Genomic DNA, 55,961 nt, shown 5'->3' with positions numbered 1-55,961 from the left:
TCCACCCGAGCGGGATCCGCGAGGATCTCCTGTTCGGCGTCCCAAGCCTTGCGCAACGCCTCGACCAGCGGCGCGATGTCCCCCGCCACCGCATCAAGATCCGCCAGCGGCCCGTCCCCAGCACCGGACAGCCGCCTCTCCAGCACCGTCAACCGCGCGGTGACACGCTCCAGCTCCGCCGCCAGCTGTCCGACGTGACTGATCAACGTGGCGACCTGCGGCTCGACCACGTCGAGCCGTTCCTTCTCCGTGGGCACCCGACCAGCGAACCGGACCCCGGGCCCCCGGCCAAGGCACCGATCATCGAATGCACGCATTAGGGGCCAGACTTCCGCCCACCCGTGGCATTCGTCCCTCACGCACCGTCACGACAGTGGGTGAACAGCGACAAAACGAGGTATTACTAGTAAATGGCGACCTCTGTTACTGAGACCGAACGCAAGTACGAGGCACCATCGGACGCGAGCCTGCCGGACCTCACCGAGATCACCGGCGTAGCGACCGGCCCGGAGGAGTTCGACCTGGAAGCCACGTACTTCGACACCGACGACTACCGCCTGGCGCGCGCGGGTGTGACCCTCCGCCGCCGCGTGGGCGGCGACGACGAAGGCTGGCACCTCAAACTCCCCGCAGGCGAAGACTCCCGCCAGGAAGTCCGAGTCCCCCTCGGCCGAGCCGTGAAACAGCCCCCGAAGGACCTCTCCTCCCTGGTCCGCGCCCACACCCGAGGCTCGGACCTGACCCCGGTCGCCGAAATCCGCACCAACCGCCGCCGCTGGCAACTGACCAACGGCAACGGCCAGCTCCTCGCCGAGGTGGTCGACGACGTGGTCACCGCCCAAACCATGGGCTCCTCGACCACCACCACCTCCTGGCGCGAGATCGAGGTGGAACTGGGCGAAGGAGGCGACCGCGAACTCCTCGACACCGTCGAGCGCCACCTGGGCGACGCAGGCATCCACCCGTCCTCCTCAAAATCCAAGCTCTCCCAGGTGATCGGCGTAAAACGAGACGCCATCCCCACCATCGGCAAAAAATCCACAGCAGGCGACGTGGTCCTCGCCTACCTCCACGAACAACGCGCCGCCCTGCAAAACCAGGACCCCCGAGTCCGCCGCAACGAGGACGACGCCGTCCACCAGATGCGCGTAGCCACCCGCCGCATGCGCTCAGCCCTCCAAGCCTTCGGCAAAATCGTCGACCGCGAAGCCACCCGCTCACTGACCGACGAACTCAAGTGGCTGGCCGGAGTCCTCGGCACCTCCCGAGACCTGGAAGTCCTGCGCGCACGCTTCGAAGACGGCCTCCACGCCCTCCCACCCGAACTCGTACTGGGCGACGTGGCCGCCCGCCTGACCCGCCACTTCGCCCCGCTGGAAGCCAAGGCGCACAAGGACTCCGTAGCGGCCCTGGACGGCGAGCGCTACTTCACCCTGCTCAACTCGATCGACGCCCTGCTCGCCTCTCCCCCTCTGACCAAACTCGCATCCGGCAAGGCGAAGGACGTCCTCCCCAAACTCGTGGAGAAGTCCCGCCACCGCCTGGATGTCCGAGTAGAGGCAGCCCTGGCGGCCAACAACAACGACGAGCCCCTGCACGAGGCCCGCAAAGCCGCCAAACGCCTCCGCTACTCGGCAGAGGTCGCCGAGCCCGCACTCGGCAAGCACGCCAAGGCTTTGCGGAAGCGGGCAAAGGACGTGCAAACACTCCTAGGCGACCACCAGGACTCGGTGGTGGCGCGCCCCGTCCTCCTCGATCTGGGCCGTGGCGACGAGAACGGCTTCACCTTCGGCCTCCTGTACGGCCAAGAGGTAGAGCTGGCCCACAAGACGGAAGCAGCACTCCCAGCACTGTGGCGCAAGCTGAGCAAGGAACACCTCTAGCAACATCTCGCGACGGCGAAGCCGAGCAAAGGCGACGGCGAAGCCGAGCTGCCGTTAGCAACGCGGGCCGCCGTGGGGTGGGTCCCGTCACGAGTCGTGCCCGATCGCTGGCCGCGCCCAGGGAGGGGTGTGGCTCGCTCCGGCGCGGCTCGTGACGGGACCCACCTCACGCAAACGCAACCACCTACGGACACGAAACCGGAACCCGCCAACGCAACCGGGGGGACGACCTACGGACAGAGCGCGCACAACCCAAACCCCCATTGGTCTAAACCTTGACACCCATCCCACCGCCTGAAACCGTGACCCCAACGCCGCCACCGAGGTCCCCCCGTGCCTGGAGGATTGGCGTGAAATCGAGAAAACTGCGGGCAGCCCTGACAGCGCTGACAATCGCCACCGCAGGAGTCCTGGTGACCGACCCAGCAGACGCGGCCCCAGCGGCAGCATCAATGCGCGAGGCAGCATCAACCAGCGAGGCAGCCGCATCCCGCAAGGCAGCAACCTCGCTACAAGAACTGGTCCCCCACCCGGCCCAACTCCAGCCCCGCCCAGACATCACCTTCACCCTGACGCCGAACGCCAAGATCCAGCTGACCTCGGACACAGCCCGAAAACCAGCCGAACTGCTGGCAGGGATCCTCCGCAAGTCAACAGGATTCCCCCTCGCGATCACCACAGGCGTACAGGGCGAAGGCATAGTCCTGCTGCCAGGCGCCGACCCGAAAACCGGCCAAGAGGGCTACCAGCTGGACGTGACCCCGAACCAGGTGGTCATCCGAGCCAACACCACAGCCGGCCACTTCAACGGCATCGCCACCCTCCGCCAGCTCCTGCCCCCGAAGGCGGAGGCGAAGACCAAGCAGCCAGGCCCGTGGCAAGTCCCCGGCGCGAGCATCCTCGACCACCCGAGGTACCACCACCGAGGCACCATGCTCGACGTGAGCCGCCACTTCTTCACCCCGGACCAGGTGAAACGCTACATGGACCAAGCAGCGGCCTTCAAAATCAACTACTTCCACCTCCACCTGTCGGACGACCAGGGCTGGCGCCTGGAGATCAAGAGCTGGCCGGACCTGACCAAGATCGGCGGCAGCACTGAGGTGGGCGGCCGCAAGGGCCGGCTCTACTACACCCAGGACCAGTACAAGGACCTGGTCGCGTACGCGGCGAACCGCGGCATCACCGTGATCCCGGAGTTCGACATGCCGGGCCACACCAACGCGGCACAGGCGAGTTACGCCGAACTGAACTGCGACGGCAAGAAGCGCCCGCTCTACACCGGCACCGAGGTGGGCTTCTCGTCCCTCTGCATCAGCAAGGAGATCACGTACAAGTTCATCGAGGACGTGGTCAGGGAGGTCTCCGCGATCACCCCGGGCCCGTACTTCCACATCGGCGGTGACGAGGCCCTCTCGACTCCGGACGCCGACTACGTCAAGTTCATGAACCGCGTCCTGCCCATCGTGAAGAAGTACGGCAAGACCACGATCGGCTGGCACGAGTTCATCAAGACCACCAAGGACACCGCGGTGATCCCGCAGTTCTGGGGCACGACGACGTCCAACGCCGACGTGGCCGCGGCGGCCCAGCGCGGCAACAAAGTCCTGATGTCGCCGGCGAACCGGATCTACCTCGACATGAAGTACAACAAGGACACCAAGCTCGGGCTGAACTGGGCGGGCTACGTCGAGGTGAAGGACGCCTACAGCTGGAACCCAGGCGCGTACCTCACCGGCGTGTCCGAGGCGTCCGTCCGCGGCGTGGAAGCTCCACTGTGGACGGAGACCATCCGGACGAGCGCCGACATCGAGCAGATGGCGTTCCCGCGCCTCCCGGTGGCCGCCGAGCTCGGCTGGGCACCGGCGAGCGTGCACAACTGGGACCGGTTCGCGCCACGGCTGGGCGCGCAGGCACCCCGCTGGAAGATCCAGGGCATCAACTACTACGCGAGCACCCAGGTGCCGTGGAAGAAGTAGCCCCTAGAAGTAGCCCTGCGCACGGTCGGAGTAGCTGACCAGCAGGTGCTTCACGCGGCGGTACTCGGCGAGCGCCGCGGTGTTCGCCGGGTACGCGTAGTAGTTGTTGACCCACACCCGCTCGGCGTTGAGCTCCTGGCCGACGTTGTGCGCCAGCGCCACGTCGCGCGACCAGACGCCGGCGCCGAGCTGGGCGGTGGTCTCGTTGGCGATCTTCACCGCGTCGTCGCGGTCGTCGAACCTCGTGACCGAGACGATCGGGCCGAGCACCTCGTCGGCGAACACGGCGGAACGGTGGTCGCCCTCGAAGATCGTGGGCTGGACGTAGTGGCCGGAAGCCTCGCCCCCGGTCACCAGCCGCGCGCCCTCGGCCTTGCCGCGCTCGATGTAGGCGAGCACGCGATCGCGCTGCGCCAGGCTCACGACGGCGCCGACCATGGTGTCCGTGTCGAGCGGGTCGCCCGAGCGGAGCTGCTGCGTGCGCTGGGTCGCGAGGTGCAGCAGTTCCTCGTAGATCGCGGTCTGGATCAAAGCGCGGGACGGGGCCGTGGAGATCTCGCCCTGGTTGGCCGCGAACATCGCGAAGCCTTCGAGGGCCTTGTCCAGGAAGCCGTCGCGTTGCGCGGTGACGTCGGAGAAGAAGATGTTGGGGCAGCGGCCGGCCCGGACCGGGTGATCCTCGGACCCGGTGACCACGTTCACCACACCGGGCGGCAGCAGGTCCGCGATCACGCCGAGCAGCACGTGGATCGACGCCGGCGTCTGCAGCGCGGGCTCCAGCACCACGGCGTTGCCGGCGGCCAGCGCGGGGGCGAGCACCCGGCCCGCGCCCATCAGCGGGAACGTCCACGAGAGCCGTTCGTGCACCACGCCGAGCGGCTGGAACGAGCGGTAGTCGCAGGTATCGCGGCCGAGCTGCTCGACCTCGCCGACCTCGGTGCGGATGACGGCGGCGAACTGGCGGAACTGCTCGATCAGCATCGGGGCGTCGGCGACCAGGGCCTCGCGCACCGGCTTGCCGTTGTCCCACGTCTCGGCGACCGCGAGCTCGGTGGCGTGCTCCTCCACCCGGTCCGCGATCTCGCACAGAACCGTGGCGCGCTCTCGTGCCGTGGTCCTCCCCCACGCACGTGCGGCGCCGCTGGCGGAGTGCAGGGCACGTGCCCTGTCGGCGTCGGTACCGCGTGCGACCTCGGTGAAGACCTCACCGGTCACCGGCGTGATGTTCTCGACGTACTCACCGGAGACGGGCGGCACGTAGTCGCCGCCGATGAAGTGGTCGTACCTCTGCCGGTACGCGACCACGCTGCCGGGCTGCCCCGGCGCCGCGTACTGCGTCATTCTCGACTCCCGCTGAGTGGCTCGGGTGGTGAAAATGAGAAACTAGGCAGCAGAACGTTGCATGCTCGTTGCAAGCCGTGGATGGATCAGTGGCCCACGACCCCGGGCAACACGCACTGTTGCTGAGTCGCGTAAGAGATGCCGTGTTGAGTGGTACTCGCACGGCGGATTCGCCACGCTCAGTGATTTCCGCGTCGTGGCAACGGTCACTCGCCGCCAACGTGGATCCGGACCTGCACACCGCCCCCACGGTCTTCGCCGCCGACGAACTTCCCGACCTGCGCGAACGGCATCCGCTGCACCCCAGCCTGCCGGTGCTGCGCGAGACCCTGCTCGGCTTCGCGCACGAAGCCAGGCACATCATGATCGTCGCGGACGCCCAGGGCCACATCCTGTGGTGCGAGGGCTCCCACGACACCCGCCTGAGCGCGGAGGACGTCGGCCTCGCGGAAGGAACGTGCTGGTCGGAGGACGCGGCCGGGACGAACGGCATGGGCACCGCGCTCGCGACGAACGCACCGGTCACGGTCCACTCCGCCGAGCACCTCGTGCGGACCTATCACCACTGGACGTGCGCGGCGAGCCCGGTCCACGACCCCGACACCGGCAGGACGATCGGCGTCGTCGACCTCAGCGGCCCTATCGAGACGGTCCATCCGTCGATGGTGGCGCTGGTGTCCGCGTCGGCCCGCCTCGCCGAGTCGGGGATGCTCGCCAGGATGCACGCTCAGGACGAGGAGCTGCGGGCACGCAACATGCGGCACCTGATCGCGTTGCGCGGCGAGCCCGGCGCGCTGCTCAGCCCGACCGGCAGGGTCGTCGCGGTCGAGCCGTACGGGCTGCTGCCGTCGCGCGTCGACGTCTCCAGCGATCGGGTGCGGCTGCCGGACGGCCGGGAGGCGGTGCTGGAACCCCTCGCCCGCGGCTATCTGCTGCGCATGCCCCGGCAACGGCACGTGCGCAGGTCGGTGCTGTCGCTGTCGTTCCTGCTCCCGGAGCCGAAGGTCGTGCTGGACGGGCGCGAAGTGCCGATCTCGCTGCGGCACGCGGAGATCCTGTGCGCGCTGGCGTTGGACGGCAGGCTCTCGGCCGACCAGCTGGCGCTGCGGCTCTACGGCGAGCGCGGCAACCCGACGACGGTGCGCGCCGAACTGCACCGGCTGCGCGCCCAGCTCGGCACCGACGTGCTGGCGACCAGGCCGTACCGGCTGACGGCGGACGTCGAGGCCGACTTCCTGGCCGTGCGAGCCGCGCTGGACGACGGTGACGTACCACTGGCCGCCTCCCGGTATCGAGGCTCCCTGCTGCGCCGCTCCGAGGCACCCGTCGTGCTGGCCGAGCGGGACGACCTGGCGTCCGGCGTGCGCAAGGCGGTCCTGTCGCGCGGGGACGCGAACGCGCTGTGGACGTTCACCCAGACCGACTCCGGCGAGCACGACGTCGAGGCGCTGGAACAGCTGGTCAGGCTGCTACCCAGAGACGACGTGCGGCTCGCGATCGCCACCGCGCGGCTGAGGAGACTCAGTCAGGACGATTGACAAGAGCCTCAGCAACTGAATATCTTCCCAACTAAGAGACTTTAGTGGGGAGACTTTCATGCGCGTAATCATCATCGGGGCGGGGACCGGTGGCCTGTGCCTGGCGCACGGGTTGAAGAAGGCCGGCGTCGACGTGGCGCTGTTCGAACGCGACCGCACGCCGCGCAGCATGCTGATCGGCTTCCGGGTCGGGATCAGCCCGGACGGCAGCAAAGCGCTGCACAGCTGCTTGCCTCCGGAGGTGTTCGCCGAGTTCGTCCGCACGACGGCCAGGCCGGTCCGCCGGATCAACATGCGCACCTAGAAGTACGGCGAGCTCCTCGTCGCCGACCTGCCGCCCGCGGTGGACGAGACCCGCAGCGAGAAGTCCGTCAGCCGGATCGCGATGCGGACCGCGCTGCTCAACGGGCTGGAGGACGTCGTCCGGTTCGACAAGACCTTCACGCACTACCGCCACAACGACGACGGCACGGTCACGGCGTTCTTCGCCGACGGCACGTCCGAGACCGGTGACGTGCTCGTGGGCGCGGACGGCGCGCAGTCGAAGGTCCGCAAGCAGCGCCTGCCGGACGCGAAGGTGGTCGACACCGGCATCACGTCGATCGCGGGCAAGCTGAAGATGACGCCGGAGACACTCGCGTTGCTCCCACCGGACGGCGACGAGGCCGTCACGCTGCTCTACGGGCCGAAGGGCGCGTTCGTGATCCTCCACGTGATGCACTTCGACAACGGAGGTGCCGAGGACGACTACATCATGTGGGGCTTCTCCGCAGCCCACGACAAGTTCCCCGACCTGCGCGGGATGACCCGGGACCAGCTCAAACAGGTCGTGCTGGACCTGACCCCGAACTATCACCCGAACCTGCGCGAGCTCTTCCGCCGCGCGGATCCGGAGACCGTGTTCGAGATCCGCATCCGCACCTCGGAGAAGCTGCCGCCGTGGCGGGCGAGCAACGTCACGATGATCGGCGACTCCGTCCACCTCATGACACCCGGACGCGGCATCGGCGCGAACACCGCGCTGCGGGACGCGGAGTTGTTGTGCCGCAAGCTCGTCGAGGCGCACCACGGCAAGGACCTGGTCGAGGCCGTCTCCGAGTACGAGCGGGAGATGGTCGAGTACGGGTTCGAGGCGGTGCTCGCCTCACGCGAGCAGATGGACGGGCGTGGCGCGATCCACAAGCCGGTGATCGGCCGGGTCGTGCTGGCATGTTTCCGCACGTTCCTGCGGGTCACGAACGCGCTGCCACCGCTGAAGCACCGCATGATGGCGAGGGACATGGCCGATCGTGATCACGTAGATTCAGCCCATGAGGTGGTTCGCGCCCGGTGAGGTGATCGTGCGGCGGGAGGTGCTGCACGGCAAGGTCTGGTCCGAGATGCCGACCAGGGTGGTCGTCGACGAACCGGGCCTGCTCGCGGTGTTCGTGGAGCCGGGCACCCGGCTCACCTACCCCGACCACCACCACCCGCACCCGTGGGACAAGCCCGAGCGCGGGTTCTGGCGAGGGCACGGCAAACTCATGCTGCACCGGCCGGAGGACGCCTACTCCGTCGACCTGTTCTGGAAGGGCGACGACCGGGTCTTCGGCAACTACTACCTGAACCTGCAGGCTCCCTACCGCCGCACCGAGGACGGGTTCGAGACGCTCGACCACGCGCTGGACTACACGATGGCGCCGGACGGCACGTGGGAGCAGCGCGACCTCGACGAGTTCGAGGAGCAGGTGACGTCCGGCAAGTACTCCGCCCAGGAGGCCGAGGCGATCAGGGCGGAGGGCCAGAAGATCGAGAAGATGCTGGCCTCCGGCGAGATCTGGTGGGACACGGCCTGGGCGGACTGGCACCCTCGCGCGGAGTGGCGGTGAAGGTTCGACCGCTCACGTTCGACACGCTCGTCGCCGAGATCGTCTCCCGCATCAGCGCGATGGACGGCCGGGTGCGGGTGCTCATCGACGGGGCTCCCGCGGCTGAACCGGGCAAGCTCGCCGACGCGGTCGTGGAACCGTTGCGCGCCTTGGGCCGTGCGGTGCAGCGGGTGTCCACTGAGGACTTCCTGCGACCGGCGTCGGTGCGGCTGGAACACGGCCGCACCGACCCGTACTCGTACCGGCACGACTGGTTCGACTTCAACGGCCTGCAGCGCGAAGTCCTCGATCCCGCACTCGACGGCAAAGTGCTGCCGTCGCTGTGGAACGCGGCCACCGACCGGGCCAGCCGCGCCGAGTATGTGGACCTGCCGGAGAACGGTGTGGTGCTCATCGACGGCACGCTGCTGCTCGACCGCTGGCTGCCGGCCGAGCTGACCGTGCACCTGTGGCTCTCCGCCGGCGCGCTCAACCGCAAGACCGCCGCACTCAAACCGGACGAGGAATGGACGCTGCCGGCGTTCGACGACTACGAGCCGGTGGCGGACCTGTTCGTGCGCTACGACCACCCGGATCGACCGGGTCTGGTCGAGTCGTGAACCTCACCTCCTCCTGCGGACATGGACGGGGCAGATGAGGAGGGTCCGTGACCGACGAAGAACTCTGGGGGCAAGTCCGGGCCGGCGTGAGCGAGGCGTTCGGGCTGCTGTTCGAACGCCATGCCCAGGCCGTGTTCGCCTACTGCCTGCGCCGCACCGGCACGTGGGCCGTTGCCGAGGACCTGGTGTCCGTGGTGTTCATGGAGACCTGGCGCAAACGCACGTCCGTGACGGTCGAGGGGTCTCTGCTGCCATGGCTGTACACCGTCGCACTCGGTGTCACTCGCAATCACCAACGCGCTCGCACGCGGCACAAGGCCGCGCTCGGGAAGGTTCCGCGGCACGACGCGGACGACGACCACGCTGACGATGTGGCACGGCGGGTGGACGCCGAGACCAGGACCAGGGCGGTGATCGCCGAGCTGGAGAAGCTACCCGCCGGGGACCGGGAGGTGCTGGAGATGGCCGCGTGGTCGGACCTGAGTCAGGCGCAGATCGCCGAGGTGCTCGGCATCCCGGTCGGCACGGTGAAGTCCCGACTCGCTCGCGCGCAACGCACCGTGCGTGGCGCCTTGGTTGAGGAGGCACTGTGATCACGCCCGAGATCCCGCAGCTGGACCCGCTGCGCCTTCAGATCCGCAAGCACGCACTGCTGAACGAGATCAGCTCGAAGCCGTCCCGCCGGTGGTGGCGCTTCACGGTGCCCGCGACGGCTCTCGTGGCCGCCGTCGCCGTGACGCTGGTGCTGTGGACCCCGACGAACCAGGACGCCTACGCGTCGTGGACCGCTGAACCGAGGGCACCCGGCGACCTGGCACCCGTGCTCGCGGACTGCACGAAGACGCTCGACCACCACGACGCGCAGGGCGAGGGGAATCGGCCCAACTGGCCGGCCCCCCGTGAGGTGTCGGTCGTCGACCAGCGCGGAGACCTGACGATGGTGCTGTTCACCGGTCCACAGTCCGAGATGCTGTGCCTGCGGACGCCGAAAGGTGTGGCGATGAGCGGACATGGGAACGCCACGGGCCGCGAGCCGCTCGGCGACAGGCTGTTCGCCGACTTCGCCGGGCAAATGGGCATGACGGACGTGAACACCCGCAACAGCATGAGCGTCCTGACCGGCCGGGTGAGCCCGAAGGTCGGCAAGGTGGTCATCGGCACGGAGGACGGGCTGGAGGTGACCGCGACCGTCGGCAACGGCTGGGTCGTGGCGTGGTGGCCGAGCTTGGGCAAGCCGAAACACGTCAGGCTTTATGACGAAGCAGGCGGCGTTCTGCAGACCTCCCCGATTCCCGTTCGCGTTCGGTAGTCTGCAAGGCATGTGGCGGCCGGAGACCAAGAACCGCGCGCTGTTGATGCTCGCGGTCTTCCTGCCTGCCCTCTACGCCTTCACGTTCTTCTCCTCGCCGACCGAGGTCGCCGCGGCCGTGACCGCGCTCGCCCTCGCGTTGATCGTGGTCGTCGCGCTGGTGCCCCAGCTGATTTCACAGGCGGTGGCGCCAGCGCGGTCGCTCTCGATCCGGGAGCGAGCACAACGATCAGCACAACTGCGGCTGCGCGACCCCGACGCCGCTGGTCGGCCCCGTCCTCGAGCACCGGGATGCCGGACGTTCTGACACGTCCCGCACTTCCCAACTCAAGACGGAGAACCAACCCTTGTTCGCTGACCTGGGCGCTGCCCTGGCGAGCTTCGGCATGCCCGCGCTCGCCATCGTGCTGTTCACGATCGTCGTCCGGCTCGCACTGCACCCGCTGTACCGCGCGGCCGTGCGCGGCGAGAAGGCCAAGGCCAAACTCGCGCCGGAGATCCAGAAGCTGCAGAAGAAGTACGGCAAGGACCTGATGCGGTTCTCGGAGGAGTCGCAGAAGGTCTACGAGAAGAACGGCGTGTCGATGTTCGCGGGCATGCTCCCGATGCTCGCGACGATCCCGTTCTTCATGGTCATCTACCAGGTCGTCACGACCCCCAACCCCCTCCTGGAGGGGACGATTTTCGGGGTTTCGCTAAGTGCTCACTTCATGAGCAGTTTCGAGTGGGTGTTCTTCGCGCTGTTCGGCCTGCTCGCGGTCGTCGCGTACGTGACCGTGCGGTGGCAGCAGTCGCGCATGACCACGACGCCCACGCCCGGCTTCATGACCGGGCTGATCAAGGTGCTGCCGTTCGGCACGATCCTGGTGGCGGCGTACCTGCCGCTGGCCGCAGGGCTGTACCTGCTCACCACGACGACGTGGACGATCGCGGAGCGGGCGCTGCTCTACCGCATCCTGAGCTGAAGCTGGGCGATGAGCCGGACGAGCGGATCGTCCAGGTCCAGGTCGATCCGCTTCAGCCGGTACCGCAACGTGTTCGGGTGCACGTGCAGCCGCTCGGCCGCGGCTCGCACGTCGCCCAAGGCGTCGAGGTAGACCAGCAACGACTTCGCGAGCTCCGGGTCGAGCGCGTCGACCCGGGGGTCGCGGATCCGGGGATTGTCCTGGAGCAGCGCGAGAATCTCGCTGACCAGGACCTGTGACCGCACATCGGCGAGCGTCGCGACTTCGGCGTCGAGATCGCGGGCCATCGCGTCGAGCACGCGCTCGGCCTCCTGCCGCGAGACCTGCGCATCGTCCAATGTGGACACTGTCGAGCCGACCGCCGCCTGAACCGACGTGTGCAGGTGTCGTCGTGCGGTTGTGACGATTTCCCGCGTCAGGTTCAGAAGTTGAGCGTTCGGGGCGAGGTCCGGCAGCAGCACGTAGGTGCGGCCGCCGGACTCGCTGACCAGTGCGCTGCGCCGGTACGCCGCCGCGTGCACGGAGATCAGGCCGGTCATCTCGGCGCGGCGGAGCTCGTGTTCGCTGCGGTCGGCGTCACCGCCGCGCAACGCGAAGACCACGACGGCGGCGGGCTTCTTCGGGTCGGCACCGATCTGGCCGGCGACCGTGGCGGCGTCCATCCGGCCGGTGAGCAGCGCGGCGAGGAGGTTCTCGCGGAACCGCGACGTCGGCTGGTTGCGTTGCTGGATGAGGTGCGGGGCGGTGACACGGGCGGCGCCGAGCAGCGCCCGTTCCGCCTGCCCGGACAGCGGCTGGTCGCCCTCCTGCACCCAGATCGTGCCCAGCGGCTGCGAGCCCGCGTGGATGCCGACGGCGATGCGGCGGCGGATGCCGAGCTCCGGGCGTTCGTCGATGCGGACGACCTCTTCCGACGACCGCAGCAGGTTGTAGACGCCCCACTCGCGCAGCATCTTCAGGTACGGCTCCGGGCCCTGGCGTCCGAGGATGGAGAGCCGGCGCAGTTCGTCGACCTCGTCGGACGAGCGGGAGTAGGCGAGCACGCGGCTCGCGGTGTCCTCGATGCTGACGATGCCGCCGGTCAGGGTCGCAATCGTTTGCGCGAGTGCGAACAGGTCGCCGAGGATCTCGCCGTCGTCGGTCGTGGTCGTGAGCACGCTCTTGGCCAGCGACTCCAGGTGTCCCCACCGAACCTCCGGGCGGACTTCCAGCAGCGCCACGCCCGCGTCGATGGCGGCCTGGTCAAGGGCGGACGAGCTCTCCTTGACCGCGACAGCCGCGGCCTTCGCCCGGCCGGCGGCCCTGATCAGCGGCAGTGCAGCCCTGCCGCGTGCGCCGATGACCAGGGCGAGGTCTCCGGCGGCGACGTCCGGCGGGTCGTCCGGATCCATGATCACGACATCGCGCACGTCGACTTCCAGGCCGTTCGGGGCGACCTGCAGTTCGACCAGTGGATCGCCCAGGGCGATCAGGAGGTGGCGGAGGCTCATGGTTGTTCGATCGTACATCTGACCTGGTGAATCTTGGCCGGTCGCACAACGGCGGCGAGGTCATGCGGTCTTACGGTTTGGGCACCCCACATCTCGAAGAGGAGTTGCCGAGTGGACGCTGTCACCCAGGTTCCCGCCCCGGTCAACGAGCCGGTGCTGCAGTACGCCCCCGGTACCCCGGAGCGCGCGGAACTGCAGGCCAAGCTGGCCGAGCTGCAGAAGGAGCCGCTCGAGCTGACGATGACCATCGGTGGCGAACAGCGCATGGGTGGCGGCGCGCGGTTCGACGTCGTCCAGCCGCACAACCACCGCTCGGTCCTCGGCACCCTGGCGGGCGCGACCCAGCAGGACACCCAGGACGCACTGCGCGCCGCTCGCGAGGCCGCCCCGGCGTGGCGCGCGATGTCGTTCGACGACCGCGCGGCCATCCTGCTGCGTGCGGCCGACCTGCTGGCCGGCCCGTGGCGCCAGACGCTGAACGCAGCGACGATGCTCGGCCAGTCGAAGACCGCGATCCAGGCCGAGATCGACTCCGCGTGCGAGCTGATCGACTTCTGGCGCTTCAACGTGCAGTTCGCCCGCAACCTGCTGGCCGAGCAGCCGATCTCCTCGCCCGGCGTGTGGAACCGCACGGACCACCGCCCGCTGGAGGGCTTCGTCTACGCGATCACGCCGTTCAACTTCACCGCGATCGCCGGCAACCTCCCGACCGCGCCCGCGCTGATGGGCAACGTGGTGCTGTGGAAGCCGTCGCCCACCCAGTCGTTCGCCGCGCACCTCACCATGCGGCTGCTGGAAGAGGCGGGCATGCCGCCCGGCGTGATCAACCTGCTGCCCGGTGACGGCCTGGCCGTGTCCGAGGTGGCGCTCAACTCCCCCGACCTCGCCGGCATCCACTTCACCGGGTCCACCGCGACGTTCCAGAAGCTGTGGGCGCAGGTCGGCGCGAACATCGCGAACTACCGCTCGTACCCGCGGATCGTCGGTGAGACCGGCGGCAAGGACTTCGTGCTGGCGCACCCGTCGGCCGACCCGGACGTGCTGCGCGTCGCGCTGATCCGCGGTGCGTTCGAGTACCAGGGCCAGAAGTGCTCCGCCGCGTCGCGCGCCTACGTGCCGCGCTCGGTGTGGAACAAGATCAAGGACCAGTTCCTGGCCGAGGTCGAGGCGCTGACCTACGGCGACGTCACGGACTTCTCGAACTTCGGTGGCGCGGTGATCGACCGCCGTTCGTTCGACAAGCTGTCGGGCGTGCTGCAGGCCGCGCGCGCGGACTCCACCCTGGAGATCGCCGCCGGTGGTACCGCGGACGACTCGGACGGCTTCTTCGTGCGCCCGACCGTGCTGCTCGGCTCCGACCCGTCGAACTCCGTGTTCACCACCGAGTTCTTCGGCCCGGTGCTCGCTGTCCACGTGTTCGAGGACGCCGACTACCTGACCGTGCTCAAGCAGATGGAGAGCGCGGCGCCGTACGGCCTGACCGGTTCGATCATCGCCCGTGACCGCACCGCCGTGGCGCACGCGATGGAAGAGCTGCGGTTCGCCGCCGGCAACTTCTACGTCAACGACAAGCCGACCGGTGCCGTCGTGGGCCAGCAGCCGTTCGGCGGCGGCCGCGCGTCCGGTACGAACGACAAGGCGGGGTCGGTCCACAACCTGCTCCGCTGGGTCAGCCCGCGCTCCATCAAGGAGACCTTCGCGGCGCCCACCAACCACCTTCACCCGCACCAGGGGGCGTGATGCTTCGCAGCTCTCTTCTCGCGGCGTCCCGCAGCAAGGGCGCTCGCAGGCTCGTCGAGTCGACGCCGCTGACCCGGCCTGTCGTCGAGCGGTTCGTCGCCGGTGACGACGTCTCCTCCGCGATCCACGCGACCGCCGAGGTGCTCGCGGACGGCCGGCTCGTCACGCTGGACCACCTCGGTGAGGACACCGTCGAGGAGTCGCAGGCCAACGACACCGTCGAGGCGTACCTGACGCTGCTGGCGCGGCTGGAGCAGCACGGGCTGACGCGGGGCGCCGAGGTGTCGGTCAAGCTGTCCGCCGTGGGCCAGTCGCTGCCGGTGGACGGCGAGAAGATCGCGCTGGAGAACGCCAGGCGGATCTGCTCGGCCGCCGCGGTCGTCGGCACCACCGTGACGCTGGACATGGAGGACCACACCACCACGGACTCCACGCTGGACATCCTGCGTGAGCTGCGGGTGGACTTCCCGTGGGTCGGCGCGGTGCTGCAGGCCTACCTGCGCCGGACCGAGCAGGACTGCCGCGACCTCGCGTACTCCGGTTCGCGGGTGCGGCTGTGCAAGGGTGCCTACCAGGAGCCCGCTTCCGTCGCCTACCAGGACAAGCACGACGTCGACCTGTCGTACGTGCGGTGCCTGAAGATCCTGATGGAGGGTCAGGGCTACCCGATGGTGGCCTCGCACGACCCGCGCCTGATCGCGATCGCCGCCGACCTGGCGTCCGCGCGCTCGAAGGACTCCTACGAGTTCCAGATGCTGTACGGCATCCGGCCTGAGGAGCAGCGCCGGATCGCCGGCGAAGGCAACCGCATGCGCGTGTACGTGCCGTACGGCGACGAGTGGTACGGCTACTTCATGCGTCGCCTGGCGGAGCGTCCGGCCAACGTGGCGTTCTTCGTGAGGTCGCTGCTCACGACGAGCTGAGCGCCTCGACCGTTTCGAGGGCGAACTCCAGCTTCACCGGCTCACCCACCTCGCGCATGATCTTCACCGCGCGGTGGGTGAGCTGGAGTGCTTTCCGCAGCTGGTACTTCGTCTCCGCGCAGAGCCGCGCGTAGATCGTGAGCGTGTCGGCGTACCCGGCCTCCCGGTCGAGGTCCTTGCCCGTCAGGTGCCACAGCACGACGGCGGTGTGCGCGGTGTTCCTCGCCTCCACCCGCCGTTCCGCGCCGCGGAGCTTGCACGCGTGCTGCTGCACGGCCCCGATGTAGGCGCCAAGGCCGGACGGCGACTTGTCCTTGAGCGCCCGCCAGATGTCGAGCATCAGCTCGGACGACTCCAGCGCGTGCGCGTGATACTCCATTTCGGACAGTGTGGCGGTCATGGGCTGCATGGCGATCGCGAGCTTGACCCCGAAGAAGTCGATGAGCTGGGACGGCAACCGCCGGACGATGTCGAACACCTCGGCCGCGCTGATGAGCGCCTTGTCCGCCTCGTCCTGCACGAGCAGCTGCTCGGTCAGCATCGACAGGGCGATCGCGAGGTCGGCCTGGTGCCAGACCGTGTTCTCGGCGGCCAGTTCCCGGTACACGTCAACGGCTTCCTGCGCCGCGGCGAGTTCGGCGTCGTAGTCGTGGGCGACCTTGACGACGTTGAGCAGCGCGGTGCCGAGACCCTTGCGGTCACCGGTTTCCCGCCACAGCATCACGGCTTCCTGCGCGGTGAGCTTCGCGTCCGGGTCCTCGCACAGGTCGCGCAACGCCTGGCTGTGCCGCATCAGCGCGTCCGCCAGCTCCGGCTGGAACGTCTGCGGGTTGACCACGGCGAGCCTGCGGAAGACCTCGACGGCTTCCTTGAGGGTCTCGTCGGCCGCTTCCGCGCGGCGGAGCTCGACGAGCATGGACCCTGCGGCGGCGAGGTTGCGGGCGAGCTCCGGTTCGTAGCGCGGGTCTTCCCGGGAGAGGATGCGCCAGTTCGCGATCGAGAGCTGCATCGAGTCGGCGGCGTGGGTGTTCTCGCCCTCGGCGTGGTAGCGCCGCGCGACGATGGCCGCGACCCTGGCGAAGTCGGCGCGGAACAACGCCGGGTGCATCTTCGCGAGCTCCTGGTACATCAGCGTCGCGCGGCTGATGGCGTCCATCGACTCCTCTGGCATGCCGAGGGTCTGGTAGCGGTAGCTGATCTGTTCGAGCGCCGACGCGAGGTGCGGGGTGGTTTCCGGGTCGTCGATCGCGATCTCGTGCCACAGCCGGATCGCCTCCTCGGAGACCTGCAGAACCTCCTCGGTGCGGTGCACGGCGAGCAGGCGCAGGCCCAGGTCTCCCAACGAGTCCGCGAGCAGCGGCCGGTTCTCGCGGTCCTGCTCGACGAGCTCGCGGTAGCACTCGACTTCCTGCTTCGAGGCTTCGACGGCTTCCTCGCGGAGGCCGCAGACCGCAGAGCGGGCACTGAGCATCCCGTACATCTCCGCGCGTTCGAGGGTGTCCTGCGCGCGGTCGATGAGGCGTTTCGTGATCGTGGACGGGATCGGGTCGGTGGCGAACCGCTCGTCGCGGAAGACGTGGCGGGCGATGTGCTCGAGCGTGGTGAAGGAGCCGATCTCGGCGGCGGCCCGGAGGCTGTCGCGCTCCATGTCGAGCACGATCTTCGGGTTGGCGTCGATGATCTCGTCGAGCTTGGCGCGCAGGTGCGGCCACCTCTGCGCGGCGCGGGCGAGCAGGTCGGGATCCGGGGCGTCCGGGGTGACGACGGCGAGGTAGTCCTCGGCGATGCGGCCGTTCTTGGGACCGTTGTCGCGTTTCAAAAGCTGGCGGACGAGCTGGGTGCGGTTCACGTCGCACGGGTCGCCGTGGACGGCGGTCAGCGCGGCCAGGTGCAGGTCGAGGACCGTCTCCCCGGCGATGTTGGGCGGCGGCTCGTCGGGTGCGGTGACGTTGAGCTGCTTGGCGAAGTGCTGGCAGGCCAGGGTGAACGACTCGGCGCGATCGTCCAGGGTCCGTGCCAGCGCGACGTCGGTGACCTCGTGGTCGAAGTCCGCGATGCGCTGGCGGGTCGAGGACCACCACCAGCCCGTGGTCCTCGCCGCCAGCAGCACCCGCGTGCGCTCGGGCCCGTGCCGGAGCCTGTCCTGCAGCTGCAGGAAGACGTCGTTCCACGTGAGGCGGTCGGCGTCGTCGATCAGCAGCAGCCTGCCGTGCTCTTCGTCGTCCCAGTGCTCCTCCTGGAAGTGCCGCAGGAGCCTGGTCTTGCCCGCACCCGCCGGTGCGTACAGCAGCAGAGACGCCGCGGGCGCGGGGCTGTCGCGCCAGTGCGTGAGTGCCTGCAGCTCGGGTTCTCTGCCGTGAAAGGGGACCACCTGTCGGGTGGGGTCCAGCAGTGCGGCGACGCTGAGTGCTCGGTCCACAGCCTCATAGTCGGCCGACGGTCAGGCCAGGGGTAGGAAGACCACACCATCGTGGCTTTTTCCCGTTTTTCCTTCACTCCTTTGCTGACTGGCTTGGAGATCCTCCAACGGTTAGGCACGCCGTGCGAGGTGGTGACGGTAACTTTCGTACTCACCCACGAACCCGGGCCGGATGCGGGCGAGCTCCAGCACCCTGGGCAGGGCATCGCGGTGGCCGATGAAGTCCGCGCCGGCGTAGTGCGCGCCGCCGATGCCGCCGATGATCCGTGCCCTGAGCGGCATCCGCTTGCGGGCGTACTCCTCGCGGAAGAAGCTGCCGGGCGCCATGCGCCGGCGGATCGCGCTCTTCACGTTCTCCGTGACGTCGCGCTCGTGGATCCACTCGAAGTCGGTGATCTCCTGCTGGAGCCTGCCGAACCGCGCGGACGACCTGGGGTCGAACACGTCGATGAGCGAGAAGTGGCCGCCCGGCTCGAGCACACGGGCGACCTCGTGGAAGAACCGCTCGACGTCCGGGTAGTTGTGCGAGCTCTCGACGTTGATGACGAGGTCGAACTCCTGATCGCCGAACGGCAGCCGCTCGGCGTCGCCCTCGACGTAGGTGAGCCGGTCGCCGCGGGCGAGCAGCGCGTTGGCCCTGCGGATGGCGGCCGCGGAGATGTCGAGACCGACCGCTCGGGAGGGGTCCACGAGGCGGACGAGGAAGTTGAGGCCCTCGCCCATGCCGCAGCCGACTCCAGCACGTTGAGGGTTTTGAAATCGCCTGCCGGGTGCGGCAGCCCGCGCAATGTCTGGAAGTAGAGCTGCTCGGAGAAACCGTCGCTGACGCCCGCGTTGAAGTTCGGGCAGAGATCGGTCAGTTCTTCGAGCAGTTTCGGGCAATGCATGCCCCAGTGCCAGAAGTCACCGGTCCGCGACCACGACGCCACGTCGTCGTGGACCGCCGAACGGCACCTTTGAGCTGGTCAGCCTCGGGTATACCGGCGTTGAGGTCGCGCAGCCCGGTGGCCGCGTTGCCGTTGGTCATGAGAGCTCTCCCGAGGTGAGCGTTGCTTGTGTTCCGCACTGTGGCAGCGCTTCCACCGGGAGATGATCATTCTTTCATTCATTCCGGGTGAATTCGTAGAATTCATCCTTGAATGCAACTCGTTGCAAAGCTTTTCAACATTTCCCGGTACAGAACCGGGCGCCCGGTTTCAGTCCGGACTGAAACTGTCAGACCCTCGCTGCACAATCAGTGGCGTGCTGGTCGCCCTCGTCCCGGAAGCGGACGGTGCGGGCCGGTGGCAGAAGCTGCACGACGACGGGACGCCCGCTGGTCCCGCGATGGCGGCGGAGTCGCTGGCCACCGCCGTCGCGTCGCTGGAGCGTGCCCACAAACCGCGGTGGGTGTGGGCGGACACCACCGAGGTCTACCCGGCACTGCTGCGCGCCGGGGTGCGGGTCGACCGGTGCTGGGACCTGCACCTCACCGAGGCGTTGCTGCTCGGCGCCGAGGGCAGGCACCGCGAGCCGAAGGAGCTGGCGGCGGCGCTGGCGCGCGAGCTGGGGATGCCGGCGCCGGCGGATCTGGGGCCGCGCAAGAAGGACGTCGAGCTGACGTTGTTCGAGCCCGAGCCGGTGGTGCTGCCGGGCGGCACGGACGCGCTGGCCGCGTTGTCGCTGGTTTTCCGGGCACAGCAACGGAATCCGGCGCTGGGGCTGCTGATCGCGGCGGAGTCGGCGTCGGCGTTGGTGGCGGCGGAGATGACGCACCGCGGGTTGCCGTGGCGGGCGGACGTGCACAACGAGATCCTCGAGGAGATGCTCGGCCCGCGCACTGCGCCGGGTGTGCGGCCGAAGGTGTTACAGGCGTTGGCGGACCAGATCCGGGAGGCGTTCGGCGGCAAGGAGGTCAACCCGGACGCGCCGGCGAGCATCGTGCGGGCGTTCGCGCGTGAGGGCATCGACGTGCCGTCGGCGCGGCGGTGGGTGCTGAAGAACATCGACCATCCGGCCGTGGAACCGTTGCTGGAGTACAAAGAGCGCGCACGGCTGTGGGTGGCGCACGGCTGGACGTGGCTCGACGCGTGGGTGAAGGACGGGCGGTTCCGACCGGACTACGTCGTCGGTGGCGTGGTGTCGGGCCGTTGGGCGTCGCGTGGTGGTGCGGCCCTGCAGATTCCCCGGCTGATGCGGAAAGCGGTGATAGCGGACGACGGCTGGTGCCTCGTGGCGGCCGACGCCTCACAGCTCGAACCGCGGATTCTGGCTGCCCTGTCGGGAGATCAGCGGTTGATCGAGGTGTGCGGGGACGACGATCTCTACTCCGCGCTGGCCGAGGACTCGTTCAAGGGCGAGCGGCCGCGCGCGAAGATCGCGATGCTGTCGGCGATGTACGGCGGCACCTCGGGTGAGGCCGGACCGCTGCTCGCCGTGCTGCGCAAGAGGTTTCCCCAAGCCGTCGGATACGTGGAGGCCGCGGCGCAGGCCGGTGAGCAAGGGCGGATGGTCCGCACGCGACTGGGACGCACGTCGCCCGCACCCTCGGAGGCGTGGCGCGAGCTGACCGGCGGCGCGGACGACTCGGGCGAGGTGTCGAGCTCGTCGCGGCAGGCGGCGCGGAACTGGGGGCGGTTCACGCGCAACTTCGTCGTGCAGGGCAGTGCGGCGGACTGGACGGCGGCATTGCTGGGCGTGCTGCGCAACAGATTGCCCGCCGACGCCCACCTCGTGTTCTTCCAGCACGACGAGGTGCTCGTGCACTGCCCGCGCGAGGACGCCGACGCGGTGATCCAGGCGATAGCGGACGCCGGACGCGAGGCGACGCGGCTGCTGTTCGGCGAGACCGCGGTGCGGTTCCCGATGAACGCCGTGCCCGTCGCGTGCTACGCCGACGCGAAATAAGTCCAAACAAGACGCGGTACGACCTGCTGCGTTCCGACTCGTTGCTCCGAATGGCCGCTTGCCCCGCACCCCGTGAGAGCGCTCTCATAAATGGACTGCACCCGTGACAAGGAGGTCACTCGCGCATGAAGCCACGCCGCCGCATCCTCGCGGCCACGACAGCTCTTCTTGCCGCGGTACCCCTGGCGATTGCCGCCATGTCTGCCAACGCTTCGATCCCACCCCCTGCAGCGGGATGGACGCAGGTCTGGGGTGACGACTTCAACGGCCCGAACGGATCGCTGCCGTCGAGCTCCAACTGGATCTTCGACCTGGGTCACAGCTACCCGGGTGGTCCCGCGAACTGGGGCACCGGTGAGATCCAGAACTACACGAACAGCACCAGCAACATCAAACTCGACGGCTCCGGCAACCTGCGGATCACCGCGCTGAAGGACGGCGCGGGCAACTGGACGTCGTCGCGCATCGAAACCCAGCGCGCGAACTTCAAGCCCGCGGCCGGCGGCAAGCTCGCCATCGAGGGCCGCATCCAGATGCCGAACGTCACCGGCGAGGCCGCACTCGGCTACTGGCCAGCGTTCTGGGCACTCGGTTCGCCGTTCCGCGGCAACTACTGGAACTGGCCGGGCATCGGCGAGTTCGACGTGATGGAGAACGTCAACGGCATCAACTCCGTGTGGGGCGTGCTGCACTGCGACGTCGCACCCGGCGGCGCCTGCAACGAGTTCAGCGGCATCGGCAACTCGCGCGTCTGCCCCGGCGCCTCCTGCCAGTCGGCGTTCCACACGTACCGCTTCGAGTGGGACGACGCCGAGAAGAGCTTCAAGTGGTTCGTCGACGGCCAGCACTACCACACCGTGACGCAGGCTCAGCTCGGCGCGGGAGTGTGGGACCGGATGACCTCGCACGCGGGGTACTTCATCCTGCTGAACCTCGCGATGGGCGGCGCGTTCCCGAACGCGCTGAACAACGGTCAGCCGACCCCTGTCGCGGCCACTCAGTCCGGACACTCGATGGTCGTGGACTACGTGGCCGTCTACACGGCTGGCGGTGGCCCCACCACTCCCCCGACGACGACCACGACGTCGAACCCCGGCGGTGGGGGTTCCGCGTACAGCGAACTGCAGGCGGAGAACGCCTCTGAACGTTCTGGCGGCTCCGTGGCACCGGCCGACGGCGGCTCCGGCGTGCACCAGATCGCGAACGGCGGCTACCTGAAGTTCTCCGGCGTGAACTTCGGTCCCGGCCCGGCCCGGCAGTTCTACGCCCGCGTGGCGTCGGGTGCCGGCGGCGGGGTGAGCGGTCTGGTCGAGGTGCGGCTCGGATCGCGCACAGCCGCACCGGTCGGGTCGTTCGCGGTCGGCAACACCGGTGGCTGGGACGCGTGGAGAACCATTCCCGCGAACATCTCCAACATCAGCGGGGTGCACGACGTCTACGTGACGTTCACGAGTGGACAGCCTGCGCCGTACGTGAGCGTGAACTGGGTGAAGTTCGGAACCTGACCCTGGGTGAGCGACCCGGCTCGGCCCTGAGCTAGAATCTCGTCCTGCACGGACGATTAGCTCAGTGGGAGAGCACTACCTTGACACGGTAGGGGTCACTGGTTCAATCCCAGTATCGTCCACTCCACTCGGGGCGAGTTGTGTTCGCGGATTCCGCCAACACAACTCGCCCCGTCGTGTTTCACCTGGGGAGCAGGTAGAGCCAGTACTTCTGGCTGGCGGGGCTGGCGGAGTGCGGCCCGGTGCAGTCCCACCGAACCGTCTTGCCGGATGCGTAGTACTGGAAGCCCGCCGTCTCGCAGGCGGACTTCGTCGGGTACTTCTTGTAGGGCTCCTGCGCGGACGCCGTGCCCGCACCAGCGAGGATCACGCCCAGAACGACCGAAGCCGCCGCGACCGTGCTCAGGATTCGACTCATTGACATTCCTCCAGTCGATGTCGTTGATCATCCTGCCACGACGGTGTGGATCGTTCCGGACTGAGATGATGGGGTGGTGTACGCCGAACGTCCCGCACCCGCGGGTCTGGCTTGCCTGTGGACGCGCACGGTCTCGTCTCCGACCGTGCAGCGGGTGGTGCCGGACGGCTGCACGGACCTGATGTGGGCTCCGGCGACCGGTTCCTTGTTCGTCGCCGGGCCGGACACCCGGGCTCAGCTCGCCGAGGTCGCGCCGGGGACGCTGTACGGCGTGCGGTTGCCGCCTGGGGCGTTTCCCTCGGTGTTCGGGGTGCCCGCGCACGCCGTCAGGGATCTGCGGGTGCCGTTGTCCGAGCTGGTTCCGTCGGCGCGGCTCGACTCGTTCTCGGACATGGTGGCGTTCTGCGCTGCGCGGCTCGTGGTCGATCCGGCGCTGGCCGCGACGGCGTCGTTGCTGCGGACCTGTGACGTGGCTTCGGCCGCCTGGGAGATCGGGTTGAGCTCTCGTCAGCTGCGGCGCCGGTGCCTGGACGCGTTCGGGTATCCGCCCAAGGTGTTGCAGCGGGTGCTGCGGTTCGACGCGGCGATGCGCCTGGCGTGGGACGGGATGCCGTTCGCTTCCGTTGCGGTTGAAGCGGGTTACGCGGACCAGGCGCACCTGGCCCGCGAAGTTCGTGCTCTGGCCGGAGTGCCGCTCGGTCAGCTGATCCGGCCGTAGCGGCGCAGGGTCAGCAATGCGTCGACCGTGGCGATGGAACGCCATTCGAAGTTGACGACCGGCGTGAACGCGGGAAAGCCGAAGTTCCAGCCGCCGTCTTCCTGCTGGCCGTTCTGGAGTTCGTCGAGGTCCTTGCTGAACTCGTCGTCGGTGAACCACGCGCGGGCAAGACCGGTCGGCTTTTCCGCGTAGTGGTGCGGAGCCATGCCTTCGTCGTCTTCATAGCCCTCGACCTGCAGATGCCTGAGCTTTTCCGCGGCGAGTTCCGCGCGCTTGCGGTCCCCGACCTCGTCCAGGAACATCACCGCGGCCCGTAGCTCGTACGGGTGGGTCTTCTCCAGTTTGTCGATCTCCTGCCAGCAGTAGGCGGTGGCCTTGTCGAGCCACGGGTCGGTGATCCCGAGCGCCAGCAGTGCGGCCGCGATCTGGGCCGTCAGGAGAAGTCCGCCCTGGTCGTCGGCGGCGATCCACGGGGCCATGGGATGCCCCTTCGACGTGGACATGCCGAACGGGACCGAGCCGTCGGGGCAGGTGTTCCTGAGCCACGTCAGAATCGATTCGGCATGCTCGGGGGCGTTGACCTCGCCGAACATCTGCAGCGCGCGCAGGGCGTGCAGCGGCTGGCTGGTGGGCCCGCGGTGGTCGGGTTCGAGGGCGTGACCGTAGCCACCGTCGTCGTTGCGGTAGGCCAGCACGGCCTGGACCACGGCGTTCGCCGAGCCACCGTCGAAGGCGTGCTCGAACCAGCGTTGTTCCAGCGTGCGGGCGTTGTGCCAGATGAAGTTCCTCGCTCGTTCGATCATGTCTCGAACCTAGGGCGGTGACTCTGCGGGGTCTTGAACGAAACGGCCATGTGACCTGATCAGCTGATTCGATCGCCTCCAAGTGGAACCGGCGCTGTGCGAAAATCCTCCAACAGGGGTGTTGAGTTCTGAGGGGAGCTGGCCAGGATGCTGATGTTCGACGCGATCGTGCCGGTGATGGCGACCGCGGCCAAGGCTGCCGGGGCCGCTGCGGGTGCCGCGGCTGGAGCCGGAGGCGCGGGTACTGCCCGGTTCAGCGTCGACCCCGACCAGGCCCAGAAGATGATCGACGGCTTGAAGCTGGCGATCGAACGGCTGGTAGAGCTCGAGCAGAAAGCCGGCCGTCTGCAGTCGTCAGGAGCCCCCGGTCCCGACCCCTACAGCGGGTGGGCAACCCTCGCGATGCGCCAAGCAGCAGGCAAAGACCCCGGTGGCTACGCCTGGGCCAACGAAGCCGCGCAGAGGGCGCTCGAAAAGACGATCGAGAACATCGAAAAGGCCCTGGCCAAGTACCGGGGCACCGACGAGGCGGCGCAGACCGCACTGAAGGGTTGACACGATCTTGAAGCGCATGACCGCCCTGCTGACCGCCGTCCTCGCCATCGGCGTCCTGGCCGGTTGCTCGGAAAAGACCGGTGGCAACGCCAACACGACGGCGCCGACCGGTGGCGAGCAGACGAGCACCGCGCCTACCAGCAGCGATTCGCCCTCGGGTCTCAGCATCGACAAGTTCGTCAGCAAGCCGTGCGAAATTCTCACGGCTGCCCAGGTCGCAAAGCTCGGTTCCGTCCGCGCACCTCAGACCGGCAGCGATGTGCTCGGCCCCTTGTGCACCTGGAAGGGCCAGGATGTCATCAAGAACTCCACATACACGATCTCCGTGACCAAGGACAAGGACGTTGAAGAGATGGTCGCCAACGTCAAGAGCGACCCTGTGTTCACCGACCACAAGGTCGACGGCGTGCGCCTTATCACCAGCGATCAGACGAACGGTGAGATGAGCTGCGCAACGATCATCCAGGCGTCCAAGACCGACTCGGTGACCCTGCAGGTCAACGTCGCGAAGGACGAGCGCGCGACGAAAAAACCCTGCATCGAGTCCGAGACGGTCGCAAAGATGATCATTGAAAACCTGAAGGGGTAGCAGTTATGGCTGGGGATGAGCCGAACATCGGAGGCTTCCTGATGCTGCCCCTCGCGGGCGGCAACACTGTTTACAATTGGTTCGAGAAGGGCAAGGGACCGAGCCAGAGCACGGGACCGAGCGCTCAGGACTGGCGCGAGGTGTCCACCGGCCACGCCGACGTCTCGAGGCTGATCGAACAAGCCGTGAAGGACTCCGGTGCGTCCTGGGAGGGCGCGGCCGCTGACGCAGCGCGTGGCGCGACCTCACCGCTTGCCACGTGGGCGGATGTAACAGGAGAGTCCGCCAAATCCGTGGCCACGACGTCCGACACCGTCGGTCAGGCGTATGTCGACGCCAAGTACAAGATGTCGAAGCCGCCAGAGGTTCCGGACAAGCCGTTCCTCAACGACTGGAAGCCGTGGGAGACGGACTACGACAAGGCCGTCGAGCAGAACCAGAAGGTCAACGAGCAGAACATGCAGGCGTTCTCCCAGTACGGGGAGACCGTCACGGCCAGCACGAACAACATGCCGACCTTCATCTCCCCCACTGCCAGCGATGCGGGCATGGAGGAGCAGGGCAACGGCAAGATCGGCAAGGTCGACCGGAACGGTACGGGGGACCCGTACACGCCACCGGGCACCGGCACCCCTCCCGGCACCGGAACGCCTCCCGGCTCTGGCGACGACACCAACCTGTCGGGTTGGAAGCCGCCGAACAGCGACACGACCAATCCGCAGTGGACCGACCCCAACGACCCGCGCAACAGGCCGCCGGGTATCGGCGACCCGAACGACCCGCGCAACCGGCCTCCCGGCGGTGACCCCAACATCCCGCCCGGTGGCAGGTGGGACCCGAACAACCCGAACGACCCGCGCAACCGCGGCCGGCTCGACCCCAACGACCCGCGCAACCGTCCGGGCGGCCCCGGAGGGCGTGGGCTCGGCGGGCGCGGCGGCGGTGGCGGTGGCGGTGGCGGCGGCGGAGGTGCCGGCGGCGGCCGTGGTGGAGGCGCGGGCGGCCTCGGCGGTGCCGCGGCGGCTCGCCTCGGCGGGCCCGGTGGCATGGGCGGCGGCTTCGGTGGTGCGGCCGGTGTGGCTGGCGCTGAGCAGGGCCGCGGTGGTGCCGGTGGCTTCGGGCCGGCGGGTGCCGCTGGTGCGGCCGGTCGTGGTGGCGCTGCCGGTATGGGCGCCGGAGGCATGGGCGCCGGTGCCGGTCGTGGCCAGGGAGACGAGGACAAGGAGCACAAGTCCGCGTCGTACCTGCAGGAGACCGAGGACATCTTCGGCGACGGAACGATGGTGGCTCCGCCGGTCATCGGCGGATAAGGAGAGAACGTGCTGAGATCCAGGGTCGCCATCCCCGTCACGGCGCTTTACCAGGCGTGGCAGGCGGCGGGCCTGCCGTCGCTGCACCGGGCGCTGCTCACGCAGGTCGAGTTCGACGAGGACCGCCTCGAGTCGGGTGACCTGAGCGAGCTCGAACGGCTGCAGCGCCTCGCGTGGGCACAACTCGAGGCCTACGGGCTGGCGCGCGGGAGCCAGGTCCATCCGGACCTGGCCAACGCGCTGCGGCTCGTGATGGAAGCCGGCGTTGAGTACTGGGCGTTCTTCAGCCTGAAAGACGGGCCGCAGCAGAGCGTGCTGGTCGTGTCGAACGGCCAGGACGCGCTGCGGATCGTGCTGACGCCGGAACAGCAGTTCGTGCTGGAACCGGTCCGTCCGGAGGAGGCACCGCAGGCGCTGGTCGGTGCCCTGCCGCCCACGCCGGCAGGCAAGGGCAACCCGATCACGTTGCCAGAGGACGCGCTGGAGCAGAAGCGGCAGTCCTACGAGGACACCGGCTCGTTCATGCAGCAGAGCCGTCCGACCAGCACGCCGAACGACCAGCTGGTCGCGCAGCTCAAGGAGATCATGAACCAGCCGCGAATCGGCGGCGGTCAGGTCTACTCGGCCAAGCGCGACCACCTCGGCCGCAAGCAGCGTTGCATCGCCCCGCTCACGTACATCGACACGACGAGCGGGCGCTACATCGCGGCGAAGAGCGAGGGCTGGCTGCGGGTGCAGCCCGCCGACTTCGGCACCCTCGCCCACCTGACCGCCACGATGCCGTAACGGCACCTCGGCCGGGTCGCGATCGCGGCCCGGCCGATGCTGTTCAGGCGAGCCGCAGCGCGTCCGGCCTGAGTTCAGCGGGGCTGCGGTGACCCGACAGGCCGAGCGTCAGGTCGAAGTCCGCGAGCAGGCTCCGCACCACGTGCTTCACGCCGACCTGCCCGCCGTGCGCCAGCCCGTACGCGTACGGCCGCCCGACCATCACCGCCTTGGCCCCGAGCGCCAACGCCTTCACGATGTCCGCGCCGGTGCGAATCCCGGAGTCGAAGAGAACGTCGATCTGCTCCCCGACCGCGTCCACGATCGACGGCAGCGCGTCCAACGAGCCGACCGCACCGTCGACCTGGCGCCCGCCGTGGTTGGACACCACGATTCCGTCCATTCCGGACTCGACCGCCTTGCGCGCGTCGTCCGCGTGCTGGATTCCTTTGAGGACGATCGGTCCGTCCCAGTGCTCGCGCAGGAAAGCCAGCTGGTCCCACGACTTGTCGGTACCCGTGAACAGCTGGACCCACCGCAGGATCGCCATCGGCAGGTCGTCCTCCGGCGACTTCTGCAACCCTGCGCGGAAAACGGGGTCGCTGAAGGGAATCGCCGTGCCGACGCCCCGCAGGAACGGCAGATACGCCTGGTCCAGGTCGTGCGGCCGCCACGCCAGCGTCCACGTGTCGAGCGTGACGACCAGCGCCGTGAACCCGGCCTTGCGCGCCCGGTCCAGCAGCGACGCGCACACGTCCGGATCGTTCGGCCAGTACAGCTGGTACCAGCGAGGCCCGTCACCCGACGCCTCGGCGACCTCTTCGATCGTGTGCGAGGACGCCGTCGACAACACCATCGGCACCCCCAGCTCAGCCGCCGCCCGCGCGGTGGCCAGCTCGCCGTCCGGGTGCAGGATCGACTGCACGCCAACGGGTGCGAGCATCACGGGCGCGGGCAGCTCTGTGCCCAGCACCGACACACCGAGGTGCCGCTCGGTCGCGTTGGTCAGCATCCGCGGCACGATCCGCACCCGGTCGAACGCCTCCCGGTTCGCCCGCACGGTGGCTCCGGAGCCGGCACCTCCCGCCACGTACCAGAACGGCCCCGGCCCCAGCCTGTCGCGCGCGGACTGCTCCAGCGCGTCCGGATCGGTGGTGAACGGCGGCACCGCGCCGCCGAGCCCCTGCAGGTAGATCTCGTTCTGGTACGCGGCGAATGAGGTCATGCTCCTACTCTGCTACGAAGCGAGCTGAACCAGGAAGAACTCGTTGCCGAACGGGTCGCTGAACCACGTCGCCCGATCGCCCCACGGCATGGTCTCCGGCGCGGCCTTGACCTGCACCCCCTTCTCCTGGAAGGCCGCGCAGTCGCCGTCGATGTCGTCGGTGATCAGCGAGATGCCGCAGCCCATCGTGAACGACACGTTGGGCGTGTCGGACTGCGAGAGCGCGAACGCCGTCTGGGCGCCGGGAGGAGCGACGGTCAGCCAGCGCATGCCCGCCTCGTTGCTGTCCTGTCGCTTCTCCCAGCCCAGCACGTCCACGTAGAAGCTCAGCGCCTCGTCGAGGTCGCGGACGTTGATGGTGGCCGAGTGCACATGAGTGATCATGCGCAGAACGCTAGGCCCGCACCCCCGCCGTCCGCTTCTTCGAAACTGCTCGCCTCGGCCAGCGGGACTCCAGCCACATCGCTACGGGCGCCGCGGTGACCACTGTGGACAGCGTCCCCGCGATCAGGCCGATGAGCAACGCCGTGGCGAAGTTGGCCAGCGAGCCGTCACCCAGGACCAGCAGCGCCGACAGGACGAACAGCACACCGATGCCGGTGTTCACGGTGCGTGGCACGGTTTGCACCACCGCGTCGGACACCAGGTCCGGGTACGACGCGGACAGCCGTGAGCCGCGCAGGGAACGCAGGCGGTCGAAGACGACCACGGAGTCGTTCACCGAGTAGCCGATCACGGTCAGCAGGGCCGCGAGGAACACGCCGTCCGCGGTCTTGCCCATCCACGCGAACACGCCGATGAGCACCAGCACGTCGCTGACCAGCGCGGCGACCGTGGCGAGGCCCAGGCGCCAGTCGAAGCGCACCGCCAGGTACGCGAGCTGGGCGGCGACGGCGATGGCCAGGCCGATCACGGCGTTGCGGCGCAGTTCGGACGACAGCGACGGGCCGATCAGCTCGTTGCTCGACTGGCGGGCACCGTTGTCCACCGCCGAGGACACGATCGTGCCGATGCGGGACGAGTCGGCGTCGTTGATCGGGCCGGTGCGCAGCGACACCTCGTTGCCGGACGAGGACACGACGACGTCCCCGAAGCCGCCGTCCGCCAGCGCGGTTCGGACGCGGCCGGGGTCGACGGGGCCGCCCGCGGTGAAGTCGAGCATGCGGCCGCCGGTGAACTCGACGCCCAGGTTCAGGCCGCGCACGAACAGGCCGGCGAACGCCACGAGCACCAGCACGCCCGCGCTGATCAACCACGCGGAAGGCCGCCGGTACAGCACGACGGACAGCCGCTGCCGCACCCAGCCCAGCGTGTGCAGACCGCTCAGCCGTGGACGCTTCGACACGAACCGAGTGCCCAGCACCCACAGCACCAGCACACGCGACAGCACGAGGGCGCTGAACATCGAGGCAAGCACACCGATGGTCAGCGTGACGCCGAAGCCCCGGACCGGGCCCGTGGCCAGCCAGAACAGCAGACCGGCTGCCAGCAGCGTCGTCACGTTCGAGTCGGCGATCGCGCTCAGCGCCCCGCGGAAGCCGGATTCCGCGGCACGGCGCAGGTTCGGTTTTCGGGTGTACTCCTCGCGTGCCCGTTCGAAGATCAGGACGTTCGCGTCGACCGCCATGCCGATCGCCAGCACGAAGCCGGCCAGGCCGGGCAACGTCAGGGTCGCGCCGACCGCGAGGAGACCCGCGTAGGCGACACCCGCGTAGCCGGCCAGCGCCACGACCGCCAGAACGCCTGCCAGCCGGTACGCGAAGATCAGGAACAACGAGGTCAGGGCGATGCCGATGATCGCGGCCTTGGCGCTGGCGTCGATCGCCTCGGCGCCCAGGGTGGCGCCGACCGTGCGCTGTTCGATCACCTCGACCGGCACGGGCAGCGCACCCGAGCGGATGACGAGGGCGAGCTCCTTGGCCTCCGGCTGGGAGAAGCGGCCGGTGATCGTGGTGGCGCCGCCTGCCTGGCCGGCGCCGCAGGGCGTATCGGAGCTGACCTCCGGCGACGAGATGGGCTTGCCGTCCAGCACGAAGGCGATCTGGCGGCCGGGTGTGCCCGGCGGTTCGCAGGCCGCCTCGCCGGTGACCTTCTGCCACTTCGACGGGGCTTCGCCCTGGAACTGGATGTTCACGACGAAGCCCGCGCCCTGCTGGTTGCGGACAGCGGACGCGTCGGAGATGCCTTCGCCGGTCATGACGGTCTGGCCGTTGCGCTGAACGAGCAGCTGCGCGGTGCGGCCGAGAACCTTCACCGCTTCTTCCGGGTCCTGGACGCCGGGGAGTTCGACGACGATGCGGTTCTCGCCGGAGCGGGCGATGACCGGTTCGGCGACGCCGAGTGCGTCGACGCGGCGGCGCAGGACCTCCAGAGATCGGTCGGCCGCGTCGGAGTCGCCCTTGGCCTCGAGGACGATCTGGGTGCCGCCGCGCAGGTCGAGGCCCAGGCGGGGATCGGTGGTGAGCAGGAGAAAAGCGGATGCGACGAGGACCCCGAGCGCTATCAGACCGCGCACGAGGAGACCCCGCCGCGCGTTGTCGCGCGACATGGGTGGTTGAAGCCTTCCGGGAAAGTGGTTGCTGAGAAACGGGTTTCAGCGACCGGAAGGCGGCGAGCGGTCCCGCTGCGGGGACCAGCGGATGCCGTCGGGCGTGCGGTGCACGCGCCGGACGAAGGAGACGACGAAACGGACGGGCAGCGAGGGCTTCGCGACCGGCGGCACGTCCATCGGCAGCTGGGCCTGCGGCACCTGGGCCGCGTGGTGGTTGTGCGGCTTGGGCGCGGCGCCGGGCAGGTTCGCGAAGTCGTGGGCGTGCCGGACGACGGAACCGGAAGAGGGCGTGGGCTCGGCGGGCGCGGCGACGATGAACAGCTGCCCGAGGAACAGCAGAACCGCGAGCGCGACCGCGTTGCGACGCATCACCGCTTCCTGCCTCCCCCGACGTACACGAGCGCTCCCCCCACGACAGCGCACAACCAGGAAAGCACAAGTGGCTGCATCGTGGTGGCCCCGAACAGCAACGCGACCGTCCACGCGGTCAGGATCACCACGGAGGCGGCGAGCAGCGACACCGTCACGGCGAGCTTGCGCAGGCCGAAGAGCAGCTTGAACGGGCGCAGCCGCAGCGCCACGACAACACAGCACAACACCAGCGCGCCGGTGAAGAAGCCCAGGTAGGGCGTCGGCCGCGGCATACCGGCTACCAGCGCCAGCAGCCCGCCGCCGACCAGCAGCATCGCCAGCATGCGCAGCGCACGCCACACCTGGACCTTGTTCAGCTGCATCGGCGCGGGAGGCTTCGCGGCACGGCGCCGTTGCACGGTCGCGAGGTTGGCCTTGGAGTCCGCGTCGGACGGGTCGAGCTTGATCGCCGTGCGGTAGGCGTGCTCGGCGGTGCCCCAGTCGCGCATGCGCAGGGCCGCGTCGCCGAGCACCTGGAACGCCCGTGCCTCGGTGGGCGCGAGCTGCGAGGCGTGCAGGGCCGAGTCGAACGCCTCGACACCACCGTCCGGCAGGTCCGCGAGCACCTCGGCCAGCACGACGTAGCAGCGCCAGTCACCGGGCTTGCGGCGCACGGACTCCCGCGCCGCGACGGCGGCCTCCTGGTGCCGGCCGAGGTCGCTCAACGCCAGCGCCGCCAGCCGCTGCGGCCACGCCGGTTCGCCGTCGAGGATCATCGCCCGCTTGGCCGAGTCGAGCGCCTGGTCCGCCTCACCGAGGTCGAGGTGGGCGGCAGCGAGCCGGCACCACGCCTCGGAGTGCCGAGGGTTCGCCGCCACCAGGGGCCGCAGCAGGTCGATCGCCTGCCGCGGTTTCCCCGAGGCGGTGAGCTCGGCGGCGCGCAGCAGCACCGCGTTCATCGGCTCGGACACGCCGCACAGTGTGACAGCGCGCCCCCTGCCCCCGAACGGGTGACCTCAGCCGAACCAGCGAGCGAGCGCCGTTTCCAGGCTCTGCTGGTCGTCGCCGGCCCACGCCACGTGCCCGTCCGGCCGCACCAGCACGGCGGGCACGTCCAGCTCCTCGCTGACGTCGACGACGTGGTCGACCCGGTCCGCCCGGTCGCACGTGGACAACCGCCCGGTCTGGTCGAGCAGGATCCCGCGTCCTGCGTGCATCTGCTCGTAGAGCCCGCCCCGCTTCAGCGCGAGGTCCCCGATCCGGCGACCCACCAGGTCGTCGGAAGAGCCGAAGTCGTACCGGATCGCGACCGCGATGATCTTCTCGACCAGATACCGGTTGACCTCCTCGAACCGCATCAGCTCCGTGAACACCCGCCGCACCGACTGCGGCCCCGGCTCGACCTTCATCAGCTCGATCTGCGCACGGGTGTTGTTCAGCACCTCCTCCGCCACCGGGTGCCGTTCGCCCTCATAGGTGTCCAGCAGGTCGGAGGGCGCCCAGCCGTTCACCGCAGCGGCGAGCTTCCAGCCCAGGTTGAACGCGTCCTGCAGGCCCAGGTTGAGGCCCTGGCCACCGGTCGGCGGGTGGATGTGCGCCGCGTCGCCCGCCAGGAACACGCGGCCGGACCGGTAGCGCTCGGCCTGCCGGGTGGCGTCGCCGAAGCGCGACATCCACCGCGGCGAGTGCACGCCGAAGTCCGTTCCGGCAACCGCGATCAGCCGCTGCTTGAAGTCGTCGAGCGTCGGCATGACGGTCCGGTCCTCGTTCACGCCCTCGGCGGGCACGATGACCCGATACCCACCGTCGCCGTACGGGCCGATGCCGAACCGCTTGTGCGTCTTGCGGACCTCCAGCATCAACGGCATCGCCTCCTCCCAGGGGATGCCGATCTCCATCTCACCCAGCAACGTCTCGACCCGCGAGGGCTCGCCGGGAAAGTCGATGCCGGCCAGCTTCCGCACGGTGCTGCGGCCGCCGTCGCAGCCGACGAGGTAGCTCGCCCTCAACGAGGTGCCGTCCGCCAGTTCGACGGTCACCCCGTCCTCGTCCTGCGACAGCCCGGTGACGGCGCACCCGCGACGGATCTCGGCGCCGGCCGCCAGCGCGTGTTCGGTGAGCAGGCGCTCGATCTTCGGCTGCGGGAGACCGAGGACGTGCGGGTACTTGGTGTCCAGCCGTTCCGGCGCGGGCCGCTCGATGCCGGCGAAGAACCCGGCGAGCGGGTGCTTCGTGCCGAGCTCGAGGAACCTGTCCACGAGGCCGCGCTGGTCCAGGACCTCGATGCTGCGGGCGTGCAGGCCGAGCGCACGGACCACCTTGGTCGGCTCCTCGTCCCTCTCCAGCAGGACCACGCGCACGCCGTGCAACCGCAGCTCGCCGGCCAGCATCATGCCGGTCGGCCCGCCGCCGGCGATGATGACGTCGATCATGGAGTCCCCATTTCCCCAGGTAAAGCACGTTGGCCGGGAAAGGATGAGGCATCACCGGGGCCTTGCCGCAAGACCGGGGGTGCGCTATACCTTGAAGAGGGCAGGGAGAACATCCCCGCCTTTTCGCATTTCTGGGGACATTCCACGACCGAATCGCACCGCAGCCCACCGATCGCGCCAAGTTGAGTGCAGCAGGCTCAACTTTCATGGCAGGGTGGTTTGCATGGTGCAGTGGTACTTCGCGGGACTGGCGCTGTCCTTCTTCGGCACGAGCGCGATGTACCTGGTCGCCGGGATCTGGGTGAAGACGCTGACCGGCAGCGACGCCCTCGCCACTGTCGCGATCCTGTGCGTGTACGCGCCGGGCGTGCTGTCGCCGTGGATCGGCAGGATCGCCGACGCCTGCCGCCGCCGCCCGCTGCTGATCTGCACCAACCTCGCGATGGTCCCGGTGCTCGCGGTGCTGTTCTTCACCGACGACGTCCGGGTGATCTTCACGGTTCTGCTGGTCTACGGCGTGAAGGCGGTGCTGGTCAGCGCGGCGGAACCGGCGTTGCTCGTGGCGATGCTCCCGCAGGACCAGCTCGCCGGGGTCAACGGGCTGCGCATGTCACTGCAAGAAGGCATGAAGCTCGTGGCACCACTCGCGGGCGCAGCCCTGTTCGCCGCGTACGGCGCGTGGCCGGTCGTCGCGATCGACGCGCTGTCGTTCCTGCTCGCCGCGGCGGCCACCAGCATGATCAGAGTCGACGAACCACCGCCCACACCGCGCGAAGCACCGAGCTGGCCGCATCTCAAGGCGCTGACCTGGCCCATCCTCGGCGCCACCACAGCGTTGTTCGCAGGCTCACTGCACTCCGCGGCGTCGTTCGCGCTGGTCGAGAAGGGTCTGCACGATGGACCGGAGTTCCTCGGAGTGTTGTCCGCGGTCCAAGGCGCCGGATCGGTCCTCGCGGGCCTGACGGGGAAACGCGCGAACGTCACGGCCGGACTCGTGCTCATCGCGGTCGCGGCGCTGGCCAGGACGACGGCCTGGCTCCCCGCGGTGCTCGTGGCCGGGTTCGTGCACGGCATCGGGCTCGCCTGGGCCGTGATCGCGGTCGCCACCCTGGTCCAGCAACGCACACCGGCCGGCGCCATCGGCAGGGTCAGCGCGACCGCCATGAGCATCGTGTTCGGTGCCGCACCCCTGGGACTCGCAGCGGGCGCGGCACTCGTCGCGAACATCAGTTTCGAAGCGATCTACGTGATCATCGCCGTCATCACCGCCGCCGCCGCGATGTGGGTGCGCGGGAGCCGGGCGCGTCGCTTCACCACGCGCCCGGCCCCCGCGCGAGCGGCCGGCCAGATGGAGTGATCAGCCGCACGTCGTGGTGGTCGGCGGCACCTGGCAGAGCCTGGCCGCGTAACCGCCGTTCCGAGCCACGGGCACCGTCAGCGAGTCTCCCGCCGAAACCCGTTTGGTGTCGAACGTGATCTTGCCCGTCGGACCGTCGTGGTACAGCTCGACCAGCCAGGAGCCGGAGCCGAGGAATCCCGTGCCGATCGAGAGGTCACGTGGACCGCCCGCCACGCCGGCACCCAAGAACCAGGTCGAACCGAGCCGCCTGGCGAGCACGGCCAGCCTGCCGGGATCCCCCGCCACGAGCCGGGTCTCGTCCCACGCGGCGGGAACCGTGCGCAGGAACTGCTCGGCCACCGGGTACGAGGCGTAGCTGGAGATCTTGTCCGCGAAGTGCTGGACACCGGACTCGTAGAGCACCCCCAGCGCCAGCTCGGCCGCATCGGAGTTCGGTCGCACGCCGGAGAACGTCACCGGGGTGAAGTCCATCGGCCCGGTCAGGTTCCTGGTGAACGGCAACGTCAGGTAGTGCTCGATCGGGAACGGCTCCCGGCCGGGACGCGGTTTCGTGCCCTCCGCACCCTTCACCGCCTCCACCGTCAGCACGTGCGGCCAGGTCCGCTCGACCCCGCGCGGGATCGGCGCGCCGTGGAAGTTCAGCATCAACCGGTGCTTCGCGGCCGCCGCGTACACGGCGTCGTACCAGCGCATGCGGTCCTGCCCGTCGGACTCGACGAAGTCGATCTTCAGACCGACCGCGCCCCACGAGCGGTACTGGGCGAAGAGCCGCTCTCGTTCGCTGTCGGTGTCGATGGTCTGCCACCGCACCCACAACCACGTCTCGACACCACGCGCCTTCGAGTACGAGATCAGCTCGGGAATCCAGTCGGCGCTCCAGCCGGAGTCGACGAGGTTGTACCGGTAGCCCTGCTTCGCCGCGTAGTCCGCGTACTGCTTCTGCAGAGCGAGGTTTCCCGTGCCGTCGCCCCACCACGACCACACCGCCGTGCCGGGCCTGATCCACGAGGTGTCGGCGATCTTCGACGGCGGTGCGAGCGACGTGATCAGCGAACTCTCGACCAGCGAGGACAGCGAGCCGACGCCCAGCACCCGCCACGGCGTGGCGAGCGGGCCAGCCGAGGTCTCCGCGGGGTCGGGCAGAACGAGCCGATAGCGAGAACCGTCGAAGACGACCCGTGATCCGCCGTAGCGGCCGTCGACATCGGATTCCGCGAGCAGCAACCACGAGCCCGAGACGTTGAACAGCGCCGGATACCCGTACTCGACGCCCTTCTCAGCCACGCGGACGTGTGCGGACTCGTAGTCGCCGCGCCCGTTGTCGTACGGCAACAGGAACTTCTCGGCGGAGGAAGGCACTGCGAACTCGGACGCCTCACCGAGCACGGTCGCCCACTTGCCCGACGGCAGGACGTACCTGTACGCCACGCCTTCCGCGGACGTGCGCACCACGACGTCCAGCCGTTCGGCCAAGCGCTGGAAGTGGAACGTCGTCTCCGTACCGACGTAGGTGTGCTCACGTTTCTTGCCGGACACCGTCGTGTACGAGTCCTGAACGAGCCGCGACGCCGACCCCACGAACTTCAGCCCCGACGTGAGGTCGGCGTCGGCGGTGCGGATGCCCAGCGCGGACGGCTCCAGCACCGTGGTGCCGCCGTGCCGGACCGAGAGGCTCAACTTCCCCTGGTCGAGCCGTACAAGTGCTTCTGGCGCAACGGATTGCGCCCCGATTGGCGCGATGACGCGCCATTCCCCGGATTCGGCGATGGCGGGAGTCGTGCCGACCAGTGCGCCGGTGGCGGCCGCACACACCGCCGCCAGCACCACCGATCTGTTGCGAAGCCCCATGCGTGTCACTCCCTACAGCGTGGCGGCGGTAGGTGGACAGGATTGGGAAAGCGCTTACCAGACTAGGCCAGCAGCCCTGCTTCGTGTAGATGAGCGAAGATGATTCGATCGACCGGCGAGATCCGGTCCGCGTCGGCGGTGGTGAGCCACGCGAGTTCCTCGATCTCGCTTGCCGCCACCAGCTCTCCCGCGAACGAGGCGGTGTAGCAGGTCATTCGCACGATCACCCCCGACGAGTGGCCGTGCGCCTGCGCCTCGAACGTCCCGATGTGCTTCGCCGACGCCGCGTCGATCTCGACGGTCAGCTCCTCGCGGATCTCGCGCACGAGCGTCTCGACGTCGGACTCCCCCGGTTCCCGTTTCCCGCCGGGCAGGTAGTACGTGCCCTTGCCGGCCGATCGGGTGCCCAGCACCCTGCCGTCCTTCAGATGGATCCAGGCGATCTTGTCGATCATGCCGCCAGGCTAGGCGGACGCGAGCTCCTGCACCACGCGGTGCGCGTCGGCGAGCGACTCGACCGCGAGCTCGCGGAACTGGTGCAGCTGCGGGTTGACGTCGGCCATCGTGAGCTCGGCGTGCACGAACTCCAGGTTCTGGTCGAGCCCGATCATCGACAGCACCGCCCGCAGGTACGGCTCCTGGAAGTCGAAGCCCGCGCGCGGCGTGCCCGGCTTGTAGGAACCACCCCGCGCGGTCACCACGACGACGCGCTTGCCGCCCAGTTCGAACGTGCCGTCCTCACGCGGGAAGAACTCCACGCCCGCGACCTGGTCGATCCACGCCTTCAGCGTCGACGGGATCGAGAAGTTGTACATCGGCGCACCGATGAGGATCACGTCGGCGGCCCTGACCTCGGCGACGAGGTCCGCCTTGATGTCGTGCTGAGTGCCGTCGACGTGCGGGACCGGTGCCGCATTGAGGTCCCGGTAGACGTAGCCGCCGCCCAGGTTCGCGGACCGCCAGACCTCGGCGAACGCGCCAGTGATCTCACGGGTCACGGAGCCCTCGTGGCGGATGCTCGAGTCGATGTGAAGCAGATTGGTCATACTCAGAACATACGAGCGAAGAACGTCCGAGTCAAGATGTTCTGATCCGAGAACATCTTGCCCGGGATGTAGGATGGACCACATGGAGGAGCAGCAGCCGATACCCGCGTGCATGGAGAAGTGGGACTTCAACTGGTTGCTGCACCGCGCGGCCCAGCGGGTCGGAGCGGCGTTCGCCGAGGAGACCGCGAAGTTCGGCGTCTCACCGCGTGGTCAGCTGGTGCTGCAGGCACTCGCCAACGACGAGGGGCAACGCACCCAGCTCAAGCTCGGCGCCATGCTCGGACTGGACAAGACGACGCTGATGAGCGAGCTCGACAAGCTCGAGCGCGCCGGCCTGATCCTGCGCGTACCCGATCCGAAGGACCGCAGGGTGCGCACGCCGATGATCACCGACAAGGGCCGTGAGCTGCAGAAGCAGGCGGGTGACGCGCTCGCCGAGGTCGAACGTGCCTTCCGCGACCGCTTCACCCGCGAGGAGATGGCGGTCATCCGCAGGGCGTTGATCAACCTCGCCGATGGTGAAGCACCCGTGCACGGCTCCTGCCTCTAGTGGTGTAGCCCGGAAGGTTGCCGGGGGAATTCGCGGTCAGACGGGTGGATCGTGGTGCCGGCCCCGCGTCCTTCGTACTGGTTGTACGGGGGCGGTGCCGCGAGGTGCCCTGCTGAGCGTGGATTACCTCGCCAACGTTCCGGGACGCGCCACTAGGCCAGGGAACCCAGGTCCGCCTCGCGCAGCTGCGCCGGAGTCACGGTCGCCTGCGCGTCCACCAACGCCTGCAGCGCCGTGCCGTGGTCCCAGACGTTGACGTTCATGGCCGCCCGCAGCCGCCCGTCCCGCAGCCAGAACGCGATGAACTGCCGCGCGGCCAGGTCGCCGCGCACCACCACCTCGTCGCCGGGATCGGCGAGGCCGCGGTACTCCATGCCCAGGTCGTACTGGTCGGTGTAGAAGTACGGCGACTTCTGGTACGGCTCGTCCAGCCCGAGCAACGAGCCCGCGACGTGCGTGCCCTGGTCCTTCGCGTTCGCCCAGTGCTCGACGCGGACTCGGTGGCCGTGGCGCGGGTGGTCGTGCGCCGCGATGTCGCCGGCCGCGAACACGTCGGGTGCGGACGTGCGCAACGCGGGGTCGACCGCCACGCCGCCGTTGGCCAGTTCCAGACCGGCGGCCTCCGCGAGCTCCAGCCGCGGCGCCGCACCCACGGCCAGCACCGTCACGTCCGGCAGCAGCTCGGTGCCGTCGTCGAGCACCAGGCCCGACGGAGAGAAACCGGCCACGCCGGTGCCGAGCTTGAACTCGACGCCGTGCTCCTCGTGCAGGCCGCGGAACATCCGGCCCATCTCCACGCCCATTACGCGCACGAGCGGCTCTGCCAGGGGGTCGACCACCGTGACGCGGCAGCCGTGGGTGCGGGCGGCGGCCGCCACCTCGCAGCCGATCCAGCCCGCGCCGATGATCACGACGTGCCTGCCCTCGCGCAACGCGGACCTCAGCGCCAGCGAGTCGTCGATCGTGCGCAGCACATGTCCTTGCGCGCCAGGCAGAACACGAGGGCGCGATCCGGTCGCGAGCAAGAGCCGATCGTAGGAACGCACTGCTCCATCGGAGTCAACTATCGTGTGATCACCCGGTCGAAGCTCCAGCACTGAGACGCCGAGCTGGAGGTCGATCTCGTTGTCGGCGTAGAAACCCGGCTCGTGCACCCACGCGGGTTCGCCGGCCTTGCCGAGCAGAACGTCCTTGGACAGCGCGGGAAGTTCGTACGGGCGGTGATGCTCGGTGCCGAACACGGTGATCTTGCCGCCGTAGCCGCGGTCGCGGAGCGCGCCCGCCGCGGAGGCACCGGCGAGGCCCGACCCGACAATCACGATGCGTTGCGGTTCCGCCATTTTCACCCCTCCTGGTGACCAACTCTCGTCCCTCGTGCGACGCTATCCGCAGCTCGGCGCGGTCGCTCGGCGGAGACATTTCCGGGGACCCCTCCCCGGAACGCGAAACCTCCGTCACGACCACCGGCCGCACGCGTCTCATCCACGCGAGCGCCGGCACGACCGGGTCGGCGCACCGAGTGAGCTGGAGGAAGAAACCCGTGGGAGCCAAAGAGGAGTGGCAGGTCAGCTGCCGCGACATCGCTTCGCGCCGACGGGACTTGACGGTGTTCGTCAGCCAGGGGCACGTCGTGATCAACGTGCCGCCGGGCGAAGCCGCTGTGCTGACCCCGCTGGAGGTCGGCCGGTTGCGGGCCGCGCTGAGGGAAGCCGTCGTCGCCGCGTCCGACACAGAGGTGTGACAGCAGTCACAGCGTTACCTACTCGCAAGTAGGTTAGTGGCTAGAGTGAGTGGCATGCTGACGCGCGTGCTGCTGACCCTGGTCAAAGCCGGAGTAATCCGGCCGTTGGGCCCGCGCGGCCTCGCCGCCACCGCGCGCGGGTATCTGCAGTGGGACATCACGCTCGCGTGGGGTTACCAGACCGGCGCCGGCCGGCACCCGGACCGCGCGGCGATCATCGATGACGACGGCGTGCTGACGTACGCGGAGGTGAACGAGCGCACCAGCCGGCTCGCGCACGCCTTCCGCGCCGGGGAACGCGTCGGGCTGCTGTGCCGCAACCATCGCGGCTTCATCGAGACGATGACCGCGTGCACGAAGATCGGCGCCGACGCCGTCCTGCTCAACACCAGCCTGAGCAAAGGACAACTGGCCCAGGTCGCACAGGACCAGAAGATCGACAGGATCGTCGCCGACCGCGAGTTCGCCGACGTGCTGCCCGACGTCCCCACGTTCTTCGACGACGAGCTCGAGTCGCTCATCATCAACGGACCGGCGGCACCACTGCCCCGCAGGCCTCCGCGCGGCCGGCTGATCGTCCTCACCTCCGGCACCACCGGCACCCCGAAGGGCGCCAAGCGCCCGGAACCCGCGAGCCTCGCCCCCGCCGCCGCACTGCTCTCCCGGATTCCGCTCAAGCACGGCGACGTCATCGCGATCACCTCCCCGCTCTTCCACGCCTGGGGCCTGGCCGCGTTCCAGCTCGGGCTCGTGCTCGGCGCCACACTGGTGCTGCGCCGCAGGTTCGACCCCGCGCAGACGCTGAAAGACGCCGAGAATTGCACGGCGATGTTCGTGGTTCCGGTGATGCTGCAACGCATGCTGGACATCCCGCACCGGCCGAAGCTGCGGATCATCGCGTCGAGCGGGTCGGCCCTGCCGCCGCGCGTCGCCTCCCGCACGCTCGAGGAGTTCGGCCCGGTGCTCTACAACCTCTACGGCTCAACGGAAGTCAGCTGGGCCAGCATCGCGACACCCGAGGAGATGCTCGCCGAACCCGGCACGGCCGGCCGGCCGCCGCTGGGCACTCGACTGGCCGTTGTGGACGATCAGGGCAGGCCCGTGGCGCCCGGTGAGACAGGGCGGATCTTCGTCGGCAACGAGATGCTGTTCGACGGCTACACCAACGGCACCAGCAAGGAGTCGTTGAACGGCCTGATGTCCACCGGCGATCTCGGCTACGTCAAGGACGGCCTGCTGTTCGTGGCCGGCCGCGACGACGAGATGATCGTCTCCGGCGGCGAGAACGTCTACCCGCGCGAGGTCGAGGACCTGCTCTCGAACCTCGACGGCGTCACGGAGGTCGCGGTGCTCGGAGTGCCGGACGACGAGTTCGGGCAGCGGCTCGCGGCGTTCGTGGTCGGCGACGAGTCACTGACGGCCGACCACGTACGGGAACACGTGAGGGCCAACCTCGCGCGGTTCTCCGTTCCGCGGGATGTTTTCTTCGTCAACGAATTGCCGCGCAACGCGGCCGGAAAAGTGTTGAAACGTCAATTGCGCGAACAGGTCTAGGCTCAGGCTCCGAAGGGGGCTTGATCATGACAGTTCCCGGCCGGACGGCGGATCCGCGGTCCAACGCCGTGCACAACCTGCGCGAGGCACGCATCGCACTGGACGAGGGCAGGCCAGGCGAGGCGCTGGAGTACGCGGAGAAAGCGGTTGCCGCCTTCGCGTGGCTGGACGACGTCGAGGGCGTCGCGGAGGGCGTGCTGGCGCAGTCCGTGGCGCTCGGCAAGCGCGGGCTGTGGCCCAGCGCCCTCGACACGATCGACAGGGTGCAGGAGATCGCGGCGGCGAACCGCCACATCGGACTGCAGGCGCGGTGCAGCTTTTCCCGTGCTGTCGTGGAACTGCGGCTCGACTCGCGGGAGCGGAGCTTCAACTCGTTCGCCCGCGCACTGGGTCTCGCCGAGCTCACGGGCGACAACGAGCTGATCGGTTCCGTGCTGTTCGAACAAGCCCGCGTGATGCGCATGCAGTACCACGAGCACTGCATGATCCGCACCCGGGAGAGCCGCTGCAGCCTCGACGGCGAGCCGTGCGTGCGCAAGCTCCGGCGCGCAGAAGCGTTGTGCGCTCAGGTGCGCGACCGGTGGAAGCAGGTCGGCGACCCGGTCCGGATGGCGATGGTGAACGTGCTGCTGACACACGTGCGCATTGATCTGGGTGAACTTGACCGTGCGCATCGCAGCTGGCAGCGCGCTGACCAGTTGCTTGCCGGAAGGAACCGCCCGGTGGCGCGGGCGGAGGCGTTGATGGCGCGCGCCAGGCTGAGCGGGGCGCGCAAGCGGTACCCGGACCAGATCTCCCAGCTGACGCAGGCCGCCGAGCTCGCCATGAGCTGCCTGGCGCGCGAGGTGGCGGTGCACGCCCACCAGCAGCTGAGTGAGGCGTACGAACGGTCCGGTGACCTGGAACGGGCGCTGCGGCACGCGCGGCTGCAGCTGGAGCAGTACCGGTTGTGGGAGCTGCAGGAGGGCCGTGATCTCCTGCGGATGCGCGAGCACGACCTGTCGTCACGGCTGGTAGAACAGTTGGCGCACAGGCGTTTCGAACCCAAGCGCGAGGACGCGGTGGTGCGTGTCCCGCACACCGGTGAGCTGCACGAGACCGGCACCGCGGAGCACACGAACACCCGGATCGCCCGCGCGCTGCGGGCCGGTCTCACCAAGCGCGGCATCGAGGTGCTGCGGCTCGTGGCGGCAGGCGCCAGCACGACGATGATCGCGGAGTCGCTCGGCCTGTCCCCCAAGACCGTGCAGAACCACCTCCAGCGGATCTACACGACCCTTGACGTCAAGGGGCGCTCCGGCGCCGTCGTCTGGTGGATGAGCTTGACCAACAGCGAGTCATCTATTGTCAAGTAATTGACAATTGCTCCGAGCAGCCAGTGGCCCCATCGCCCGTTCGGTCGCTTGCCGCCGACGGGGTGGTCCCGGTTCTTGGGTGATTTGCCCATGTCAGCGCGGCGGAATTAGGTGATGTGACCGGTAACTGGTCTGTGTCATGCTCCGTTAACAAGGTGTCCAGTTAACGAGCGAGGGACGGTCATGACCGGGCAACGCCGCCCAGCACCCGTGCTCACCCTCTCAGTGTTTGCGGAGGGCGATGCGGGCCACGTCGCGCCACAGGAGCGGATCGACACCCTCGGGGTTGATGTGTTCCAGCAGCGCGGCCAGGGCCGTGCGCGCTCCGGTGCTGCTGTCCGGGTCGACCTCGTCTGCCGCCCGCACCAGCAACAGGTGGCACCGCAGCTGCTGCTCTGCGTCGAGCCGGCCGGTCGCGATGGCCTGCTCCGCGAGCTCCCGCGCCCGGTCGATCTCGCCGTCGCGCAACGCCAGCTCGGCCCGCAACGCCCGTGCGTGCGCGAGCAGACCGTCCTGCCGGCTCATCGCGGCGGCCGTCGTCTCCACCTTGTCCAGCAACGCCACCACTTCGTCCAGGTTCGCGCCGGGCGTGCGCAACGCGATGGAGGCGCCGGCGAGGCGGACGCGGCAGCGGTACTCGGGATCGCCGTCGAAGTCGTCGAGCATCCCGACGGCCTCACGGATGCAGTGCGCGGCTTCTGTTCTGTCGCCCAAACGGTCAGCGACCTTGGCCCGCGCCCACCACGTGGAGATGGCGAGCCGGTCGCGGCCGAGTTCGGGCAGCCGCACGGAGAGCTGGTCCACGACCTGTTCGGCGTCGGCCAGACGTCCCGCGGCGGTGAGCTCGGCGCACAACGAGATGAGCGCGCGCGTGTTGACGCGACGCACCCGTTCACCGTCACCGTTGGCCAGCTCGACGGCCTCGTGCGCGGCCCGGACGGATTCGGCCGTCCGGCCGAGGCGCCGCAACGAGGATGCGCGCAGGATCTCCACCAACGCGTCCACCGCCGGACCGGGAGACCACGACTTGCGCAGCTTCGCCGCCGCCAGCAGCAGACCCTCGTCGTCGCGCTGCCTCGCGAGCATCACCAGGCGCGTCCACCGCACGCACCAGCCGAACATCTCCTCGTCCGACCGCTTTCCCAGTGTTTCCAGCAGGTCGACGGCCATCACCAGGTCACCGTCGTGGTAGGCGAGCAGTGCCTCGCACCACGCCAGCGCCTCGTCCTGCATCGCGGTGCGGTCCTCGTCGACCATCAGCTCGGACGGGTCGACTCCCAGCACCTCGGCGAGCCTGCGGACCACGGCGGGCGACGGCACGCGTTCACCGGACTCCAGCCGCGAGACGTAGCTCATGGACACGCCGGGGCAAGCGAGGTCCTTTTGCGACAAACCGCGCTGCAGCCTGACCGCCCGCAACCGCGCGCCGAACCTCGTCAACGACTTCCTGCCCTCATCCACGGCCGCCACCAATCGAACGGAGCCCCTTGATGAAGTTGAACACTATCGCTCGAATCGCCGCCGTAGTGATCCTCAGTTTGGCGGGGATCGCTCTGGCGGGAGGCGCGGCCCTCGCCGACTCCTGCGGCAGCGGCGGGCCCGGCCACGTGACCAACCCGTTCAACCCGCCGTACGCGGTCGCGCCCTGATCGTCTCGACCGGTTGAGGTGGTCTTGCCTCCCTCGCAAGCAAGACCACCTCACCACCGACACACCAATTGACGCGCCTGGCCACATCGCCGGTTGCGCTTGAGGCACCCTTGGGGGGTGACTCTGCAACTGCGCACGCCTCGTCACCAGGTGAGTCCGAAGTCGGTCCTGCTGTGGACGATGCAGGCCGCCGTGTTCTGGCTGGTGCTCTTCGTCCCCCAGCTCATCGTGTTCCTGCTGGTGAACGAACCGCCGACGTGGGAGCTGGCGCTCATGATCGCCACGCTGGTCGTCGGCGTCGTGCACACCGCGGTCGAGCCGAGCTGGCGGTACCGCGTCCACCGCTGGGAGACGACGCCGGACGCGGTGTACACCCTCTCCGGCTGGCTGAACCAGGAGTGGCGGGTCGCGCCCGTGTCCCGCATCCAGACGATCGACACGAAGCGCGGGCCGTTCCAGCAGATGCTCGGCCTCGCGACGGTCACGGTGACGACCGCGTCGGCGGCGGGCCCCGTGGAGATCGAGGGCCTGGACCACGAGGTGGCGCAGCAGCTCGTGGTGGAGCTGACCAACACCACGCAGGCCACGCCGGGTGATGCCACGTGAGCACTCCCGCCGAGGTACCGGCCGGTCTGCCCGCCGCACCGGAGTTCACCGAACCCCTGTCGGAGTGGCACCGCCTGCACGTGCGCATGCTGATCGTGCGGCCCCTCAACGAGGGCCTCGCGATGCTGGTACCGATCCTCGTTCTGCTGTTCACCGGCAACGGCGAGAAGTGGCGGCTCATCGCCAGCGGCGCCACGGTCGCGGCGATCCTCGCGTTCAGCTACCTCATCTGGCGCACCACGAAGTACCGCATCACCGACGACCAGGTCGAGCTGCACACGGGGTTGCTCACCCGCAAGCAGCTCGCCGTGCCGCGCGATCGCATCAGGACGGTCGATCTCACCTCCAAGCCCGGCCACCGCGTCTTCGGATTGTCGGCGGTGCGGATCGGCACCGGGCAGCAGGACATCCCGGGCACCGACGGCCTCACCCTCGACGCGGTGACCCAGGAGGAGGCCGAGCGGTTGCGGGTGTTGTTGCTGCAGAAGGCAGTCGCGCCGAAGACGGCATCACCCGGCGAGCCGCACGCGGAAGTGGCCGTGCCGGAGTCCGAGGTCATCTCGAAGCTCGACCTGAAGTGGCTGAAGTTCGCGCCGCTCTCGCTGTCGGGCCTGGTCGCGATCGGTGCCGTGTTCGGCGTGCTGTCGAACTACGCCGACGACCTGGGCCTGCACCCGGTGCAGGACCTGTGGGAGTGGCTGTTCGAGCACCCGAGCTTCACGCTGCTCGGCGCGTTCGTGATCGCGCTGGTCGTGCTGGGGCTCGTGCTGTCGGTGCCGCTGTACATCCTGCAGTTCTGGAACTACCAGCTGACCCGCGAACCGGACGGCACCCTGCGGGTGCAGCGCGGCCTGCTCACCACGCGCTCGGTGTCGGTGGAGGAACAGCGGCTGCGCGGTGTGGACATCCAGGAACCGCTGCTGGTCCGCGCGGGCAAGGGTGCCAAAGCCGTTGCGGTGACGACAGGTCTGGGTTCGAAGGGCGAGAGCAACCTGCTGCTGCCGCCGGCACCGCTGTCGGTGGCGCACCAGGTCTCGCGCGACGTGCTGAAGGTCGCCGACGACCCGACCACGCGCAAGCTCCGCAAGCACCCGTTCGCCGCGTTGCGCCGCAGCCTGTTCCGGCACGTGGTGCCGTGGGTGGTCATCGCGATCGGGCTCGCGGTCTGGGCGCCGTCCTGGGCGTGGCCGATCCCGGTGGCGATCATCCCGTTCGCCGCGCTGGTCGGCTGGGACAACTACCGCTCGCTCGGCAACGCGCTCGACGACCGCTATCTGGTGACGCGCAACAACTCCCTGGTTCGCAGCACCGTGGCGTTGCAGCGCACCGGCATCATCGGCTGGCGCATCCGGCGGTCGTTCTTCCAGCGCCGCAGCGGTTTGATGACGATCGGCGCGACCACCGCGGCGGGCGCGGGCGTCTACCACGTGACGGACGTCGGAGAGTCCGACGGCCTGGCGCTGGCCGACGAGGCGGTCCCGGACCTGCTGCGGCCGTTCCTGGTCCGCGATGACGGCTGAGTTCCGGTTGCTCGGCACTCTCGAAGTTGCGGTGCGGGGACGGGTCCTTCCGCTCCCCGCCGGGCACAGCAAGGTCGCCTCGCCGGGCTGTTGTTGCGCGCCAACGAGATCGTCACGACCGATCAGCTGCCGGGGCAGGCACGCACGCCGAGGCGTTGACGTTGTGGCACGGGCCGGTGGATCTACGACGAGTTCGGCGCGCCAGAGGCAGCTGAGATGCGGCAGAAGCTTCAGGCCGTGCGGAACGTCTGACGGTAGGCCGTCGGTGACACCCCGATGGACGCGGCCAGCTGCTGCCGCAACGCCGCTCCCGTGCCGAACCCGGCGTGCCTCGCGACCTGATCGATCGGCAGGTCCGTGGACTCCAGCAGGTGCCTGGCCCGCTCCACCCGTTGCTGGGTCAGCCATCGGCCGGGCGACATGCCGGTCTCCGCGCGGAACCGCCGGGTGAACGTCCGCACGCTCATCCGCGCCTGCCCGGCGAGCGCCGACAGCTCCAGGGGCTCGTCCAGCCGGTCCAGGGCCCACGCGCGGGCCGGTGCCGTGGACGAGTCCGGGTCGTCGGGCACCGGTCGGTGCACGAACTGCGACTGGCCGCCCTGCCGCCACGCGGGGACGACGCAGTAGCGGGCCACCTGGTTCGCGATCTCGCTGCCGTGGTCGGACCTGATCACGTGCAGGCAGAGGTCGATGCCCGCCGCCACGCCCGCCGAGGTGAGCACGTCGCCGTCGTCGACGAAGAGCACGTCCGGGTTCAGCTCGACCTTCGGGTAGAGCGCGCGGAACGATTCGGTGGCGCTCCAGTGCGTGGTGGCGGGGCGGCCGTCCAGGATTCCGGCGGCGCCCAGGACGAACGCGCCGGTGCAGATCGACATGATCCGCGACGCCTTCGTGGTGGTGAGCGCCTCGTGCACCGCCGGTTCCAGCCGGCCCTCCTGGCGCGCGGGCGGGTAGCGGGTGCCCGGCACCAGGACCGTGTCGGCGTCGCGGAGGACTTCCAGGCCGTGGTCGAAGGTCATCGTGTAGCCGCCGGTCGTTCGGACGGGGCGGCGGTCGGGCGAGCACACGAGCAGCTCGTAGTCGTCGGGCAGCGCGCTGAAGATGTGGGTGGCGGTGCCGAAGTCGAAGGCGATCGACGTCTCCAGCGCCAGCACGGCGATCCGGTGGGCCATGGCCTGATTCTTTCACATGTTGGCTTTCGGGCCACTGGTTGTCGGATCCACCATCGCCGAACCTTGTCGGCGTGAGACTGCATTGGGCCTGGGTTGTCGCTGGTGTGTCCTTCATCGCCCTGGTGGGCGCCGCGTCGTTCCGTGCGGCACCCGGTGCGTTGATCGAGCCGTTGCGGGCGGAGTTCGGCTGGACGACCGGCACGATCTCGCTCGCCATCTCGATCAACCTGTTGCTGTTCGGGCTCACCGCGCCGTTCGCGGCCGCGCTGATGGACCGGTTCGGTGTGCGGGTCGTGGTGACCTGCGCGTTGACGATGGTCGCGATCGGCAGCGGGCTGACGGTGTTCATGACCACGTCGTGGCAGCTGATCCTGCTCTGGGGTGTCGTGGTCGGGCTCGGCACCGGTTCGATGGCGCTGGCGTTCGTCGCGACGATCACCGGCCGGTGGTTCGTGCGGCACCGCGGCCTGGTCACGGGGGTGCTGACGGCGGGTGGCGCGGCCGGGCAGCTGGTGTTCCTGCCGCTGGTGGCGTGGCTGTCCGCCACCTACGGCTGGCGCTCCGCGTCGCTGGTGATCTGCATCGCGGCACTCGCGGTGGTGCCGCTGGCGGCGTTCTTCCTGCGCGAGTACCCGCGTGACGTGGGACTCCTTCCGCTCGGCGCGACCGAGGACACTCCCCCGCCGCCCTCGGGTGGTGCGGCTCGCCGCGCGCTCACGGCACTGGGTTCGGCTGCTCGCACGCGGCCGTTCTGGTTGCTGGCCGGCGGGTTCGCGATCTGCGGTGCCTCGACGAACGGGCTGGTGGGCACGCACTTCATCCCCGCAGCGCACGACCACGGCATGCCGACGACGACCGCGGCCGGGTTGCTGGCGCTGGTCGGCGTCTTCGACATCGTCGGCACGATCGCGTCCGGCTGGCTCACCGACCGGGTGGACTCACGGCTGTTGCTTGCCGCGTACTACGCGCTGCGCGGCCTGTCGCTGATGCTGCTGCCCCAGCTCTTCGGCGAGTCGGCGCACCCGTCGATGCTGGTGTTCATCATCTTCTACGGCCTGGACTGGGTCGCGACCGTGCCGCCGACGGTGGCGTTGTGCCGCCAGTACTTCGGCATGTCCGGGCCTGTCGTGTTCGGCTGGGTCTTCGCGTCGCACCAGGTCGGTGCGGCACTGGCGGCGTCCGCGGCCGGGCTCACCCGCGACCACCTGGGCAGCTACGACCTGGCCTGGTACGTCGCGGGCGCGCTCTGCCTCGGCGCGGCGGTGCTGTCAGCGTCGCTTGCGCGAGGTGCCGAAGATGCCCCGCGTGATCTCGCGCGCCAGGGTGCTGCCGGCTGACCGCAGGAACGACTTCACGGCGCTGTTGCCCAGCACCTTCTCGACGAGCCCCGGTTCCTCCTTCTCCTGCCTTTGCTGAGGAGGGGAATCCGGGGCCTGTTCCTGTTGCGGCGGCGCGACTTTCCGCATCAGCTGCTCGTAGGCCGACTCGCGGTCGACCGTCTCCGAGTACTTGCCGTGGAGGTCCGAGCCCTGCGCGGCCTGCTTGATCGCGTCGTTGCCGATGGTGTCCATCAACGAACGCGGCGCCCTGAGCCTGGTCCACGCGACCGGCGTCGGCGCGCCCTTCTCGCTCAGCACGGTGATGATCGCCTCGCCGATGCCGAGCGAGGTGAGCGCTTTCTCCAGGTCGTAGTGCGGCGTGTTCGGGTACGTCTTCACCGTGCGCGCCAACGCTTTCTGGTCGTCCGGTGTGAACGCGCGCAGTGCGTGCTGAACGCGGGCGCCGAGCTGCGACAGCACGTCGTTCGGAATGTCGGTCGGCAGCTGCGTACAGAAGAAGACGCCGATTCCCTTGGAACGGATGAGCTTCACGGTCTGGGTGATCTGGTCGAGGAACGCCTTCGACGCGTTCGCGAACAGCAAATGCGCTTCGTCGAAGAAGAAGACGAGCTTCGGCTTCTCGACGTCACCTTCTTCCGGCAGCGTCTCGAAGAGTTCGGCCAGCAACCACATGAGGAACGTGGAGAACAGCGCCGGATTGCCCTGCAGCTCGGCCAGTTCCAGCAGGCTGACGACACCCTTGCCGTCGCGCTGCCGCATCAGGTCGGCGGGATCCAGCTCCGGCTCGCCGAAGAACCGGTCGCCGCCCTGCGCCTCCAGGTTGACCAGCGCCCGCAGGATCACGCCCGCTGTGGAGCTCGACACACCGCCGATGCCCTTCAGGTCCTCCTTGCCCTCGTCACTCGTGAGGTGCTGGATGACGCTGCGCAGGTCCTTGGTGTCGAGCAGCGGCAGGCCTTTGGAGTCCGCCCAGTGGAAGATCAGGCCGAGCGTCGACTCCTGGGTGTCGTTCAGGCCCAGCACCTTCGACAGCAGGATCGGCCCGAAGCTCGTGACCGTCGCCCGCAGCGGCACACCGATGCCGCCGGTGCCGATCGACAGGAACTGGATCGGGTACGACTGCGGCTGCCAGTCGTCGCCGGTGTCCTTGGCGCGGGCGTCGGTCCGGTCGCTGCGTTCCCCTTCCCGCGACAGACCGGACAAGTCGCCCTTCACGTCGGCCATCAGCACCGGCACGCCGTTGTTCGACAGCTGTTCCGCGAGCAGCTGCAGGGTCTTCGTCTTGCCCGTTCCCGTTGCCCCCGCGACAAGTCCGTGGCGGTTGACCATGGACAACGGGATGCGGACGTGCGCGGTCGACTCCACCTGCCCGTCGACCAGCACGGAGCCAAGTTCGATGGCCGCGCTCTCGGACGCGTACCCGGCAGCGATCTCAGCTTGAGCCGTCATGCACGAGGAGCGTAACCAGGTTGCTGCACGCCGCCACTCGAAGTTGACGCGTTGCGCAGTAATGTTCGGGTCGTGATGGATCGTCTGGTGTGGATCGACTGCGAGATGACCGGACTCGACTTGGGCAAGGACGCTCTGATCGAGATCGCGGCACTGGTCACGGACGCCGAGCTGAACGTGCTCGGCGACGGCGTGGACATAGTGATCCACGCATCCGACGACGTGCTCGCCTCGATGCCGGACGTCGTCATGGAGATGCACGCCAAGTCGGGGCTGACAGAGGAGGTCCGCGCCTCCACGGTTTCGATGGAAGAGGCCGAGGCGGCCGTGCTGGCGTACATCAAGGAGTGGGTCCCCGACCCGCGCACGGCCCCGCTGGCCGGCAACTCCATCGCCACGGACCGCGGCTTCATCGCCCGCGACATGCCCGCGCTGGACGCGCACCTGCACTACCGCATGGTCGACGTGTCGTCGATCAAGGAGCTGTGCCGGCGCTGGTACCCGCGCATCTACTACGCGCAGCCGGGCAAGGGCCTCGCGCACCGGGCGCTCGCGGACATCGTCGAGTCGATCCGGGAGCTCGCGTACTACCGGCGCACGGCGTTCGTGCCGCAGCCCGGCCCGACGACCGAGCAGGCCCAGGCCGTGGCCGCTGAGCTGCTGAAAAACACCGACTGACCCCCGATTTCAATATCGGTAGCTGTCGTTGCTATGCTTTCCTCGCCGGTCAACGCCGGTGATGGTGGGTGTAGCTCAGCTGGCAGAGCACTGGGTTGTGATCCCAGGTGTCGCGGGTTCAAGTCCCGTCACTCACCCTTTGTCGAAAGGCCTCCGCAAATGCGGGGGCCTTTCTTCACGTTTCGGGAGTGTTCATGACCACGCTCGTCGCCAAGGACCTCGCAGCCGGGCACGGTGATCGCGTCCTGTTCTCCGGGCTGAACCTCGTGGTCGCCCCCGGTGACGTCATCGGGCTCGTGGGCGTGAACGGCGCCGGCAAGTCGACGCTGCTCAGGACGCTGGCCGGCCTCATCCCCGCCGAGCAGGGCCGCGTCTCGCTGAACCCGCCCTCCGCGAACGTCGGGCACCTGCCGCAGGAGCCGGAGCGCCGCGAGGGCGAGACCGTTCGCTCGTTCCTGGCCCGCCGGACCGGCGTCGCGGAGGCTCAGGCCGATCTGGATCTCGCGACCGAGGCGCTGACCGCCGGGAACGACGAGGGCTACTCGGACGCGCTGGACCGGTGGCTCGCGCTGGGTGGCGCCGACCTGGAGGAACGGTCGCTGGAGGTGATCGCGGACCTCGGGCTGACCGTGGGTTTGGACGCCTTCATGACGTCGCTGTCCGGCGGCCAGGCGGCGCGGGCAGGCATGGCGTCGATGCTGCTCAGCCGCTACGACATCTTCCTGCTCGACGAGCCGACGAACGACCTGGACCTCGACGGGCTGGAGCGGCTGGAGAAGTTCGTCACAGGGCTGCGCGCGGGCACGGTGCTGGTGTCGCACGACCGCGAGTTCCTGGCCCGCACGGTGACCAGCGTGCTGGAGCTCGACCTGCACCAGAACGCCGTGCGCCTGTACGGCGGCGGCTACGAGTCGTACCTCGAAGAGCGCGCGCGGGCGCGTCAGCACGCCCGTGACGACTACGAGGAGTTCGCGGACACCAAGGCGACGTTGGAGGCCCGTGCGCGCATGCAGCGCGCGTGGATGGAGAAGGGCGTGAAGAACGCCCGGCGCAAGGCCGGCGACAACGACAAGAACGCCCGCAAGTTCCGCGCCGACGCCACTGAGAAGCAGGCCTCGAAGGCCAGGCAGACCGACCGCATGATCGAACGCCTGGATGTCGTCGAGGAGCCCCGCAAGGAGTGGGAGCTGCGGATGGAGATCGCCGCGGCCCCGCGCTCCGGAGCCGTCGTGGCCTCTCTCCGCGCGGCTGTCGTCGAGCGCGGCGACTTCCGGCTGGGTCCCGTCGACCTGCAGATCGACTGGGCGGACCGGGTCGCGATCACCGGCGCGAACGGCGCGGGAAAGTCGACGTTGCTCGCGGCACTGCTCGGACGGGCAGAGCTGGCGTCCGGCTACGCCACCCTGGGCTCCGGCGTCGTGGTCGGCGAGGTGGACCAGGCGCGCGGGCTGTTCCTGGGCGACCTGCCGCTGGTGGACGCGTTCGAGGCGGCCGTGCCGGAGATGACGCCCGCGGACGTGCGGACGTTGCTCGCGAAGTTCGGGCTGAAGGCGGCGCACGTGCTGCGTCCGGCGGCGTCGCTGTCACCCGGTGAGCGGACGCGGGCGGCTCTGGCGTTGCTGCAGGGACGCGGGGTGAACCTGCTGGTGCTGGACGAGCCGACGAACCACCTCGACCTGGTGGCGATCGAGCAGCTGGAGCAGGCGCTGGAGAACTACCCGGGCACGTTGCTGCTGGTGACGCACGACCGGCGGATGCTGGAGGCGGTGCGGGTGAACCGTCACCTGGCCGTTTCCGGCGGCCAGGTGACGGTTTCCTGATCAGTCCACAGTGGTCAGCGGGTCAGCGGTTGCCCTGCACCCACTGGGTCCACGGCACCTGCCAGTCGCCGAAGCCGTCCCACGGCTCCAGCACCGGCCCACCCGAGTTCTTGACGATGACCACGTCACCCTGCTTGCTGTTGTCGAACACCCACTTGGCGTTCTCCGGCGACAGGTTGAGGCAGCCGTGGCTCACGTTGCGGCGCCCCTGGTCACCGATGGACCACGGCGCGCTGTGGAAGAAGATGCCGCTGTTGGACATCCGGTACGCCCAGTCGACCGGAGTGCGGTAGCCGCCGTTCTCCAGCGCCAGGCCGTACGTGGTCGAGTCCATGATCATGTGGGAGTGCTTCTCCATCAGCACGTACGTGCCGGTGGGCGTCGCGTCGGCCGGCTTGCCCATGGAGGTCGGCATGGTCCGCACGACCTGCCCGTTGACCTTGGTGATCACCTGGTGCGTCTGGCCGTCGGCCTCGTGGATGACCTCGTCGCCGACCGTGGTGGTGATGGTGCGGTCTTCCTGGCCGTAGATGCCGTCACCGACGTGCTTGCCGTAGACCTTGATGTGCATGGTGATCTTGGTGCCCGGCTTCCAGAACTTCTCCGGACGCCAGTGCACCTCCTTCTTGTTGAACCAGTAGAAGGCGCCCTCGACCTTGGGCTCGGTGGTGATCTCCAGCATCTTCTCGGCCGCGACCTTGTCGGCCACCGGCTCGTCGAAGTAGAAGGCGAGCGGCTGCCCCACGCCGATCGTGGTGCCGTCCATCGGGTTCGTCGACACGTAGGTCAGCGTCCGCGGCTTCACCGTGGTGAAGGACGACTCCTTGGTCTGCGGCTTGCCGTCCTCACCGGTGGCCGTGGCGACCAGCTTGTACGTCTTGGCGTACCCGAGCGGCTCGGTGTTGGTCCACTGCGTCGACTCGGGGTTCATCTTCCCCTCGACGACCTTGCCCTCGGGATTGGTCAGCTTGACCTCGGTCAGCTTCCCGTCCGCCGCCGTGGCGATGACCGGCAGCCCTGGCGACACGTCCACCGCGCCGTTGTTCAACGCCAGCGTCAACGTGACGGGCTTCGGCGGAGGAGGAGCACTCGACGACGTAGCCGCGGCTACGTTCGTCCCTTCACCGCCACCCCCCGAACAGCCTGCGATCAGAATCACAGCGACACCCGCCATGACCACCCCACGACCGCGCCTGCCCCACATCCCCATCGGTGTACTTCCGATCTACTTGTCGCCCACTCCCGAGACTGCCTGCACGAAGTCGTATTGGCGTCCCCCGACTAGGTGACGACATGAGGTGTGCCGAAGTTGCGCAAGTGGCCGGATCGTTACGTGCTCGTCCACCCCTGGACGTGGCCTGACCAGCCGATTGGGATCCGCTCGACGGCCTGTGCTAACGTTCTTCCCGTCGGAACGGCAAGTGACCGGCACACAAACAAGCGCCGCTAGCTCAGTTGGTTAGAGCAGCTGACTCTTAATCAGCGGGTCCGGGGTTCGAGTCCCTGGCGGCGTACTCCAGAGAAGCAGGTAGGGTCTGTCAAACGAGCGGTGTAACTCGGGTTGAAGGAAACTACTTGCGTCCGGCGGCCAGGCGGCCGTCGAAGGCGATGTCGAACGCGTTCAGGGCGGGTTTCCAGCGCATCGTCCAGCGTTTGCGGCCGGTGCCGGTCGGGTCCAGGCTCATGATGGCCATGTAGACGCATTTGAGCGCGGCCTGTTCGTTGGGGAAGTGCCCGCGGGCCTTGACGGCGCGGCGGATGCGGGCGTTGACGCTCTCGATGGCGTTGGTCGAGCAGATCACCCGGCGGATCTCCGGATCGAACGCGAGGAACGGCACGAACTCGGCCCAGGCGTTGTTCCACAACCGCACGATCGCCGGATATCGGCCGCCCCAGGCTTCGGTGAACTCGGCGAACCGCTCGCGGGCGGCGGCCTCGGTCGGCGCGGTGCAGACCGGCTTGAGGGCCTTGGCGATCGCGTCCCAGTGCTGACGGCCCGCGTAGCGGAAACTGTTGCGCAGCAAGTGGACCACGCAGGTCTGGGTGATCGTCTGCGGCCAGACGGTGGTGATCGCGTCCGGCAAGCCGGTCAGCCCATCGCACACCAC

53 protein-coding genes and 3 tRNA genes (1 of these 56 running past the window's edge) are annotated in these 55,961 nt (G+C 68.8%); 34 read left to right on the top strand and 22 right to left on the bottom strand.

What is annotated here, in order from left to right; genetic code table 11:
- On the bottom strand, nt 1–257 hold the start of the coding sequence (locus tag ABFX45_RS24920) for a hypothetical protein (protein WP_109640741.1). Its footprint begins 553 nt before the window's first position; the window shows 257 of its 810 coding nt (coding positions 1–257); its start codon is at nt 255–257; the stop codon falls past the left edge of the window.
- A 153-nt stretch (nt 258–410) separates the two neighbouring features.
- On the opposite strand from ABFX45_RS24920, the gene ABFX45_RS24915 reads away from it, so the two are divergent.
- Nucleotides 411–1,883, top strand: coding sequence for a CYTH and CHAD domain-containing protein (locus tag ABFX45_RS24915; protein WP_346132258.1), 1,473 nt, complete (start codon nt 411–413; stop codon nt 1,881–1,883).
- 452 nt (nt 1,884–2,335) lie between these two features.
- Nucleotides 2,336–3,862: a beta-N-acetylhexosaminidase gene (locus tag ABFX45_RS24910; RefSeq protein WP_109640739.1), complete on the top strand. Its 1,527-nt coding sequence runs from the start codon at nt 2,336–2,338 to the stop codon at nt 3,860–3,862.
- A gap of 3 nt (nt 3,863–3,865) precedes the next feature.
- Here ABFX45_RS24910 and ABFX45_RS24905 read toward each other — a convergent pair whose 3' ends face one another.
- Complete coding sequence (locus tag ABFX45_RS24905; RefSeq protein ID WP_346132254.1) at nt 3,866–5,203, bottom strand: aldehyde dehydrogenase family protein; 1,338 nt, start codon at nt 5,201–5,203, stop codon at nt 3,866–3,868.
- Between the two features lie 182 nt (nt 5,204–5,385).
- Here ABFX45_RS24905 and ABFX45_RS24900 point away from each other — a divergent pair, with 182 nt between their 5' ends.
- From ABFX45_RS24900 to ABFX45_RS24860, 9 genes are read left to right on the top strand one after another with little or no spacing between them, the layout of a single operon-like run.
- Nucleotides 5,386–6,741, top strand: coding sequence for a GAF domain-containing protein (locus ABFX45_RS24900; RefSeq protein ID WP_233440128.1), 1,356 nt, complete (start codon nt 5,386–5,388; stop codon nt 6,739–6,741).
- Between the two features lie 58 nt (nt 6,742–6,799).
- Entirely contained in the window at nt 6,800–7,045 is a 246-nt protein-coding gene (locus ABFX45_RS24895) for an FAD-dependent oxidoreductase (protein ID WP_346132251.1), read from the top strand.
- 39 nt (nt 7,046–7,084) lie between these two features.
- A complete protein-coding gene (locus ABFX45_RS24890; protein WP_346132249.1) occupies nt 7,085–8,074 on the top strand; it encodes an FAD-dependent oxidoreductase in 990 nt (329 codons plus the stop codon).
- Nucleotides 8,052–8,609: a DUF402 domain-containing protein gene (locus tag ABFX45_RS24885; RefSeq protein ID WP_346132248.1), complete on the top strand. Its 558-nt coding sequence runs from the start codon at nt 8,052–8,054 to the stop codon at nt 8,607–8,609. Before ABFX45_RS24890 ends, ABFX45_RS24885 begins: the two co-directional genes overlap by 23 nt.
- Nucleotides 8,606–9,208 carry a nucleoside/nucleotide kinase family protein gene (locus ABFX45_RS24880; protein ID WP_346132246.1) on the top strand — a complete coding sequence of 201 codons (603 nt, stop codon included), beginning with the start codon at nt 8,606–8,608 and terminating at the stop codon, nt 9,206–9,208. The genes ABFX45_RS24885 and ABFX45_RS24880 overlap by 4 nt, the downstream gene beginning before the upstream one ends.
- A gap of 47 nt (nt 9,209–9,255) precedes the next feature.
- Nucleotides 9,256–9,801: an RNA polymerase sigma factor gene (locus ABFX45_RS24875; protein WP_346132244.1), complete on the top strand. Its 546-nt coding sequence runs from the start codon at nt 9,256–9,258 to the stop codon at nt 9,799–9,801.
- Nucleotides 9,798–10,517, top strand: coding sequence for a hypothetical protein (locus ABFX45_RS24870; RefSeq protein ID WP_346132242.1), 720 nt, complete (start codon nt 9,798–9,800; stop codon nt 10,515–10,517). Before ABFX45_RS24875 ends, ABFX45_RS24870 begins: the two co-directional genes overlap by 4 nt.
- 10 nt (nt 10,518–10,527) lie before the next feature.
- The gene (locus ABFX45_RS24865; RefSeq protein WP_109640732.1) at nt 10,528–10,824 is read left to right on the top strand and encodes a DUF6412 domain-containing protein; all 297 of its coding nucleotides are present in this window, start codon (nt 10,528–10,530) and stop codon (nt 10,822–10,824) included.
- 40 nt (nt 10,825–10,864) lie between these two features.
- Nucleotides 10,865–11,482, top strand: coding sequence for a YidC/Oxa1 family membrane protein insertase (locus ABFX45_RS24860; RefSeq protein WP_109640731.1), 618 nt, complete (start codon nt 10,865–10,867; stop codon nt 11,480–11,482).
- On the opposite strand, the gene ABFX45_RS24855 is transcribed toward ABFX45_RS24860, so the two are convergent.
- Entirely contained in the window at nt 11,464–12,972 is a 1,509-nt protein-coding gene (locus ABFX45_RS24855) for a PucR family transcriptional regulator (RefSeq protein ID WP_109640730.1), read from the bottom strand. The two genes, ABFX45_RS24860 and ABFX45_RS24855, sit on opposite strands and share 19 nt — an antisense overlap.
- 111 nt (nt 12,973–13,083) lie before the next feature.
- On the opposite strand from ABFX45_RS24855, the gene pruA reads away from it, so the two are divergent.
- Nucleotides 13,084–14,712 carry an L-glutamate gamma-semialdehyde dehydrogenase gene (gene pruA, locus ABFX45_RS24850; protein WP_346132238.1) on the top strand — a complete coding sequence of 543 codons (1,629 nt, stop codon included), beginning with the start codon at nt 13,084–13,086 and terminating at the stop codon, nt 14,710–14,712.
- Nucleotides 14,712–15,635 carry a proline dehydrogenase family protein gene (locus tag ABFX45_RS24845; protein ID WP_346132236.1) on the top strand — a complete coding sequence of 308 codons (924 nt, stop codon included), beginning with the start codon at nt 14,712–14,714 and terminating at the stop codon, nt 15,633–15,635. Before pruA ends, ABFX45_RS24845 begins: the two co-directional genes overlap by 1 nt.
- Here the strand turns inward: ABFX45_RS24845 and ABFX45_RS24840 are convergent.
- On the bottom strand, nt 15,622–18,054 hold the full coding sequence (locus ABFX45_RS24840) for an ATP-binding protein (protein ID WP_346132234.1): 2,433 nt from the start codon (nt 18,052–18,054) through the stop codon (nt 15,622–15,624). The genes ABFX45_RS24845 and ABFX45_RS24840 overlap by 14 nt on opposite strands.
- Nucleotides 18,055–18,165: 111 nt before the next feature.
- Nucleotides 18,166–18,777 (bottom strand): class I SAM-dependent methyltransferase, encoded by a 612-nt coding sequence (locus ABFX45_RS24835; protein WP_346132232.1) that lies wholly within the window; start codon nt 18,775–18,777, stop codon nt 18,166–18,168.
- A 522-nt stretch (nt 18,778–19,299) separates the two neighbouring features.
- Here ABFX45_RS24835 and ABFX45_RS24830 point away from each other — a divergent pair.
- The 3 genes from ABFX45_RS24830 (at nt 19,300) to ABFX45_RS24820 (ending at nt 22,567) form a co-directional block, all read left to right on the top strand.
- Nucleotides 19,300–20,940: a bifunctional 3'-5' exonuclease/DNA polymerase gene (locus ABFX45_RS24830; RefSeq protein WP_428834186.1), complete on the top strand. Its 1,641-nt coding sequence runs from the start codon at nt 19,300–19,302 to the stop codon at nt 20,938–20,940.
- Nucleotides 20,941–21,065: 125 nt separating this feature from the next.
- On the top strand, nt 21,066–22,445 hold the full coding sequence (locus tag ABFX45_RS24825) for a carbohydrate-binding protein (RefSeq protein ID WP_346132228.1): 1,380 nt from the start codon (nt 21,066–21,068) through the stop codon (nt 22,443–22,445).
- Nucleotides 22,446–22,495: 50 nt separating this feature from the next.
- A tRNA-Val gene (locus ABFX45_RS24820) sits at nt 22,496–22,567 on the top strand.
- A gap of 59 nt (nt 22,568–22,626) precedes the next feature.
- Here the strand turns inward: ABFX45_RS24820 and ABFX45_RS24815 are convergent.
- A complete protein-coding gene (locus ABFX45_RS24815; RefSeq protein ID WP_109640724.1) occupies nt 22,627–22,863 on the bottom strand; it encodes a hypothetical protein in 237 nt (78 codons plus the stop codon).
- Between the two features lie 76 nt (nt 22,864–22,939).
- Here ABFX45_RS24815 and ABFX45_RS24810 point away from each other — a divergent pair, with 76 nt between their 5' ends.
- Nucleotides 22,940–23,581, top strand: coding sequence for a helix-turn-helix domain-containing protein (locus tag ABFX45_RS24810; protein ID WP_233440126.1), 642 nt, complete (start codon nt 22,940–22,942; stop codon nt 23,579–23,581).
- Here the strand turns inward: ABFX45_RS24810 and ABFX45_RS24805 are convergent.
- The gene (locus ABFX45_RS24805) at nt 23,563–24,384 is read right to left on the bottom strand and encodes a hypothetical protein (RefSeq protein ID WP_346132226.1); all 822 of its coding nucleotides are present in this window, start codon (nt 24,382–24,384) and stop codon (nt 23,563–23,565) included. The two genes, ABFX45_RS24810 and ABFX45_RS24805, sit on opposite strands and share 19 nt — an antisense overlap.
- 147 nt (nt 24,385–24,531) lie before the next feature.
- Between ABFX45_RS24805 and ABFX45_RS24800 the strand changes: the two genes are divergently transcribed.
- The 4 genes from ABFX45_RS24800 to ABFX45_RS24785 are packed head-to-tail and all read left to right on the top strand — an operon-like array spanning nt 24,532 to nt 27,624.
- Complete coding sequence (locus ABFX45_RS24800) at nt 24,532–24,939, top strand: hypothetical protein (RefSeq protein WP_109640722.1); 408 nt, start codon at nt 24,532–24,534, stop codon at nt 24,937–24,939.
- 16 nt (nt 24,940–24,955) lie between these two features.
- Nucleotides 24,956–25,528 (top strand): DUF3558 domain-containing protein, encoded by a 573-nt coding sequence (locus ABFX45_RS24795; RefSeq protein WP_109640721.1) that lies wholly within the window; start codon nt 24,956–24,958, stop codon nt 25,526–25,528.
- Between the two features lie 5 nt (nt 25,529–25,533).
- Nucleotides 25,534–26,838: a PPE domain-containing protein gene (locus ABFX45_RS24790; protein WP_346132223.1), complete on the top strand. Its 1,305-nt coding sequence runs from the start codon at nt 25,534–25,536 to the stop codon at nt 26,836–26,838.
- 9 nt (nt 26,839–26,847) lie between these two features.
- On the top strand, nt 26,848–27,624 hold the full coding sequence (locus ABFX45_RS24785; protein WP_109640719.1) for an ESX secretion-associated protein EspG: 777 nt from the start codon (nt 26,848–26,850) through the stop codon (nt 27,622–27,624).
- A 43-nt stretch (nt 27,625–27,667) separates the two neighbouring features.
- Here the strand turns inward: ABFX45_RS24785 and ABFX45_RS24780 are convergent, their stop codons facing one another.
- From ABFX45_RS24780 to rox, 6 genes are all read right to left on the bottom strand, one after another.
- Nucleotides 27,668–28,828: a lactate 2-monooxygenase gene (locus ABFX45_RS24780; RefSeq protein WP_346132221.1), complete on the bottom strand. Its 1,161-nt coding sequence runs from the start codon at nt 28,826–28,828 to the stop codon at nt 27,668–27,670.
- A gap of 12 nt (nt 28,829–28,840) precedes the next feature.
- Nucleotides 28,841–29,212: a VOC family protein gene (locus tag ABFX45_RS24775; RefSeq protein ID WP_109640717.1), complete on the bottom strand. Its 372-nt coding sequence runs from the start codon at nt 29,210–29,212 to the stop codon at nt 28,841–28,843.
- 10 nt (nt 29,213–29,222) lie between these two features.
- A complete protein-coding gene (gene secD / locus ABFX45_RS24770; protein ID WP_346132218.1) occupies nt 29,223–31,343 on the bottom strand; it encodes a protein translocase subunit SecD in 2,121 nt (706 codons plus the stop codon).
- Between the two features lie 78 nt (nt 31,344–31,421).
- Nucleotides 31,422–31,748, bottom strand: coding sequence for a hypothetical protein (locus tag ABFX45_RS24765; RefSeq protein WP_109640715.1), 327 nt, complete (start codon nt 31,746–31,748; stop codon nt 31,422–31,424).
- Nucleotides 31,748–32,701, bottom strand: a complete 954-nt coding sequence (locus tag ABFX45_RS24760) for a tetratricopeptide repeat protein (RefSeq protein ID WP_109640714.1) — start codon at nt 32,699–32,701, stop codon at nt 31,748–31,750. Before ABFX45_RS24760 ends, ABFX45_RS24765 begins: the two co-directional genes overlap by 1 nt.
- Nucleotides 32,702–32,746: 45 nt before the next feature.
- Nucleotides 32,747–34,162, bottom strand: coding sequence for a rifampin monooxygenase (gene rox / locus ABFX45_RS24755; protein ID WP_346132216.1), 1,416 nt, complete (start codon nt 34,160–34,162; stop codon nt 32,747–32,749).
- 223 nt (nt 34,163–34,385) lie between these two features.
- Between rox and ABFX45_RS24750 the strand changes: the two genes are divergently transcribed.
- A complete protein-coding gene (locus tag ABFX45_RS24750; protein WP_346132214.1) occupies nt 34,386–35,519 on the top strand; it encodes an MFS transporter in 1,134 nt (377 codons plus the stop codon).
- On the opposite strand, the gene ABFX45_RS24745 is transcribed toward ABFX45_RS24750, so the two are convergent.
- From ABFX45_RS24745 to ABFX45_RS24735, 3 genes are all read right to left on the bottom strand, one after another.
- Nucleotides 35,520–37,370, bottom strand: a complete 1,851-nt coding sequence (locus tag ABFX45_RS24745; RefSeq protein WP_346132212.1) for a glycoside hydrolase family 97 protein — start codon at nt 37,368–37,370, stop codon at nt 35,520–35,522.
- A gap of 62 nt (nt 37,371–37,432) precedes the next feature.
- Entirely contained in the window at nt 37,433–37,825 is a 393-nt protein-coding gene (locus ABFX45_RS24740; protein WP_346132210.1) for an NUDIX hydrolase, read from the bottom strand.
- Nucleotides 37,826–37,834: 9 nt separating this feature from the next.
- Complete coding sequence (locus ABFX45_RS24735) at nt 37,835–38,416, bottom strand: FMN-dependent NADH-azoreductase (RefSeq protein ID WP_346132208.1); 582 nt, start codon at nt 38,414–38,416, stop codon at nt 37,835–37,837.
- Nucleotides 38,417–38,498: 82 nt separating this feature from the next.
- Here ABFX45_RS24735 and ABFX45_RS24730 point away from each other — a divergent pair, with 82 nt between their 5' ends.
- Nucleotides 38,499–38,969, top strand: a complete 471-nt coding sequence (locus ABFX45_RS24730) for a MarR family winged helix-turn-helix transcriptional regulator (RefSeq protein ID WP_346132206.1) — start codon at nt 38,499–38,501, stop codon at nt 38,967–38,969.
- A gap of 152 nt (nt 38,970–39,121) precedes the next feature.
- On the opposite strand, the gene ABFX45_RS24725 is transcribed toward ABFX45_RS24730, so the two are convergent.
- The gene (locus tag ABFX45_RS24725) at nt 39,122–40,309 is read right to left on the bottom strand and encodes an NAD(P)/FAD-dependent oxidoreductase (RefSeq protein ID WP_109640707.1); all 1,188 of its coding nucleotides are present in this window, start codon (nt 40,307–40,309) and stop codon (nt 39,122–39,124) included.
- Nucleotides 40,310–40,509: 200 nt separating this feature from the next.
- On the opposite strand from ABFX45_RS24725, the gene ABFX45_RS24720 reads away from it, so the two are divergent.
- Genes ABFX45_RS24720 through ABFX45_RS24710 form a run of 3 tightly spaced genes read left to right on the top strand, consistent with a single transcriptional unit; the run spans nt 40,510 to nt 43,619 of the window.
- Nucleotides 40,510–40,710: a hypothetical protein gene (locus ABFX45_RS24720; RefSeq protein WP_109640706.1), complete on the top strand. Its 201-nt coding sequence runs from the start codon at nt 40,510–40,512 to the stop codon at nt 40,708–40,710.
- Nucleotides 40,711–40,764: 54 nt separating this feature from the next.
- Entirely contained in the window at nt 40,765–42,264 is a 1,500-nt protein-coding gene (locus ABFX45_RS24715) for an AMP-binding protein (protein ID WP_346132203.1), read from the top strand.
- 26 nt (nt 42,265–42,290) lie between these two features.
- Complete coding sequence (locus tag ABFX45_RS24710) at nt 42,291–43,619, top strand: LuxR family transcriptional regulator (protein ID WP_211337654.1); 1,329 nt, start codon at nt 42,291–42,293, stop codon at nt 43,617–43,619.
- A 222-nt stretch (nt 43,620–43,841) separates the two neighbouring features.
- Here the strand turns inward: ABFX45_RS24710 and ABFX45_RS24705 are convergent, their stop codons facing one another.
- Nucleotides 43,842–45,080: a helix-turn-helix domain-containing protein gene (locus ABFX45_RS24705; protein WP_170155248.1), complete on the bottom strand. Its 1,239-nt coding sequence runs from the start codon at nt 45,078–45,080 to the stop codon at nt 43,842–43,844.
- Nucleotides 45,081–45,109: 29 nt separating this feature from the next.
- Between ABFX45_RS24705 and ABFX45_RS24700 the strand changes: the two genes are divergently transcribed.
- The 3 genes from ABFX45_RS24700 to ABFX45_RS24690 all read left to right on the top strand — a co-directional run bounded on the left by ABFX45_RS24700 (nt 45,110) and on the right by ABFX45_RS24690 (nt 47,394).
- Complete coding sequence (locus tag ABFX45_RS24700; RefSeq protein ID WP_170155247.1) at nt 45,110–45,268, top strand: hypothetical protein; 159 nt, start codon at nt 45,110–45,112, stop codon at nt 45,266–45,268.
- 123 nt (nt 45,269–45,391) lie between these two features.
- The gene (locus ABFX45_RS24695; protein ID WP_407657013.1) at nt 45,392–45,874 is read left to right on the top strand and encodes a PH domain-containing protein; all 483 of its coding nucleotides are present in this window, start codon (nt 45,392–45,394) and stop codon (nt 45,872–45,874) included.
- Entirely contained in the window at nt 45,871–47,394 is a 1,524-nt protein-coding gene (locus ABFX45_RS24690) for a PH domain-containing protein (protein ID WP_346132200.1), read from the top strand. Before ABFX45_RS24695 ends, ABFX45_RS24690 begins: the two co-directional genes overlap by 4 nt.
- Before the next feature lie 230 nt (nt 47,395–47,624).
- Here ABFX45_RS24690 and ABFX45_RS24685 read toward each other — a convergent pair whose 3' ends face one another.
- Complete coding sequence (locus tag ABFX45_RS24685; protein WP_109640704.1) at nt 47,625–48,566, bottom strand: GlxA family transcriptional regulator; 942 nt, start codon at nt 48,564–48,566, stop codon at nt 47,625–47,627.
- Nucleotides 48,567–48,637: 71 nt separating this feature from the next.
- Here ABFX45_RS24685 and ABFX45_RS24680 point away from each other — a divergent pair, with 71 nt between their 5' ends.
- A complete protein-coding gene (locus tag ABFX45_RS24680) occupies nt 48,638–49,903 on the top strand; it encodes an MFS transporter (protein ID WP_346132197.1) in 1,266 nt (421 codons plus the stop codon).
- Here ABFX45_RS24680 and ABFX45_RS24675 read toward each other — a convergent pair.
- Nucleotides 49,835–51,355 (bottom strand): helicase HerA-like domain-containing protein, encoded by a 1,521-nt coding sequence (locus ABFX45_RS24675; RefSeq protein ID WP_346132195.1) that lies wholly within the window; start codon nt 51,353–51,355, stop codon nt 49,835–49,837. The two genes, ABFX45_RS24680 and ABFX45_RS24675, sit on opposite strands and share 69 nt — an antisense overlap.
- A 72-nt stretch (nt 51,356–51,427) precedes the next feature.
- Between ABFX45_RS24675 and orn the strand changes: the two genes are divergently transcribed.
- The 3 genes from orn (at nt 51,428) to ABFX45_RS24660 (ending at nt 53,853) form a co-directional block, all read left to right on the top strand.
- On the top strand, nt 51,428–52,033 hold the full coding sequence (gene orn, locus ABFX45_RS24670; RefSeq protein WP_109640701.1) for an oligoribonuclease: 606 nt from the start codon (nt 51,428–51,430) through the stop codon (nt 52,031–52,033).
- 64 nt (nt 52,034–52,097) lie between these two features.
- Nucleotides 52,098–52,170 (top strand) — tRNA-His (locus tag ABFX45_RS24665).
- 57 nt (nt 52,171–52,227) lie between these two features.
- The gene (locus ABFX45_RS24660; RefSeq protein ID WP_346132193.1) at nt 52,228–53,853 is read left to right on the top strand and encodes an ABC-F family ATP-binding cassette domain-containing protein; all 1,626 of its coding nucleotides are present in this window, start codon (nt 52,228–52,230) and stop codon (nt 53,851–53,853) included.
- Nucleotides 53,854–53,875: 22 nt separating this feature from the next.
- On the opposite strand, the gene ABFX45_RS24655 is transcribed toward ABFX45_RS24660, so the two are convergent.
- Entirely contained in the window at nt 53,876–54,913 is a 1,038-nt protein-coding gene (locus tag ABFX45_RS24655) for a L,D-transpeptidase (RefSeq protein WP_325049704.1), read from the bottom strand.
- 380 nt (nt 54,914–55,293) lie between these two features.
- Between ABFX45_RS24655 and ABFX45_RS24650 the strand changes: the two genes are divergently transcribed.
- Nucleotides 55,294–55,367: transfer RNA gene (locus tag ABFX45_RS24650), tRNA-Lys, on the top strand.
- A 57-nt stretch (nt 55,368–55,424) separates the two neighbouring features.
- Here the strand turns inward: ABFX45_RS24650 and ABFX45_RS24645 are convergent.
- A partial coding sequence (locus ABFX45_RS24645; protein WP_346132190.1) for an IS256 family transposase occupies nt 55,425–55,961 on the bottom strand: 537 nt, incomplete at its 5' end.

The organism is Lentzea roselyniae (assembly GCF_039537795.1).
Lineage (GTDB): Bacteria > Actinomycetota > Actinomycetes > Mycobacteriales > Pseudonocardiaceae > Lentzea > Lentzea atacamensis.
This window is presented reverse-complemented; position numbering and strand designations above follow the sequence as displayed.

What these genes read in the sequence shown, in the direction of transcription:
- ABFX45_RS24910 (WP_109640739.1), top strand. Translation starts at nt 2,336, where the DNA reads ATGCGCGAGGCAGCATCAACCAGCGAGGCAGCCGCATCCCGCAAGGCA.
- ABFX45_RS24905 (WP_346132254.1), bottom strand. Translation starts at nt 5,203, where the DNA reads ATGACGCAGTACGCGGCGCCGGGGCAGCCCGGCAGCGTGGTCGCGTAC.
- ABFX45_RS24855 (WP_109640730.1), bottom strand. Translation starts at nt 12,972, where the DNA reads ATGAGCCTCCGCCACCTCCTGATCGCCCTGGGCGATCCACTGGTCGAA.
- ABFX45_RS24740 (WP_346132210.1), bottom strand. Translation starts at nt 37,825, where the DNA reads ATGATCGACAAGATCGCCTGGATCCATCTGAAGGACGGCAGGGTGCTG.
- ABFX45_RS24885 (WP_346132248.1), top strand. Translation starts at nt 8,052, where the DNA reads ATGAGGTGGTTCGCGCCCGGTGAGGTGATCGTGCGGCGGGAGGTGCTG.
- ABFX45_RS24730 (WP_346132206.1), top strand. Translation starts at nt 38,499, where the DNA reads ATGGAGGAGCAGCAGCCGATACCCGCGTGCATGGAGAAGTGGGACTTC.
- ABFX45_RS24835 (WP_346132232.1), bottom strand. Translation starts at nt 18,777, where the DNA reads ATGGGCGAGGGCCTCAACTTCCTCGTCCGCCTCGTGGACCCCTCCCGA.
- ABFX45_RS24895 (WP_346132251.1), top strand. Translation starts at nt 6,800, where the DNA reads ATGCGCGTAATCATCATCGGGGCGGGGACCGGTGGCCTGTGCCTGGCG.
- ABFX45_RS24800 (WP_109640722.1), top strand. Translation starts at nt 24,532, where the DNA reads ATGCTGATGTTCGACGCGATCGTGCCGGTGATGGCGACCGCGGCCAAG.
- ABFX45_RS24795 (WP_109640721.1), top strand. Translation starts at nt 24,956, where the DNA reads ATGACCGCCCTGCTGACCGCCGTCCTCGCCATCGGCGTCCTGGCCGGT.
- ABFX45_RS24700 (WP_170155247.1), top strand. Translation starts at nt 45,110, where the DNA reads ATGAAGTTGAACACTATCGCTCGAATCGCCGCCGTAGTGATCCTCAGT.
- ABFX45_RS24710 (WP_211337654.1), top strand. Translation starts at nt 42,291, where the DNA reads ATGACAGTTCCCGGCCGGACGGCGGATCCGCGGTCCAACGCCGTGCAC.
- ABFX45_RS24715 (WP_346132203.1), top strand. Translation starts at nt 40,765, where the DNA reads ATGCTGACGCGCGTGCTGCTGACCCTGGTCAAAGCCGGAGTAATCCGG.
- ABFX45_RS24845 (WP_346132236.1), top strand. Translation starts at nt 14,712, where the DNA reads ATGCTTCGCAGCTCTCTTCTCGCGGCGTCCCGCAGCAAGGGCGCTCGC.
- ABFX45_RS24765 (WP_109640715.1), bottom strand. Translation starts at nt 31,748, where the DNA reads ATGCGTCGCAACGCGGTCGCGCTCGCGGTTCTGCTGTTCCTCGGGCAG.
- ABFX45_RS24915 (WP_346132258.1), top strand. Translation starts at nt 411, where the DNA reads ATGGCGACCTCTGTTACTGAGACCGAACGCAAGTACGAGGCACCATCG.
- ABFX45_RS24735 (WP_346132208.1), bottom strand. Translation starts at nt 38,416, where the DNA reads ATGACCAATCTGCTTCACATCGACTCGAGCATCCGCCACGAGGGCTCC.
- ABFX45_RS24780 (WP_346132221.1), bottom strand. Translation starts at nt 28,828, where the DNA reads ATGACCTCATTCGCCGCGTACCAGAACGAGATCTACCTGCAGGGGCTC.
- rox (WP_346132216.1), bottom strand. Translation starts at nt 34,162, where the DNA reads ATGATCGACGTCATCATCGCCGGCGGCGGGCCGACCGGCATGATGCTG.
- ABFX45_RS24865 (WP_109640732.1), top strand. Translation starts at nt 10,528, where the DNA reads ATGTGGCGGCCGGAGACCAAGAACCGCGCGCTGTTGATGCTCGCGGTC.
- ABFX45_RS24815 (WP_109640724.1), bottom strand. Translation starts at nt 22,863, where the DNA reads ATGAGTCGAATCCTGAGCACGGTCGCGGCGGCTTCGGTCGTTCTGGGC.
- ABFX45_RS24725 (WP_109640707.1), bottom strand. Translation starts at nt 40,309, where the DNA reads ATGGCGGAACCGCAACGCATCGTGATTGTCGGGTCGGGCCTCGCCGGT.
- ABFX45_RS24805 (WP_346132226.1), bottom strand. Translation starts at nt 24,384, where the DNA reads ATGATCGAACGAGCGAGGAACTTCATCTGGCACAACGCCCGCACGCTG.
- ABFX45_RS24750 (WP_346132214.1), top strand. Translation starts at nt 34,386, where the DNA reads ATGGTGCAGTGGTACTTCGCGGGACTGGCGCTGTCCTTCTTCGGCACG.
- ABFX45_RS24790 (WP_346132223.1), top strand. Translation starts at nt 25,534, where the DNA reads ATGGCTGGGGATGAGCCGAACATCGGAGGCTTCCTGATGCTGCCCCTC.
- ABFX45_RS24675 (WP_346132195.1), bottom strand. Translation starts at nt 51,355, where the DNA reads ATGACGGCTCAAGCTGAGATCGCTGCCGGGTACGCGTCCGAGAGCGCG.
- ABFX45_RS24685 (WP_109640704.1), bottom strand. Translation starts at nt 48,566, where the DNA reads ATGGCCCACCGGATCGCCGTGCTGGCGCTGGAGACGTCGATCGCCTTC.
- ABFX45_RS24775 (WP_109640717.1), bottom strand. Translation starts at nt 29,212, where the DNA reads ATGATCACTCATGTGCACTCGGCCACCATCAACGTCCGCGACCTCGAC.
- ABFX45_RS24825 (WP_346132228.1), top strand. Translation starts at nt 21,066, where the DNA reads ATGAAGCCACGCCGCCGCATCCTCGCGGCCACGACAGCTCTTCTTGCC.
- ABFX45_RS24745 (WP_346132212.1), bottom strand. Translation starts at nt 37,370, where the DNA reads ATGGGGCTTCGCAACAGATCGGTGGTGCTGGCGGCGGTGTGTGCGGCC.
- ABFX45_RS24660 (WP_346132193.1), top strand. Translation starts at nt 52,228, where the DNA reads ATGACCACGCTCGTCGCCAAGGACCTCGCAGCCGGGCACGGTGATCGC.